The 56,475-nt window shown below is 62.0% G+C and carries 55 protein-coding genes and 1 pseudogene (1 of these 56 only partly in view); 21 read left to right on the top strand and 35 right to left on the bottom strand.

Annotated features, from left to right (window positions below; all coding sequences use genetic code 11):
* Together D2T30_RS04655 and D2T30_RS23010 are read left to right on the top strand one after the other, a co-directional pair.
* On the top strand, positions 1-127 hold a 127-nt coding region (locus tag D2T30_RS04655), incomplete at its 5' end, for a DUF736 family protein (RefSeq protein WP_128207907.1).
* A gap of 601 nt (positions 128-728) precedes the next feature.
* Positions 729-905, top strand: coding sequence for a hypothetical protein (locus D2T30_RS23010; RefSeq protein ID WP_164884203.1), 177 nt, complete (start codon positions 729-731; stop codon positions 903-905).
* Between the two features lie 154 nt (positions 906-1,059).
* On the opposite strand, the gene D2T30_RS04660 is transcribed toward D2T30_RS23010, so the two are convergent.
* Positions 1,060-1,323: a hypothetical protein gene (locus tag D2T30_RS04660; protein ID WP_128207908.1), complete on the bottom strand. Its 264-nt coding sequence runs from the start codon at positions 1,321-1,323 to the stop codon at positions 1,060-1,062.
* Between the two features lie 867 nt (positions 1,324-2,190).
* On the opposite strand from D2T30_RS04660, the gene D2T30_RS04665 reads away from it, so the two are divergent.
* On the top strand, positions 2,191-2,517 hold the full coding sequence (locus tag D2T30_RS04665; RefSeq protein WP_128207909.1) for a hypothetical protein: 327 nt from the start codon (positions 2,191-2,193) through the stop codon (positions 2,515-2,517).
* A gap of 506 nt (positions 2,518-3,023) precedes the next feature.
* Complete coding sequence (locus tag D2T30_RS04670) at positions 3,024-3,506, top strand: DUF3768 domain-containing protein (protein ID WP_128207910.1); 483 nt, start codon at positions 3,024-3,026, stop codon at positions 3,504-3,506.
* Positions 3,507-3,734: 228 nt separating this feature from the next.
* Here D2T30_RS04670 and D2T30_RS04675 read toward each other — a convergent pair whose 3' ends face one another.
* From D2T30_RS04675 to D2T30_RS04705, 6 genes are all read right to left on the bottom strand, one after another.
* On the bottom strand, positions 3,735-4,328 hold the full coding sequence (locus tag D2T30_RS04675) for a hypothetical protein (RefSeq protein ID WP_128207911.1): 594 nt from the start codon (positions 4,326-4,328) through the stop codon (positions 3,735-3,737).
* Positions 4,325-5,053: a ParA family protein gene (locus D2T30_RS04680; protein ID WP_128207912.1), complete on the bottom strand. Its 729-nt coding sequence runs from the start codon at positions 5,051-5,053 to the stop codon at positions 4,325-4,327. The genes D2T30_RS04675 and D2T30_RS04680 overlap by 4 nt, the downstream gene beginning before the upstream one ends.
* Before the next feature lie 189 nt (positions 5,054-5,242).
* Complete coding sequence (locus tag D2T30_RS04690; protein WP_241651197.1) at positions 5,243-6,076, bottom strand: lysozyme family protein; 834 nt, start codon at positions 6,074-6,076, stop codon at positions 5,243-5,245.
* 178 nt (positions 6,077-6,254) lie between these two features.
* Complete coding sequence (locus D2T30_RS04695; protein ID WP_128207914.1) at positions 6,255-6,878, bottom strand: hypothetical protein; 624 nt, start codon at positions 6,876-6,878, stop codon at positions 6,255-6,257.
* A complete protein-coding gene (gene mobF / locus D2T30_RS04700; protein ID WP_128207915.1) occupies positions 6,875-10,432 on the bottom strand; it encodes a MobF family relaxase in 3,558 nt (1,185 codons plus the stop codon). The genes D2T30_RS04695 and mobF overlap by 4 nt, the downstream gene beginning before the upstream one ends.
* Positions 10,429-12,684, bottom strand: coding sequence for a type IV secretion system DNA-binding domain-containing protein (locus D2T30_RS04705; protein WP_128207916.1), 2,256 nt, complete (start codon positions 12,682-12,684; stop codon positions 10,429-10,431). The genes mobF and D2T30_RS04705 overlap by 4 nt, the downstream gene beginning before the upstream one ends.
* Positions 12,685-12,860: 176 nt before the next feature.
* Here D2T30_RS04705 and D2T30_RS04710 point away from each other — a divergent pair, with 176 nt between their 5' ends.
* The 4 genes from D2T30_RS04710 (at position 12,861) to D2T30_RS04725 (ending at position 18,115) form a co-directional block, all read left to right on the top strand.
* On the top strand, positions 12,861-13,649 hold the full coding sequence (locus D2T30_RS04710) for a DsbA family protein (protein ID WP_128207917.1): 789 nt from the start codon (positions 12,861-12,863) through the stop codon (positions 13,647-13,649).
* Between the two features lie 527 nt (positions 13,650-14,176).
* Positions 14,177-14,827 (top strand): ABC transporter ATP-binding protein, encoded by a 651-nt coding sequence (locus D2T30_RS04715; protein ID WP_128207918.1) that lies wholly within the window; start codon positions 14,177-14,179, stop codon positions 14,825-14,827.
* Between the two features lie 8 nt (positions 14,828-14,835).
* Positions 14,836-17,106: an FtsX-like permease family protein gene (locus D2T30_RS04720; RefSeq protein WP_241651198.1), complete on the top strand. Its 2,271-nt coding sequence runs from the start codon at positions 14,836-14,838 to the stop codon at positions 17,104-17,106.
* Entirely contained in the window at positions 17,096-18,115 is a 1,020-nt protein-coding gene (locus tag D2T30_RS04725; protein WP_128207920.1) for a lipocalin-like domain-containing protein, read from the top strand. The genes D2T30_RS04720 and D2T30_RS04725 overlap by 11 nt, the downstream gene beginning before the upstream one ends.
* Positions 18,116-18,223: 108 nt before the next feature.
* On the opposite strand, the gene D2T30_RS04730 is transcribed toward D2T30_RS04725, so the two are convergent.
* Positions 18,224-19,111 (bottom strand): LysR family transcriptional regulator, encoded by an 888-nt coding sequence (locus D2T30_RS04730; RefSeq protein ID WP_206612860.1) that lies wholly within the window; start codon positions 19,109-19,111, stop codon positions 18,224-18,226.
* Positions 19,112-19,228: 117 nt separating this feature from the next.
* On the opposite strand from D2T30_RS04730, the gene D2T30_RS04735 reads away from it, so the two are divergent.
* Positions 19,229-19,573 (top strand): YciI family protein, encoded by a 345-nt coding sequence (locus D2T30_RS04735; RefSeq protein WP_128207922.1) that lies wholly within the window; start codon positions 19,229-19,231, stop codon positions 19,571-19,573.
* A gap of 162 nt (positions 19,574-19,735) precedes the next feature.
* Here D2T30_RS04735 and D2T30_RS04740 read toward each other — a convergent pair.
* From D2T30_RS04740 to D2T30_RS04755, 4 genes and pseudogenes are all read right to left on the bottom strand, one after another.
* Positions 19,736-20,731 (bottom strand): annotated as a pseudogene (locus tag D2T30_RS04740) (IS30 family transposase).
* A 178-nt stretch (positions 20,732-20,909) separates the two neighbouring features.
* Complete coding sequence (locus tag D2T30_RS04745; protein ID WP_128207923.1) at positions 20,910-21,308, bottom strand: DUF2513 domain-containing protein; 399 nt, start codon at positions 21,306-21,308, stop codon at positions 20,910-20,912.
* Between the two features lie 110 nt (positions 21,309-21,418).
* Positions 21,419-21,928 carry a GNAT family N-acetyltransferase gene (locus D2T30_RS04750; protein ID WP_128207924.1) on the bottom strand — a complete coding sequence of 170 codons (510 nt, stop codon included), beginning with the start codon at positions 21,926-21,928 and terminating at the stop codon, positions 21,419-21,421.
* A 3-nt stretch (positions 21,929-21,931) separates the two neighbouring features.
* Entirely contained in the window at positions 21,932-22,234 is a 303-nt protein-coding gene (locus D2T30_RS04755) for a type II toxin-antitoxin system TacA family antitoxin (RefSeq protein ID WP_128207925.1), read from the bottom strand.
* A gap of 494 nt (positions 22,235-22,728) precedes the next feature.
* Here D2T30_RS04755 and D2T30_RS04760 point away from each other — a divergent pair, with 494 nt between their 5' ends.
* Positions 22,729-22,908, top strand: coding sequence for a hypothetical protein (locus D2T30_RS04760; protein ID WP_128207926.1), 180 nt, complete (start codon positions 22,729-22,731; stop codon positions 22,906-22,908).
* 71 nt (positions 22,909-22,979) lie between these two features.
* On the opposite strand, the gene D2T30_RS04765 is transcribed toward D2T30_RS04760, so the two are convergent.
* A complete protein-coding gene (locus tag D2T30_RS04765; RefSeq protein WP_128207927.1) occupies positions 22,980-23,630 on the bottom strand; it encodes an RES family NAD+ phosphorylase in 651 nt (216 codons plus the stop codon).
* Entirely contained in the window at positions 23,630-24,241 is a 612-nt protein-coding gene (locus D2T30_RS04770) for a hypothetical protein (RefSeq protein WP_128207928.1), read from the bottom strand. The genes D2T30_RS04765 and D2T30_RS04770 overlap by 1 nt, the downstream gene beginning before the upstream one ends.
* Before the next feature lie 442 nt (positions 24,242-24,683).
* Here D2T30_RS04770 and D2T30_RS04775 point away from each other — a divergent pair, with 442 nt between their 5' ends.
* On the top strand, positions 24,684-25,031 hold the full coding sequence (locus tag D2T30_RS04775) for a hypothetical protein (protein ID WP_128207929.1): 348 nt from the start codon (positions 24,684-24,686) through the stop codon (positions 25,029-25,031).
* Here D2T30_RS04775 and D2T30_RS04780 read toward each other — a convergent pair.
* Genes D2T30_RS04780 through D2T30_RS04790 form a run of 3 tightly spaced genes read right to left on the bottom strand, consistent with a single transcriptional unit; the run spans position 25,019 to position 30,715 of the window.
* Positions 25,019-28,462 (bottom strand): conjugal transfer protein TraG N-terminal domain-containing protein, encoded by a 3,444-nt coding sequence (locus D2T30_RS04780; protein ID WP_128207930.1) that lies wholly within the window; start codon positions 28,460-28,462, stop codon positions 25,019-25,021. The two genes, D2T30_RS04775 and D2T30_RS04780, sit on opposite strands and share 13 nt — an antisense overlap.
* 1 nt (position 28,463) lies before the next feature.
* Positions 28,464-29,855 carry a conjugal transfer protein TraH gene (locus tag D2T30_RS04785; protein ID WP_164884204.1) on the bottom strand — a complete coding sequence of 464 codons (1,392 nt, stop codon included), beginning with the start codon at positions 29,853-29,855 and terminating at the stop codon, positions 28,464-28,466.
* 11 nt (positions 29,856-29,866) lie between these two features.
* Positions 29,867-30,715, bottom strand: coding sequence for a conjugal transfer protein TraF (locus D2T30_RS04790; RefSeq protein WP_128207932.1), 849 nt, complete (start codon positions 30,713-30,715; stop codon positions 29,867-29,869).
* On the opposite strand from D2T30_RS04790, the gene D2T30_RS04795 reads away from it, so the two are divergent.
* Positions 30,690-31,097: a BrnT family toxin gene (locus D2T30_RS04795; RefSeq protein ID WP_128207933.1), complete on the top strand. Its 408-nt coding sequence runs from the start codon at positions 30,690-30,692 to the stop codon at positions 31,095-31,097. The two genes, D2T30_RS04790 and D2T30_RS04795, sit on opposite strands and share 26 nt — an antisense overlap.
* Positions 31,098-31,242: 145 nt before the next feature.
* On the opposite strand, the gene D2T30_RS04800 is transcribed toward D2T30_RS04795, so the two are convergent.
* The 16 genes from D2T30_RS04800 to D2T30_RS04875 all read right to left on the bottom strand — a co-directional run bounded on the left by D2T30_RS04800 (position 31,243) and on the right by D2T30_RS04875 (position 44,219).
* Complete coding sequence (locus D2T30_RS04800; RefSeq protein ID WP_128207934.1) at positions 31,243-31,653, bottom strand: thioredoxin; 411 nt, start codon at positions 31,651-31,653, stop codon at positions 31,243-31,245.
* A gap of 2 nt (positions 31,654-31,655) precedes the next feature.
* Positions 31,656-34,028: a conjugal transfer protein TraN gene (gene traN, locus D2T30_RS04805; RefSeq protein ID WP_241651199.1), complete on the bottom strand. Its 2,373-nt coding sequence runs from the start codon at positions 34,026-34,028 to the stop codon at positions 31,656-31,658.
* A complete protein-coding gene (gene trbC / locus D2T30_RS04810; protein ID WP_128207935.1) occupies positions 34,025-34,792 on the bottom strand; it encodes a type-F conjugative transfer system pilin assembly protein TrbC in 768 nt (255 codons plus the stop codon). The genes traN and trbC overlap by 4 nt, the downstream gene beginning before the upstream one ends.
* Positions 34,753-35,745: a conjugal transfer pilus assembly protein TraU gene (gene traU, locus D2T30_RS04815; RefSeq protein ID WP_128207936.1), complete on the bottom strand. Its 993-nt coding sequence runs from the start codon at positions 35,743-35,745 to the stop codon at positions 34,753-34,755. Before traU ends, trbC begins: the two co-directional genes overlap by 40 nt.
* Complete coding sequence (locus D2T30_RS04820; RefSeq protein WP_128207937.1) at positions 35,742-36,392, bottom strand: hypothetical protein; 651 nt, start codon at positions 36,390-36,392, stop codon at positions 35,742-35,744. The genes traU and D2T30_RS04820 overlap by 4 nt, the downstream gene beginning before the upstream one ends.
* Positions 36,368-36,898, bottom strand: coding sequence for a S26 family signal peptidase (locus D2T30_RS04825; RefSeq protein ID WP_128207938.1), 531 nt, complete (start codon positions 36,896-36,898; stop codon positions 36,368-36,370). Before D2T30_RS04825 ends, D2T30_RS04820 begins: the two co-directional genes overlap by 25 nt.
* The gene (locus tag D2T30_RS04830) at positions 36,895-37,242 is read right to left on the bottom strand and encodes a TrbI F-type domain-containing protein (protein ID WP_128207939.1); all 348 of its coding nucleotides are present in this window, start codon (positions 37,240-37,242) and stop codon (positions 36,895-36,897) included. Before D2T30_RS04830 ends, D2T30_RS04825 begins: the two co-directional genes overlap by 4 nt.
* Position 37,243: 1 nt before the next feature.
* Complete coding sequence (locus D2T30_RS04835; protein WP_128207940.1) at positions 37,244-37,555, bottom strand: hypothetical protein; 312 nt, start codon at positions 37,553-37,555, stop codon at positions 37,244-37,246.
* On the bottom strand, positions 37,552-40,035 hold the full coding sequence (locus D2T30_RS04840) for a TraC family protein (RefSeq protein ID WP_128207941.1): 2,484 nt from the start codon (positions 40,033-40,035) through the stop codon (positions 37,552-37,554). Before D2T30_RS04840 ends, D2T30_RS04835 begins: the two co-directional genes overlap by 4 nt.
* Entirely contained in the window at positions 40,035-40,469 is a 435-nt protein-coding gene (gene traV / locus D2T30_RS04845) for a type IV conjugative transfer system lipoprotein TraV (RefSeq protein WP_128207942.1), read from the bottom strand. Before traV ends, D2T30_RS04840 begins: the two co-directional genes overlap by 1 nt.
* Positions 40,466-41,692: a TraB/VirB10 family protein gene (locus D2T30_RS04850; protein WP_241651200.1), complete on the bottom strand. Its 1,227-nt coding sequence runs from the start codon at positions 41,690-41,692 to the stop codon at positions 40,466-40,468. The genes traV and D2T30_RS04850 overlap by 4 nt, the downstream gene beginning before the upstream one ends.
* Entirely contained in the window at positions 41,692-42,432 is a 741-nt protein-coding gene (locus D2T30_RS04855; protein WP_128207944.1) for a TraK domain-containing protein, read from the bottom strand. The genes D2T30_RS04850 and D2T30_RS04855 overlap by 1 nt, the downstream gene beginning before the upstream one ends.
* Positions 42,429-42,983, bottom strand: a complete 555-nt coding sequence (locus tag D2T30_RS04860; protein ID WP_128207945.1) for a TraE/TraK family type IV conjugative transfer system protein — start codon at positions 42,981-42,983, stop codon at positions 42,429-42,431. Before D2T30_RS04860 ends, D2T30_RS04855 begins: the two co-directional genes overlap by 4 nt.
* Entirely contained in the window at positions 42,983-43,273 is a 291-nt protein-coding gene (traL, locus tag D2T30_RS04865) for a type IV conjugative transfer system protein TraL (RefSeq protein ID WP_128207946.1), read from the bottom strand. The genes D2T30_RS04860 and traL overlap by 1 nt, the downstream gene beginning before the upstream one ends.
* 67 nt (positions 43,274-43,340) lie before the next feature.
* A complete protein-coding gene (locus D2T30_RS04870) occupies positions 43,341-43,691 on the bottom strand; it encodes a hypothetical protein (protein ID WP_128207947.1) in 351 nt (116 codons plus the stop codon).
* Between the two features lie 186 nt (positions 43,692-43,877).
* Complete coding sequence (locus tag D2T30_RS04875) at positions 43,878-44,219, bottom strand: hypothetical protein (RefSeq protein ID WP_128207948.1); 342 nt, start codon at positions 44,217-44,219, stop codon at positions 43,878-43,880.
* Positions 44,220-44,710: 491 nt separating this feature from the next.
* Here D2T30_RS04875 and D2T30_RS04880 point away from each other — a divergent pair, with 491 nt between their 5' ends.
* From D2T30_RS04880 to D2T30_RS04920, 9 genes are all read left to right on the top strand, one after another.
* The gene (locus D2T30_RS04880; RefSeq protein ID WP_128207949.1) at positions 44,711-45,232 is read left to right on the top strand and encodes a hypothetical protein; all 522 of its coding nucleotides are present in this window, start codon (positions 44,711-44,713) and stop codon (positions 45,230-45,232) included.
* Between the two features lie 713 nt (positions 45,233-45,945).
* Positions 45,946-47,151 (top strand): replication initiation protein RepC, encoded by a 1,206-nt coding sequence (gene repC, locus D2T30_RS04885; protein WP_128207950.1) that lies wholly within the window; start codon positions 45,946-45,948, stop codon positions 47,149-47,151.
* Between the two features lie 55 nt (positions 47,152-47,206).
* Positions 47,207-48,415: a DUF1173 family protein gene (locus tag D2T30_RS04890; protein WP_128207951.1), complete on the top strand. Its 1,209-nt coding sequence runs from the start codon at positions 47,207-47,209 to the stop codon at positions 48,413-48,415.
* Positions 48,416-48,628: 213 nt separating this feature from the next.
* Positions 48,629-48,985, top strand: a complete 357-nt coding sequence (locus D2T30_RS04895; RefSeq protein ID WP_164884206.1) for a putative quinol monooxygenase — start codon at positions 48,629-48,631, stop codon at positions 48,983-48,985.
* A 234-nt stretch (positions 48,986-49,219) separates the two neighbouring features.
* Entirely contained in the window at positions 49,220-49,981 is a 762-nt protein-coding gene (locus D2T30_RS04900; protein WP_128207953.1) for an electron transfer flavoprotein subunit beta/FixA family protein, read from the top strand.
* Position 49,982: 1 nt separating this feature from the next.
* Positions 49,983-50,909 (top strand): electron transfer flavoprotein subunit alpha/FixB family protein, encoded by a 927-nt coding sequence (locus tag D2T30_RS04905; protein ID WP_128207954.1) that lies wholly within the window; start codon positions 49,983-49,985, stop codon positions 50,907-50,909.
* A gap of 94 nt (positions 50,910-51,003) precedes the next feature.
* Positions 51,004-52,623: an electron transfer flavoprotein-ubiquinone oxidoreductase gene (locus tag D2T30_RS04910; RefSeq protein ID WP_206612861.1), complete on the top strand. Its 1,620-nt coding sequence runs from the start codon at positions 51,004-51,006 to the stop codon at positions 52,621-52,623.
* 328 nt (positions 52,624-52,951) lie between these two features.
* Complete coding sequence (locus D2T30_RS04915; protein WP_128207956.1) at positions 52,952-53,167, top strand: hypothetical protein; 216 nt, start codon at positions 52,952-52,954, stop codon at positions 53,165-53,167.
* A gap of 39 nt (positions 53,168-53,206) precedes the next feature.
* Complete coding sequence (locus D2T30_RS04920; RefSeq protein WP_128207957.1) at positions 53,207-53,926, top strand: TetR/AcrR family transcriptional regulator; 720 nt, start codon at positions 53,207-53,209, stop codon at positions 53,924-53,926.
* A gap of 349 nt (positions 53,927-54,275) precedes the next feature.
* Here D2T30_RS04920 and D2T30_RS04925 read toward each other — a convergent pair whose 3' ends face one another.
* Entirely contained in the window at positions 54,276-55,070 is a 795-nt protein-coding gene (locus tag D2T30_RS04925; protein ID WP_206612862.1) for an SDR family NAD(P)-dependent oxidoreductase, read from the bottom strand.
* A gap of 115 nt (positions 55,071-55,185) precedes the next feature.
* A protein-coding gene (locus tag D2T30_RS04930; RefSeq protein ID WP_164884208.1) for a sigma-54-dependent Fis family transcriptional regulator crosses the window boundary here: on the bottom strand, positions 55,186-56,475 show its 3' portion. The gene runs 597 nt beyond the window's last position; the window shows 1,290 of its 1,887 coding nt (coding positions 598-1,887); its start codon lies off the right edge, out of view; it ends in the stop codon at positions 55,186-55,188.

Raw genomic sequence — 56,475 nt, forward strand, 5'->3', positions numbered from 1 at the left:
CTATCTGGGCCTGAAGCTGGACGATCCGAGCTTCAACGCCCCGATCTACGCCAGCCTCTTCGATGACGAGGACGGCGATACCCACTCGCTGATCTGGTCCCGCCCGCAGCGCCGCGACGCAAACTGAGCCACCAGGTCGCAGCCCCGCCCGCGAAAACCCGGGCGGGGCTGTCGTGCGTTTGGTGTCGCCCAAGGAACGGCAGATTGCCTGTCTGGAAGATCATGGACTTCAGGGCGGTACTGCACATGATCTGCAGAGGAGGGCCTGCGCCAGACGGTCGGGCCTTCTGGTTCCGCTGAAATATTGCAGGGAGATCATAGTCCCGGCGCGCGAGAATCCTGCCACGCAACCCGATCCCGATCCTGCGTCCGCGAGCCTTCCCGGCGAGAGGATGTCCTGCCTGCAGCGGAACCGGAGTCTGCGCAAGCTCTTGCGAATTGTCCGATTGCCACAGGAAGCCCGAACCGGAATCTCATGCGCATTGCATCGGAGGGCTCTCTGGCCCCTCGCAAGGGCAGCAAAGCCATCCCTCGCGATCCGTCGCTGTCCCTGGTCCGGTCGGGCGCCTCGACAATCAACCCACAAGAGGTCGGCTATGCCATCGGCATGCCGCCGGGCGGATTCGGACGAGCCGAACGCGCCCGGTGATTGCGGCTTCCGCCGGACCTGCGGGGCGCCTGTCACGCGGGGGATTGGCCCCTGCGGCACAAAGACAGGAGCCAGACCGATGTCCTACAACGATGCCACCGCCTATGCTGCCAGCCTTGCCGCCACCCTGATGGTATCGATCATCGTCTTCCGTGCAGGTGACGGGAGCTGCGCCGCTTGCCCGGCAGATGATCTGGACGGTGACGAGGTCTGCATCCTCGCCGAAATCGATCCCTGGGAGCTTCTTCGGCGCTGACCGCCCGCCATACCCGAACGACCAATGCTCCGGTTCGCCGGCGCATTGGTCGCGATTCGGACCCGGGTCAAAAGCTGCCCGAACCGGAACCTGACCGGGTGAAACCCGTCCGGGCATCAGGGCATGCGAGCATAGGAAGGCCGGATGGCAGGGCTCAGCTTCGATCCGCGGTGCTGTCTTCCAGCCGGGTCTGCATGCGGATCAACCACAGATCCGATGCTGCGCGGGCGCCGAGCGGGAGGGTAAGAACCGCTATGGCAAAGAGAAGAAAGGAGGGCAGGCCGATCAGCCAGGCCAGCGCCGTGAAAAGCGGGAACAGCGCGATATAGACAAGATCGTCGAAGATCCTGGCATTGCGCAGAGACCGCATCATCTCACGATGCTCGCCCTCATTCGAACCATCAGTGCTGCCCGTCATAAGCTCAGGCCCTCGTTGCATTTGGCACCGGCCGCCAGTGGCACCGATCCCGAACTGTATCGAGACGATGCGGCGGGTCCGGCCGGTCTTCGCACGCTGAAGCGACGCGTTTCACGAACAGGACGACATGGTTTGCGGTCGCGCTCCCGACATTGGCCAGGATTCGATTCCCGTGGCAAGAGGTGCCGGGTCCCTCACCACCAGGATTTCCCGTCATCCGCAGGCTTTGCGAGACGACATGGTGTTGCACCAGATCTTCTGAGAAGCCCGAGGCCTTTCCGATAGGGGTGCGGGAAGGATGACGCAGGGCAGATAAGGGGCAGCGGGTGTTACATGACAGGGATGGATCGCCGTCGCGGTAGCGGGCCGGGGATCTCAGGAAAGGATACTCGTCAGTTGCAGGTGAAGTGTTCGGGCGTGACCTCGCAAAGAAGCGAGGCACGGCTCTAGTCGCGCCCGCAAGCGGCCCCGACCGGAGCCAGCCGCAGGCGGCCGTCTCCGCCCATGCGGGTGACGATCCTCACGCGGGCCCCGGTCCCAACCGCACGATCCCGCGACACCGATGACCCGGGCCGAACCGGGCAAGAGGCACGGGAGACCGGTCGGGGTGTTCAGGACGGGCCAGGTCGGGCATTGTCGCGGCCCCTGGTCGGGGCCGCGGGCTCTTATCTCTATGACGTCCGAGTCTGCACCAGCCGCTCCGGCGTCAAGGACATCGCGGTCCCCCCGATTTTCGGCCGCCGCCTGGTAGGCTGCGCCAGAAAACCGGCACCCCCGCTCGCCGCCGCTGGCGGTCGCAGAGCGATCCCTGACCCCTCGCGGCAACGGTGCCTCCTGCCTTTCGTCATCAAGCGAAAGGAGCATGACATGGACGACCGGAATATCATCTGCATCGACGCGGGCAGCGAGGCCTACTGGCAGGACCGCCGCGAGGCCTTCGCGCTTATCTGCAAGGCGGAGAGGGCTGCAAAGCGGGCGAAGACAGCGCCGATGTATCTGCACGGCGGCTATGACGAGGACGGCGACGTGATCGCTATCGAAAATCTGGCGCCCTTCGAGGCGATGGGTGACGCCTTCTCCGGGGTGCTGGGCCATCCGACCGCAATGCGCATCCTCCTGGCGCAGCGCCGCAGCCAGATCTGTGGCTTCGACCTCGGGATGCCGATCAGTGGAGCCGAGACGGACGCCGGTTGAGGCGTCCCCGGGAGGCGGCGACCAGCTGCCTCCCGATTCTTCCGGCCGTTGGGAACGCCGCCAATACCGGATCGGCCCCTTCAGGGATCCCGGGAGGGTCGCATCCTGTTCGCAGAGAAGAAGCCAGCTTCAAACGGCGGGGCGTGCAGGGGGGATTCGGGCAAGCCGAACGCCCCCTGCAGGGCCGATGGTGTTCCCGGGTTCGAGCGCGGAGCAGAGAAGGAAAGAAAGGAAGAAAGGGAACCGCCGGTTCCCCCGGCAACCAGAAAATACTGCGCCCCAAGGGCCACCCCCATCTTCCGCACCTCCTGCGTCGGTTTGTGCAGACGGGGGCCCCGACCCTTGTGCCTTGATTTTCCGATTGCCGGGCCCCCCTCCTGCTCTCGCCGAGGGGCAATCCGAGAAGGAGAGACGCGCAAGAGCGCGGCTCACCTTCCCGGACAGCCCTGATTTTTCAAAGGGGGCCAAGCCGGAAAGGGATCGCAAATCTGAAAAGGGGTTTTCTCATGGCTCAATATCAATGCATCTCCTGCGAAACGGTCGCCATCGTCGCCTTTGCCTGCCCGGATGCCTGTTCCTGCTGCGGTGGCCCGGTTTTCGATCTGGACCGATACGAGGCAACCCGGACCGAGGCGAAAATCATCGGCGCGCAGAATGACGCTTTCCGCAAAGCCCTTGGCCCGGTTCTGGTCGATGGTCAGCAAATCCGGGGGCGGGTTTTCGTGACGCGCGGCATCCGCGACATGGGGCCGGAATTTGTCGAGGCCGCACTTGCCATGACCCGCACTGACGACAATTTCGTGGATGACCATTGCCGTTATGGCGCCCGCAGTTTCGGAATGCCTGACATTGCCCATGACGGCGACACCTTCCGCATCTATTGGAAAATCGACCTTTACGACAACGACGAGCTTATGGGGCCGGAGGTGGAAACCGACCCGAGCCAGACAATCCGCGTCCTGACCCTCTGCCTGCCCGACGAATACTGACAGGACAGGGCGGCCCCCAAGGCAGGGGTCGCCCGCCTTCCCTGACCAGAACCGGAAAGCCCGCCCCGACCGAAACCCCGCAGGGCAGGGCGGCAGGGGGCTGGGCTGGCGCTGAAAAGGTGACCTGTCGCGCCGCAGCCGCAAGGGCCACGGCGCGACAGGTCCGGCGCTGCCCGCGCGGGGGCCGCAGTCGCGGCGTTGCGCCCGGTGGTGGGGACGCGCACAACCTCAACCCGGGTGCCTCTGGCCCGTGCGGGAAAGAAGATCGCGCAGAAGCGTGGCATAGAACGGCTCGACCGCCCGCGCGATCATCGTGACCGCAGGCATCAGCCCATGCGGATCATGCCGGCGCTGAAGGTCTGCGACCGTGGCCAGGTCAAGTCGCAGGTCCAGACGGATCGTCTCGCACGGCCCTTGTTCCGCGTGACCCGATGCAGGCTCTGGCAGGTTGCGGACGATCTGCGCCTGCACCTGCCCGGCGAGGCCCCGGCGGATCGCTTTGCGATCGCTGGCAACATAGCCGCCCAACACATCCCCAAACCCGGCGACCAGTTCCGCCGGGATCCGCAGCGACAGCGAATATTTGCGCTTTGCTGGTGGCGCCAACGCAGGCGAGCGATTGGAAGTCACAGACACTGGCTGAGCAGGCGCGGGCGGAACCGGGATCCGGTCCGGCTCTGCGCCTTCGATCCTGCTGGCGCTGTCGCGATCTTCGGTCACCGGCACCGCAATCTGCCCAGGCAAAGCCTCCGGGCGACCGCCGGTCTTATGCGCCAGGCCCGGAAGGCGCGGACTGGCGCTGAACACACCTCGGTTCTTCATGTCGCGGTCCTCGCGCCAACAAGGATGGCATCCACTTCGGCCAGCAGTGCCCGGCAATCGTCAAGCGCCTCGCGGAGGCGCTTGACCTGCATCTTCTCCAGCCCGCTGGCCTGTCGCTCCATCAGGGCAAGCGTCCGACCGAGCAGGCCCCGCATCACGATATCCGCGAAGATTGCGGTATCGCGCAGCCGGGTTTCCATGACCGGGAATCCGTCGAGTGCCGCATCGCGATAGGCCGAGGCGGCGCTGGTCAGCTTTGGACGCATCATGGTGAACAGCACCCGCGCCGCGCCGATCTCCCCTTCATGCTCAAGTCCCCGGATCACTTCCAGCGCGGGACCGAGTTCGGCAAGTTCGGTTGCCGCCGGTTTGAAGGGCAGGAGCGTCAACTCGGCATAGCGCAGGGCCATGCGGTTGAAGGGATGATCGACACCGGCAAGATTCAGCAGCGCGTAGTCGAAGCGCCCGGAATCCTCGGCCGCCATCAGATCGGATTCCAGATGCGCCACGCCCGTGGCTTCGAAATCGAGATAGCGGACCTCCATCCTGTCGGACCAGCATCCGATCTCCTCGGCCTGCACCCGATACATGTTGAAGTTCCGCTGCGGATCGCAATCGACCAGAAGCGCAGATTGTCCGCGCGCCTCGATGGCACTGGCAAGAGCCATCAGCGCGGTGGATTTGCCGGTGCCCCCTTTGTGGCTATAGGCAGCAATGACGATCATGAGACGGCCTCCGGGTGGCTCGGGGTTGACGGGTTGACGCTCTGCCGCAATCGCGGTTCGGCGGTTCGGCGGTTCGGCGGTTCGGCGGTTCGGCGGTTCGGCGGTTCGGCGGTTCGGCGGTTCGGCGGTTCGGCGGTTCGGCGGTTCGGCGGTTCGGCGGTTCGGCGGTTCGGCGGTTCGGCGGGCGCATCAGCTTCCCCCGGCCTGTCGGTCGGGAAGCTGCACCTGCGCCCGTTGCTGCGGGAAAATCTCTGCCATCTGCCCGGCGAAGAAGGCGCGGGTCACAGTGGCCTTGTTGCCCGCCACGCCGTGATAGGCCGAAAGACCGGATTCCAGCGGCAAGCCAGCCCAGATGCGGGCCAGATTGTCCATGAAGCGGCCCGGCGTGATCCTGCCCGCCGCAAACTCGGCATAGCCCGCGTCGAGGATCAGGATATTCGCCAGAGCGTCCTGAATCTTTGCGTCGAACAGGGTTTCCGCTGGCAGGCCTGTCCTGCGGATCAGGTTTTCCAGCGTATCCGGCACGATCTGATAGCGACCTATCGCGTGGTGCTGGCCCGGTGTCGCCGCAATCCAGCTTCGGATTTCCGCGAGCGTCATCCGGCTGGGCGCCTTCGGGGGTGGCACGGCGGCGCTCTCGTGCCAGGCATCATAGCCCGCGCGACGGCTCTCCGCGTGCTGGATCAGGGCTTGCAGCTTCACCAGCGCGTCATTGCCACCGGGTAGACGGAAGGCACCGCCGCCCTGGGGTGCAAGGGCGAAGCCTGCACCCGGCTGGTCGAAGGACGATGCCACGCGAAGACCGGAAAAGCTGGACCCCGGCATGGCCTCCCTGCGCGCGGCGGGCTTCGGATCGAAAGACGATCCCCATGTCCAGCCCTCGGCCACAGCGGAAGTGGCAAGGCACAGCGCTAGAAGGCATCCGCCTGCGCCTGCGGGCAGGAGGGCGCAGGTTCTCTGCAGGCCGTCCTCGATGTGCCATCCCGAGGAGAAGGACCACACCTGACGCAGCAAGTGCTGCATCGGCCATAAGCCATTCATTCTGAATGGTTTATAGCCGTTTGGGGCCGTCGGACTGCCCTGAAAGGAATTTTCCAGCAATTTCAGCGGTGCGAATCTGCCGTGGCACGGCGTGCCACGAAAATGGCACGCCGTGCCACGGGATTCGGCCCATTTTCCGGCCGTTTTGGTCGCCTCAGACCTAGTCATCATCACGCTCCATCTCGCGCTCGTGACGTTCGTCGGTGAGGTTCGCGTCAAATCCTTCGCGGAGCCGGTGGAACTGCTCCGTGAGCGCTTCGCCAAGGCTTTCCTCCGGGCCGTCCTTTCTGTCGCTCTCGGTCGACGGGTTCTGAATCAGCTGATTGAGGATCCGCTCCTCCTCCACCAGCGAGAATTCCGGGATCTCCAACCCCTCTCTTTGCCGCCAGAGGGCCATCGTCGCGCGCAGCTCGTTGATAGCCGGCAAAGCCTTGTCATAGAGCCGTTCCGCCTGCTCGCTGCTCGTGGCCCCGGAGATGATCAGGACACGGCGAATGACGTGCAGTTCGCGGATCGTCTGCCCGACCGTCATCATCAAACCCCGCATCCCGTCGTTGTGGGATGACAGGAGGGACTGGAATCTCTGGTCGAGTCGGTCAAACTCCTCGCCAAGGCGGTTGTTGACCTGTCTTGCGAGTTCCACCTCGCCCTGAAGCGCTGCAATCCCTGCGTCGAGGTGCTCGGCCCGGGGCAAGTCGCCCTCGGGTGTATGATTGGCGGTAAGCGCCGCCGCCTCGGCGCCGAGTACGAAGCGATAGCGGTTGTCGATATTCTCTTTCCTCATCTGATCGGTCCTTCCTTCACCTTCTGCATCTGTTCGATCTCCTGGATGGTGCGGGCTACGTCCCGCTCATTGCGCTCAGGCGGCCGCTCCGCCCGCTTCAGCGCGGCATACTGATCGCGGAGGATTTCTTCGGTATTGCCGGGATCCCTGGCGGGCTGGCGGTCCGGCGCTATGGCGGGCAGGCGGGCTGACGCGGCGGGCTGACGCTCTGCCGGTTCGGCGACGGGGCGATCTGGCGTGGTGGCGGCGCGGCGGTCTGGCGGGCTGCCGGTCTGGCGCTCCGGCTGTGTGGCGGCCTGGCGTTCCTCTGGGTCGCCGCTCGCCCGGTCTGGCGTTTTGGCGGTATTGTGCTCTTGCGGTGCGGCTGTCCTGGCGTCCTGCTCGCGCGGTTGGCGGTGCTTCTCCGCCATCTCCCGCTCGCGCCCCTCGTCCCTCAGGCGCCGCTCCCAGGCATCAAGTGCGGCGGGCCGCTCGCCTGTCTGTTTCTGGATCTGCTTTGCGAGCTCGCTGACCTTCGTGGTGATCAGCATCACTTCGTCACGAGCCCGGGACAGCCCGACATAGAAGGATTTCTGGGTACTGAGCTGCTCCTTGCCCATCATGCCGACGATGATCCGGTCGACGGTCGCGCCCTGGAAATCATGCGCCGTCGCCGCATAGGCATGATCGATGCCGCGCGCCGCGAGACTGTCGAAGGCAAGCCGGGTGCGCTTGCCGTCATCGAGCAGAATCTCGATCTGACCTGCCCCGATCTGCTCGACGCTGCCGCGTGCGCCATTGGCCACACCGCTGGCGCGGTCGGTGAGTGCGAACTTCACGCGATCGCCAGGCGCAAAGTCGCGCTCAACCGGGCTATAGGCGATAAGGCTGGCAGCCGCTTTCCCCCCAGCGACAAGCGGCACGCGGATGGCAAGACCGCCATCCTCCGGGCGGAGCGTGATCGTGTTGCTGCGCAGGCTGGTATCGGTCACCTTGTAAAGGGTATTGCCGGTGAGACCGACGCCTTTCACATCCCGGATTGGAACGACGACATCGTTGATGCGATAGCTCGCCGCTTCGGCTGCCTCCGCCTTCGTGAAATTGTGCGGGGCCAGGCTTCTGATCTGCGTGTCGTTGGCAGCAATGCGGCCTTCGCCCCGCAGCCCTTCGCGGATCGCGGCATTGACCTCCTCGCGCACGGCATTGGTCAGCACGATCAGCCCTGTCCTCTCGCGCTCAGACGGTTTGAGCTCAAGCCAGGAATTGGCGACCTTGTCGGTGAACTTCTGGTTCCTTGCGGGCGTTGCGACCTCGCTGAGATTGGCGAAGGCCGCGTTGATTTCGCCGCGGATCGCATAGAGCACCGCATCGCGCAGGCCCTCGTCGCGCTGGCGCTGGATATCGGCCATCAGCGCTGTCGGCATCCCGGCGCGCTGCAGCTGCGCAAAGGGCGTGCCGGCCGCAACCGCATCCAGCTGCTTGATGTCGCCAAGCAGGATAACCCGCGCATAGCCCGCCTGATTGGCTCGCCCCATCAGATCGCGCATATCCGTGGTGCCGATCATCGAGGATTCATCGATGACCAGGATGGTCTTCGATTTGTCCGCCGGATCACGTTCAAGATCGGCGTCGAGCTTGAAGCGCGCGACTGTCCGGCTGCCGGGAAGCACTTTCTCCAGCTCGGCGACGGCACGGTTGGTCGGCGCCGCTCCCTCGACCATATAGCCGAACCGCTCGGCATAGCTCCGAAGCTGTTCGACCATGTAGGTCTTTCCCGTACCGGCATATCCCTGAACCGCGACAAAGCGCCCGGAAGGGGAGAGGCCAGTGAGGATGGCGTCGCGCTGACCTTCGGTCAGGGTGCTCTGGTTCAGCCGCTCCCGAAGGGTTGCGACCCCCGACATCTTGACGCCGCCATTCTCGCGCAGCCGATCCGGCAGAATGACCCCGTCGGCGCGGCGCCCGGCCCGAAACTCTTCCTGGACGCGGACCTCGGCCGCCAGCGTGGCATCGTCGGTGTAGAGGGAGCGGATCTCGGTCTCGATCCGTGTCTGGCGCTCGGGTTGCGCCTCGACCTTCTCCGCGATCCAGTCGTTCCGGGTGATCTCCTTCCAACCCTCGCCGTCCCGAACCCTGACAGGATCGGAAGCGACAATCTTCAGCGCCACGGTGTCTCCTGTTTCGAGGGCGGCCCGCTCGATAGCTCCGGCGAGCGCGACGCCCCAAAGGGTCTTTTCGCCCTGGCTGGTCTCCAGCGTGACGAAGTAGCTCCCTTTCTGTCCGTCCTGATGCTTGTAGGGGGCAGGGCCATGGGACTTCAGAGTGCCATGAATGCCTTCCACCTTCGGTGTGGCAATCGCAACTTCCCGCTGTTCATGGAGGTGGACCGGTACCAGCCGGCCTTCGGCCTCTTTCCGCAAGATCGCATCTTCAAGGCGATCGTGTCCGACCTCGCTGTTGTGATTCAAGGCGACCTTCAAAAGGTCATCCGCAGAATAGACAGCGTTTCTCTCGCTGACATGGCGGATGGCAAAATCGATTGCCGCCGCTGCTTTGTCCTCCTCGCCGATCACCACCGGGCCATCGCGCGTCATGCCGGGCAATCTCAGCGCTTTTGAGAGCGAAGCGTCGTCGCGGATCCTGTCCAGATCCTCCCGGGCGATACCGAGATCCCGGGCTTCCTTCAGCCAGCCCTCCTTCAGTTCCGCCCGGTCGATGCCCTTGTGCTTGCTCTTGCGTGTGGCCAGTGCCGCCAGCGCGGAATCCCTGGCGGTCGGCTCGGCCCCATAATCCTTCAGCGCCGCCTCGATTTCCTGGCGCCGCTTGGAGAACCCATCCATCAGCTCCTGCGGAACGCCCCGGATTTCCACGATGCCGGCGGGACCGACGCGATCCACGGTATAGCCGAGCTCGGTCAGCTCGCGGGCAAGGCCATTGCGGTAGATGCTGCCGAGCAGCATCTTGTTCTCATAAAGCGGTTCGTTGGTCAGTGCCGTCCAGCGCCCGTCCGGCCCGAGAACCATGTTCTGGATCACGGCATGGGTGTGGAGCTGGGGGTCCAGCGCGCGGGACGTGTCATGCCGGAAGAGCCCGGCGATCATCTTGCCGTGGACCGGGACGATTTCGCCATTCACCTCGCGTCGTGTGTAGACAAAGCGCTCCTCTGCCACGGCCATGGCGAGTTTGACGGCACGATCATGGGCGGCCACAATTCTCTCATCACCGCCGACCAGAGCCATGATCGAAACCGATTTGCTGGCCGAGAAGGTCAGATCGATCCCGGGTCGGTGCTGACGTTCACCCCCGACCCAGCGGCCGAGGGTCTGACCCTCTTTCCAGTTCCCCTCGGCATCGCGCTCCAGCCCCGGCGCGTAGCCCTGTAGCATGTCGGAGAAAAGCTCGTTGTCGACGCGCTCGCGGAAAGTGTCCCAGCCGATATCAGCCAGATGCTCGGCGGCTTTGCCAAACCAGGACGCGGCCGCTAGAGCCTCCGGGCTGCCGGCGATGTAATAGCCCTCGGCCTGATAATAGCCGCTCGCCGCCGCCCCGGGCGAGACGTTGCTGAGCGACATCATAGCAAGGAGCCACGGTCATCCATGGCATCGAACAGGGGGTCACTCTCGGGCGGCGGGGCAGGGTCGATGATATCCGCTGCCGAGGTGGTTTCGACGCAGGATTCCAGTACGGCAGCATAGGAGGGCACGTCAGGGCCGGGCTTGCCTGAAGACGCCTTGCGGCGGCTGGAAAGCATGGCGGTGGTATTCGGCGTCACCCGGAAAGCGGGGTTTCCGTTGCCCTTCAGGCGTTCGCGATAATAGTGATCCCAGAGAATTTCATCCGGGATGCCCATCAGCGGCGCTTCCATCTGACCGCTCTGCGGATTGAAATCCTCAGTCCGGCCTGCCTTGCGCCAACGGAAAAAGGCGTCGATCTGCTGATCCGGCGGCCAGCTTGCCCAATTACCGCGCTGTTCTTCCTGCACCTGATCAATGAGCTCCGGTGCGATCTGTGCGGGGATCGATCCGTCCTCGTCGGCTGGGGCAGGGGTCGTGTGCGGGTTCATCCCGTCCAGATCGAAGCCGATCCCCTGATAGGGAATAAACTTCTCGGCGCGTGGCTTGGTCGATACCGGCTCGAACATGACCTTTGCCGTCGGCGCGTCATAGGCGAAGCGGATATAGGCCTCGAACTGCGGCAGGGCCTGAATTTCGGAAGGGGTGACGATCGGGCGCTCGACCCTCTGGCTGATGAAGGCCACGCCGTCGCGGCTTTCATGAGCCCCGAAGCTGAGGTTCTCGCGCTGCTCGATCAGATCTTCGAAGCCGAGGGAATCCGAGAAGAGCTTCGCGGTTCTCGCATCCGGCGTGTTGAAGACGATGCGGTTGTTGAGCGTGCCGACAATGCTCTGCGCGCCCTTCTCGCCATAGATGTCCTCAAGCTGCGCATAGACCTGATAGCCGAGGACGAAGGCACCACCGAACTGCCGGACCTCCGCGAGTTTGGGGACCAGGAAGGGCAGGCGGTTGAGGGTGGGAACCTCATCGAGGAAGAACCACAGGCTCGGATCCCGGCGCTCTTCGCAGGTCATCAGCGCATTGGCCGCGACTTCGACGGCCGTGCTGATCACGTTACGAGTCGCCGCAGAATGCTCCGCATCCCCGGTGAGGAACAGGAACCCGGCCTTTTCGGACTTGACCCATTCGCGCACAGAGAAGGGCTCGCCATCGTCGCGGAGAAATTCGAGGAAGCGCAGCTCCGCGATCATGTTCGCCCGGATCGAGGCCGAGGTTTTTTCGACATGCGGCCCGAAGAAATGCGCGCCGGGCGTGCCGGCAAGCAGCTTCGCCAGCTCGTCCGCCGAAATCGTCATGATCGCGCGGCGCAGATCGGCATTGGTCGGCGTTTTCGCCTTGAGGAGCGAGCGGGCGGCGTATTCGAAGACGAGGCGTGCGGTCTGGCTCCAGAACGGGTCGTTCTGACCCGGCCGTTGCGGGATCATCACCTCAGCGATCTGGGCCAATGCCTCGGGCGTCCTGGCCTCAAAGAACGGGGACCAGATCGCAGAACGGGCATCGAATGGATTGACGATGATATCGGTCTCGGGGTCGTAGAAGTCCCGCACCAGGCCGCCCATCCGATCGTAGACGACTGCGCGGCCGGAGCCCGCGCGGATGGCTTTCAGCAGTTCCTTGATGGCATTGGTCTTGCCGACGCCCACAGTCCCGAAAACCCCGGTCTGCGCTTCGACCGCGTTCGGCGGAAAGGGAATGCCGGCGATGGTGTAGGCATCCATCTTGCCGCCAGATCGATAGCGCTTGCGGTAGTTTCTCCACTTCTGCCGCGACCAGTCTGCGAGGTCGGTTTGCGAAATCAGGCGGCTGCCGCGTACATGCTGGTTCTCGCCAAGCCGCCGCCCGGCCCAGCCAAATACCCCAATGCTGATCACGAGGACGGCACCCGCTGGAAGGGATGCGAACCACGCCAGCTGGACGGCGTTCTCGCGATATTGCCGCGCGACTTCGTTCATCCGCGCATCGGCCGTGATCTCGCTGGCACTGCGGTCCTGTGGGCGGTTCAGGTAATCGACATAGGTGAGGCGCCTTTCGGGGCGTCCGATATCGACGTTGTACTGGGCAAGCCAGCTTATGAAGGTTTCGCGGATGAGCCGGAGCTCGTAGCTGGTGGCGATCATCACGCAGTAGGCCAGGGTGAAGGCGCCGAGCGATATGAACAGAGACGTTCGCAGCACCTGTGCCGCCATACGCCACCAGTGCTGGGTGGTCTGTCCGCCCCTTACAAAGCGGGTCGGCTGGTTGTTGCGTCTCATCTCGGCCTCCAACACGTGCATGCCAATGAATCCCGTTGTCAACGATAGTAGTTCTATGCAACGATAGAATCCTAGTGATGATGATAAGTATCAAACGTTGAAATGAGAACCTTCGTCGGCCGTGGGGTGCAACGCCAGCTCACGGTCGGCGAGGCCAGCCAAGGAAGGACGGGAAGTTGACATCGATCTTGAACGACCGGCCCAAAGGCGCGGCGCACAGGCAATCCGACTGGCTGAAGGGCCCGCTGGTGGCCGTTGCCGTTGTCGCAACCGGTGCGGGTAGCGCTCTGGCAGAGCCGGGCTATACTGATGAGTTCGCGCAGAGCGCACGGGCCTGGCTTCTGGACAATCCTGAAGTTGTGCTCGAAGTCTTCACGCTGCTCGAGCAGCAGGAGGCGGTAAAGAAGGCCGACGCTCAGACCGGCATGATTTCGGCACATGCCGACGCTCTGTTCGGGAGCGACGATGGCAGAAAGGGGAACCCCTTAGGTCAGATTGTCGTGGTCGAGTTCTTTGACTATCAATGCGGCTACTGTCGGGCCGCCTTGGCGGAGTTGACTTCCGCGCTCGAAGGGGAGAGCGAAGTTGCGGTGGTACTCAAGGAGTTCCCGATCCTGGGGCCTGCGTCGGAGCAGGCCGCGCGGCTGGCCCTTGCCGTTCGTGCGGAACATGGCGATGAGGCCTATATCAGTTTCCACAATACCTTGCTGGCACAGAAAGGTCAGTTGAACGACACCTTGCTGCGGATGCTCGCCGGGGCGGCAGGTTTTGATTTCGATGCCCTGTCGGAACGAGGGCGGCAGCCGGATATTTCCGGGCGAATAGCGGAGAACAAGCGGCTTGCACAGGCTCTGTCGATCAACGGCACGCCGGCCTTTGTGTTCCGGGATGGGATCGTGCCCGGGCTGATGACGGCTGATCGCCTGCGGGATGCGTTCCAGCGCCCAGGGGTACGGGGTATCTGAGGCTGCCAGGATCTCGTAGATGGTAGTGGCGGCTGTTTCCTCGAGATCAATTCACGGAAGTATCAATCGAAATACGCCAGGCGCTGAACCTATTGGGATACTGCGGTGGCCAGTGGCCTTCCCGCCACTCGAACACGGAGTAATGCACAGGACCTCTGCAGAAAGTGAGGAGGGCATTGTGGATCAGTCGAGGTCGAGCGATGACCGAGCTGGATAGCCGTGGCCTCAATGATTAGGCAGGTGTCGAGGAAATTCTTGCGGGATTGCTGCGAGTGTGACCAGTACGATGTCGGAGATGCTCTTCGCTGGCTTGGTTATTGATTCCGCCATTGAAGCATTCACATACTTTCGGTCAGAAAGTCGTATTCACTGAAAAAGGTCGATGCGCCAGAGACCGCACCGATTTGCACGAAAAATTACTTCGTGTGGCGCGGTTTGCCCCGATAACCACCTCTCGCTACAATATTGCCAAGTGGGTGACGCACAGCATTTGAGTCTACCATTGTTGATCGCACTAGGGGGCCGACATGCTGTCGCTGACCGACGTCTCCAAAGGCTATGCGAGTTCCGAGGGCGGGGTCACCGTTCTGGACGGGGTCAGCCTGTCGCTGGCGGCGGGTGAGACACTGGCGCTGACCGGCGAATCCGGCAGCGGCAAGAGCACGCTTCTGCACCTTTGCGCCGGGCTGGACGCGCCCGATACCGGGCGGATCGAAATTGCGGGCCGCCCGATGGGCCGCAGCGATGCCGAACGCGCGGCGCTGCGCCGGAGCACGGTGGGGCTGGTATTCCAGCAGTTCAACCTGATCCCATCGCTCGACGTGGCGGGGAACCTTGCCTTTCAGGCACGGCTGGCGGGGCGGCACGATCCGCGCTGGCAGGCGGATCTGGTCGCGACGCTGGATCTGGGGCCGCTTCTGTCGCGCTATCCGGAAGAGCTGTCTGGCGGCCAGCAGCAGCGCGTTGCCATCGGCCGCACCCTTGCCGCCCGGCCCGCGCTGGTGCTGGCGGATGAGCCGACGGGCAACCTGGACGAGGCTTCGGGTGACAGGGTGATGGCGTTGATGCTGCGGCTGGTGGCCGAGACCGGCGCGGCGCTGCTGATGGTGACGCATTCGCCGCGCCTGGCCGCGCGGCTCGACCGGCAGGTGCATCTGCGCGGTGGGCGTCTGACATGACGGGGCCGATGTTCGCCCTGTCCGCGCTGCTGTCGCATTGGGCACGGCACAAGGTGCAGGCGGCGCTGCTTTTGCTGGGGCTGGCGCTGGCCACCGCGCTGCTCACCGGGGTGCAGGCGATCAATGCCGAGGCGCGCGCCAGCTACGACCGCGCCGCCTCGGCCCTGTCACAGGACAATTTGCCGCGACTGGTCGCGGAGCGGATCACGGTGGCCGATTACGTGGCGCTGCGCCGGGCCGGGTGGCCGGTGTCCCCGGTGATCGAGGGTGAGGCGCTGATCGGTGGGCAGACCCTGCGTCTGATCGGGATCGAGCCGCTGACCCTGCCGTCCGGTGTGGCCCCGGACATTGGCCTCGCGGGCGATCCGACCGGTTTCCTGACCGGCGAGGTGATCCTGTCTGCCGAGGCGCTGAACGATCCCCGGGTGCGTCCTGCCGAGTTGCCGTCCGGTGTTGCCCTGACCGATATCGGGGTCGCGGCTGGCATTCTGGGGCCGGAGATTTCCTATCTGCTGCTGACCGGGGACCGGCCTGCGCCGCCCGGCTATGCGCTGATCCACCCCGCGACGACCGATCTGTCGCAACTGACCGAAAGCTTTCATCTGAACCTCGCGGCCTTCGGCTATCTGGCCTTCGGGGTGGGCCTGTTCATCGTGCATTCCGCGATCGGTCTGGCGTTTGAACAGCGGCGGGGCATGTTCCGCACCCTGCGGGCGCTTGGCCTGTCGGCGCGCGCGCTGACGGGGCTGTTGCTGGCCGAGTTGCTGGTCTTCGCGCTGGTGGCGGGTGCTGCGGGCGTCCTGCTTGGCTGGCTGATCGCGGGGGCCCTGCTGCCGGATGTGGCGGCGACGCTGCGCGGGCTTTACGGGGCCGAGGTCGGTTCGGGTCTGACACTGCGTCCGGTGTGGTGGCTGTCGGGGCTGGGGATCGCCGTGCTGGGGATGCTGGCGTCGGCCGGGCAAAGCCTGTGGCGGCTGGGGCGGTTGCCGGTGCTGGCCCCGGCGCAATCGCGCGCCTGGGGGCGGGAATCGGCCCGCGCGATGCGGGCACAGGCGCTGGCGGGGGCGGGGCTGATCGGCCTTGGCGCCGCACTTCTGGCGGTGCGGGGGCTTTGGGCGGGCTTCGGCGTGCTGGCCGGGCTGCTGCTCGGTGGCGCGCTGATGCTGCCGATGCTGATGGCGGCTCTGACGCGGGCCGGACAGCGGCTGTCGCGGGGGACCGTGGCACAATGGTTCTGGGCCGATACCCGCCAGCAGCTTCCGGGTCTGTCGCTGGCGCTGATGGCGCTGTTGCTGGCGCTGGCGGCGAATATCGGCGTAGGCACGATGGTGGGCAGCTTTCGCACCTCGTTCACTACCTGGATCGACCAGCGCCTTGCCGCCGATCTTTATGTCGAGGCGGCGGACGAGGCCGATGCCACCCGGCTGCTGGCATGGCTGGGGAACCGCGCCGAGGCGCTGCCGATGATCCGCACCACGGATGGTGGCACCCAGATCGTGGGAATGGTGGACCACCCGCTGTTCCGCCGCGCCTGGCCGCTGTTGCGCGCGCTGCCCGACCCCTGGGCGCGCCTCGACGCGGGGGACGTTTTCATCAACGAACAGCTGGCCCTGCGCCGCGGACTTGCCCCGGGCGACCGGGTGGAACAGGGCGTGATCGCCGGGATCTACCCCGATTACGGCAACCCGATGCCGCAGGTCATCCTGTCCTGGGACCGGCACCGCGCGCTCTATCCGCTGCCGGTGCTGCGCTATGCGCTGATCACCGATATCCGTGCCGCCGAGATCCGCGCGGCGTTTCCCCGCGTGGTTGTCGAGGATCGCGCCGCGATCCGCAAAGCCTCGGTCGCGGTGTTCGAGCGCACCTTTGCCGTAACGGCTGCGCTGAACGTGCTGACCCTGGGTGTCGCGGCGCTGGCGATGTTTGCCAGCCTTCTGACGCTGTCCTCGCTGCGCCTGCCACAGGTGGCGCCGGTCTGGGCGATGGGGCTGACACGCGGGCGGCTCGCGCAGCTGGAATTCCTGCGTACGCTGGCGCTGGCGGCGCTGATCTGCGGGCTGGCCTTGCCGCTCGGTCTGGCGCTGGCTTGGGTGCTGCTGGCGGTTGTCAATGTCGAGGCCTTCGGCTGGCGGCTGCCGATGCTGCTGTTCCCGGGCGACTGGCTGCGTCTGGGATTGCTGTCGTTGCTGGCGGCGGGGCTGGCCGCCGCGCTGCCCGTACGCTGGCTGGCACGCATCGCGCCCGCCGAATTGCTGAAGGTCTTTGCCCATGAACGTTAAGGCGATCATGCTGATCCTGATGGCCTGTGCCGTATCGGCCCCCGCATCGGGGCAGGGCTTTGCCGGGTTGGGCTCTGACGCAGGCGGGTTCGAGATGCCCGGGCCCGGCCCCTTCGACTTCCCCGCCGATCACGGCCCGCACCCTACCTTTCGGATCGAATGGTGGTATGTGACCGCGAACCTGACCGCCGCCGACGGCACCGAATACGGCGCGCAATGGACGCTGTTCCGCAATGCGCTTGCCCCGCATGAGGCCGGGGGTTGGGCCAGCCCGCAGATCTGGCTTGCCCATGCGGCGCTGACCACTGCCACGCAGCACCTCGCGGCGGAAAAGCTGGCGCGCGGCGGCATCGGGCAGGCGGGTGTTACCGCCGAACCGTTTGGCGCCTGGATCGACGATTGGGAATTGTCCGACCATATGGCGGCGCGGGGCGAGGGTTTCGCCTTCGATCTTGCGCTGCACGCCACCGGGCCGATCGTCGCGCAAGGTGATGGGGGCTATTCTGTCAAATCCGCCGCCGGTCAGGCCAGCCGCTACTATTCGCAACCGTTCTACGCCGCCTCGGGCGAGGTCGAGTTGGACGGCAAGCGCATCCCGGTGACCGGCACGGCCTGGATGGACCGCGAATGGTCCTCGCAACCCCTGGCGGCGGATCAGACGGGATGGGACTGGTTCAGCCTGTCGTTCGACGACGGTGCGCGGCTGATGGGGTTTCGCCTGCGCGGGGCCACGGATTTCGTCAGTGCCACCTGGATCGGGGCCGATGGCCGCCCCGAACCGCAGCCACCCGGCGCCCTGCGCCTGACGCCCTTGCGCAGTACCACCGTTGCCGGCCGCGAGATGCCGGTGGAATGGCGACTGGAACTGCCGGCCAAGGGATTGGACATCACGACGCGGGCTTTGAACGATCAGGCCTGGAACGCGCTTTCCGTGCCCTATTGGGAGGGGCCAATCCGCGCCGAGGGCAGTCATCCGGGGCACGGCTATCTGGAGATGACGGGCCGTTGAGGATACCGATGAGAATGATGTTTATTCCATTGCGCTCTATACTGCTCCCGCACGCCAAAGAGGCGAAGGTGAATCTGCCTAGCTGTCATTGAGCATCCGCTTCGCTCTCTAAACATCGACTTCAGCAGGGAATGCGGCGATTACAGCATCAATGAACTGTCTCAATTTGGGCGTCATCCGGCGGTCTCTTGCATACAGCAAATGCATCGGTCGCGACGGACCCTCGCAGTCGTCGAGAATCTGGACTAGACGACCGGCCGCTATATCATCGGCCAGGGCAGTGATAGGCCCAAGCGTCACCCCGAACCCAAGCAAAGCGGCTTGATGCAGTGCTTTCCAGTCATTGGCCATCAAGTTGCCATGGACGGGCACATGGAACAGCTGCTCATTCTTGTGAAAGGTCCATTCGCGTCCAAGCTGCCCCGGCCAGTAACTGAAGATCGGGCATTCATGCCGGCTCAGATCGTGGGGCGAGGTGGGAACGCCGTGCCGCTCAAGGTAGCTCGGAGACGCGCAGGCGATTAATCGATATGGGCTCAAGGTGCGAGCGACCAGTGAAGTGCTCTCCGGCAATGCGCCAATGCGTATTGTTGCTTCAAAGCCATCTTCGATCGGATCAACCAACCGATCAGACAACACCACTTCTGCTTGCAACTCGGGGTTTTGCTCCAGATATGTCGCAATGACCGGCATGAGTGCATGCGTACCAAATGTTACAGGCGCATTGATGCGCAGGACGCCACGCACGATTCTGCGCGCCTCCGTTGCCTGCGCTTCGGCGTCATGGATATCCGCGAGTATGGTCCGGCAGGATTCACAATAATGCTGGCCAAATTCCGTAAGGCTCTGCCGTCGTGTCGTCCGGTTGATCAAGCGAATACCTAGGCGGCTTTCCAGCGCGCCTACGTGCTTCGCAACCATCTGGGCCGATATGCCAAGATGGTTGGCCGCCGCCGCAAAGGAACCTTTGTCGGCGACCTTGACGAAGGCTGCCATGCTGTCCAGCCGGTCAGGCATTCGACACCGTTAGTTGTTTTACACTATCTGAAGTGAATATTTATTCCCAATAATTGTCAATTGATAGTAGTGCGATTGCAGATTAAAGGAATCGCAATGGGATTCTACATCGTCACCATGGCTCATCCGGACGGACCGGCATGGAGTCGCTACCTTGCTGAACATGTGGAGTATTTGCTTGACCTCATCCAACAGGGAAGGCTCAAGGCTTCAGGCCCGCTCAAGGGAACGTCTCTTCGCTCCGGCTTCCTCATCTTGATCGCCGATAGCAAGAGTGAGGTTGAGGCAATGGTCGAGAACGATCCTTTCAGCCGCGAAAAGCTCATTGTTTCACTGTCCATCCAGGAGTGGGACCCGCTCTTTGGGGTATTTGCATCTCTATCGAGCAAAGATCTGCCGCCGGACTTGGAGATATTTTCTAGCAAGTTGGGCTATTCATGAGGGCGGAGCGAAAAAGTCTGTAGATTCAAGGCGAAACGCGACGGTCTTTATGCGACGGAGCATGGCCGGGCCGGGCGGAGACATCCGCCATCGCAGCCCGGACCGGCCATGCGGGGTCAGAAGCGGATGGTTGCATGATCGTCCCGATGCCGGTCTTTCTCTTCATGCGCGAGACTTCAACCGCTCACGAAAAACCTCCGCGGGTGTTCTGAAGCCAAGACATTTGCGTGGGGTTGCGTTCATTCGGTCGCAAAGGTCGTGCAGCGCCCCCGGCAACAAGGAGAGCAGGGGCGTTTCGCGGGGCAGCCATCGGCGGATGCGCCGGTTAGTATTCTCGACCGTGGGTTTTTGCCATGGTGCCTGCGGGTCGCAAAACCAGGCCTGTGCGCCCAATCCTCGCTCCATTTCGCGCCAGGATACGAATTCCAGACCGCGATCGAAGGTCAGGCTGCGGCGGGCGGTTTCGGGCAGGGGCGACAGCAGGCTGATCAGGCTGTTCATGATCGGCCGCGAGCGGCGGTCGTTGTTGCGAAACAGAACGGTGTAACGGCTCGTCCGCTCGACCAGCGTGGCGAGATTGGCCGGTCCCAGCTCCTTTCGGAACATGACCAGATCGGCTTCCCAATGGCCGAATTCCTCACGTTTCCTGACCCGTTCGGGGCGATTTCGGATCGAGCGGCTCTCCGGGAACGTCAGCCCTCGGGACTTCCGGCCGAAGCGCGGCCTGCGCTGGCGCCGTCGCTCGGGCAGGTATCGGGCGAGCTCCTCCGACCGGCCTTCGCTCGAATAGACATATCGATAGATTGTCTCGTGACAAACCCTCCGGGCACCGCCTTCGAAGCGAAGCCTCCCGGAGATCTGCTAGGGGGACCAGCCGTCCTTCAGTCGCTCCACGATCGCGATCCGCAATGCGGGATCACGGGAGAGCTTGCGATGCACATGCCGGCGGGCATCCGCGAGCTGTTGCGCCGTCACCGGCCAGTAGCCCGAAGCCTGCGGCACCTCGTCGTCGTTCCAGGTGTTTCGTCTGATCTCTCTGTAGACGGTCGAACGATGACGGCCGAGCCTGGACGCGATCACGTTGATGCCTAGTCTCTGGCTCATCAGCCGGTAAAGAAGGCGGCGTTCATCAAGGGTCAGGTGACAGGCGAAGCGGATACTCCCTTGCACAACAGCCTGAAACTACAGGCTTGTCGCGTTCCAGAATAGAATCCACCGTCCTATATCCGCGAGTCTGATAATTCATTTTATGTAAAATGATGTGCATTATTCGCACTTCGGATCCATAGTGGTTAGAATCCACACTTCAGTACTGGTCACCGAACAAATGAGCTGCCTATAGGTCCAGTGCGATGCCAGTGCGGTCCTCAATCTGCTTTTTCAGAAAGCCCTTCGCCAGCGCACGGAGCAAATCGACCGTAAAGCCTTTGGCCGCCTGCGCGCCTTCCTTCGTCTTGCGCCACACTTCCTCATCCCTGACGCTGTCAGCAAAATCATGACCTGCCCAGGTGAGCCGCTCAGGAATCCAGCCGTCGCCAGTCTTCGTGAATTCAGCAAGGCCGGCGTCTTCCAGCAAAGTCAGATGGTACTCCAACCGCTCGGCGTCGGCCTTGCTAAGGCCGCGCGCTTCGACCTGCAGAATTTCAGCGATTTCATCCGAGGTAGTTTCATACCAGTCCTTTCCAGCTTCGATTTCGAGGATCAGCAAGCGGAGAAAATCCATGTCTCTCTTCATGATTTATCCTTTTATCGATGGGGACGTTCAGTTTGCATACTGGACCGCGTAGAAACAAATTTGCTACCCAAGTCAGACAGGACCGCCCGGGCTGATAGGAGCGCCGCTTTTCATTTGAACAAAGCTTCAATATCCGTCATTGGTCGGAACAGCTTCATCGGTTGATCCGGGAGTTGTAAGAAGCTCTCGCGCTCATAGAAGCGCTTCGCGCTTTCGTCTTTTGCCTCCACGATCACCGCAAAGGATGCGATCTCGCTGCGCACAGCCCGGTAGAGCGCATCCGCGAGAAGAAACCTGCCGTATCCCCTTCCGCGGTAGCGCTGATCGACGGCGAGGCGGCCCAGCAAGGTCGCGGGAATCGACGGATATCGAGGCAACTTGCGGACAATTGCCTTCGGCAGTTCCGGAAGTCGAACTGCCGTCGATGAGAGCGTGTAATATCCGGCTATGCTGCCGTCCTTCAGCACGAGGGCGAAGGGTGCCGCCATCTTCTTTCTGGCATCCTGTCCGGCCTGCGCCCGGAAGTATCGGTCAAGCGGCTCCACACCGCTTTCGAACCCTGATCGGTCATGTTGCGGGCCGAGAAACTCGACTCGCAGAATGTCGTCCGCTTCCCCCACTCGTCAGACGCCTGTTCTCTCGCGATAGCGGCGGACGGTATCTTGCAGTCGTTCGTTGACTGGCCGCGGTTCAACCAGCGCCTGGACGAACGCCTGACTGTCCCGCACCGAAAGCTCCAGATGCTGATGTTCCTCGATTGCTCGCCGCGCAGCATCCTGCACGCTCGTGAGGACGAAATCCGTCACAGAGCGGCCTTGCAAGGCAGCCGCATGTTCGATCAAACGCTTTTGGTCAGCGGTCACGCGTGTCTCGAGGCGCTCACCCCGGACGCGACCAGTCGTCGACCTCTTTGCTGCTTCCGCCATGTTAGCTCTCCGATTCAAGGTGAGAATGTACGGCCATTGGCCGGAAAAATCAAGGCTGAATGCAAATGAACGAAGCCAATGAAACTTGGATCAACGCGCACGGATGGGTCGACCTGCTTCGGGTCAGGACCCGCTGATCTTAAGATTTAGGCGCATAATTCGGGATCCGCGAGGAGACTGGCCGATGAGCAACCTGTTCTGGCTAACGGCTGCGCAGATGGCGTGGCCAGCAACATTTGGATATACTTATCTCATTGGCATCAGATCGGGAGACCAGGGATCGACTTTCCACGCTGATCCTGACGCCTTCTGTGCGTTTCGGCACTGCAATGCGGGCGATTAGCAGCTTGCACCGGTCTTCTTGGAACTGGCAGAATGTGCAGGTATAGTGTGAGGATAAACCGGGATTTCGGGCACAAGGCTCAGTTCGGGCGCTCTGCCGCATCCGGTCGGACTGACAAAGCGGATGTGACCGCACGGATCGGAGAGAACCAATGTCGCTCGAAGCCTACCTTCTTCTGGTCGCTGGCGCTATGTTCGGGATTGCGACTATTGGCGTTCTCGCGAGCGGCGGCTTCGGCCGCGACTGCGCCAAACCCTACGCCATGGCTACCGTTACATGGGCCTGCCTCGCAGGTCCCCTGTTGCTGATCCGCTATGCAGACTTTTTCTGAGCTGGAGCCCTTTGGTCGCCAACAGGGGGCCGTTAGCCTTTCACGATCCGGTTCAAGCGGGGTCATCCACATCATATCAGCCCATAGTTGATCGTGGAGGCAGCCGAGAGCAACGGTAAGCTCAGCGCTGGATCTGAGAGCGGTCGATGAAAGGCCGGAGCACCCGGCAGGGCAGTTAGGGCGCGCTCGAACAGAGCATAGGCGTCCGCATTTCCTCCCATTGAGGATGGATAGATCAAGCCGTCGAGTTCGGGCCAGGTCGCATAGATCGCCTGACTCCAGCGGCGGGCACGCGCTTTGGCGCCGCTGTTGATTGCCGAGGACGCGCCGGCGCGGGTTGGCCACAATCCTCGCAGATCCAGAAGCGTCAGGTCACGCGAGGTGCTGAAGGCCGCAAACCATGGCGCGCGATCAGTCGAATCGATGATCCGGGTTTCCTGGAAAACCTCAGCGAGGCTGACGGCGAGTGCGCCTGGCCCACCCGATCCCGCTGCATAGTAGATCCCGCGCGAACCGAGGACAGGTTTGCCCGCCGGGTCGGGTAAATGGTGATCGAACCGTGCCTGTCCTGGCCCCCAAAACCTGAACTCATCCCAGGCGACAGGATGATCACCACCCCGAAAGAAGATCCGGCCGAGCGGTGTTGCGCCTTTCAGCACGCATGTATCGGGATCGATCTTCCTGAGTGAAGCAGCTGACGGGGGCTCGGGAAACTTGGCCATCAGAGACTCTTGGCAAGCTCCCGGACAGGCTCCGGGTCATGGCCGGAAAGCAGCCAGTCGACCGGCGTCATCGCTTCACCCTGGGCATCCTCCAGATCAGATTGCAGCGTCGTGAAGAAAGCTGCGGTCTGAACTGGTCTCAGATCTCGCCGGATAGCCCGCATAATGCCCCGCAAACCGGGCAACTCCCCGGTCTCGGTCAGTTGAAAGGGCGGGATGCGCAGGGTTCGCCCATCGGAACCATGAACCGCTAGAAGCGAGCCCTCGGCGACGCGCTGGCGCAGACGGCCATCGGTCACACCGAGTTTCGCGGCGACCTCCGCAAGCGGCAGAGCCGTTGCAACGAGCGCAGCGTAACTGACGGCGGTCTGCATAATGGGGCTGGCATCCGGGTCGGCGGCATCTGCGGCTACGCCCACCGAACGCAAGGCTTCTGTTTCGGCAACCGACAACGGCTCGGGACGGGCAGATAGCCGAAACCGGTTGCCGTGCCGTTTCAGGAACATACCGGCAATGCGGGAGAACTCCCTTTCCCCGTCACGAAGAGGAAGACCAGCCAGTGCCTCCTTCAGTTCCGAAAAATTGCCGTTGTCTCTCAGTGCTGCGACCATGACTGTGACCCCCGCAAAAGCTTACGAATACATATGTCGATAGGGATCGTTAGTCAATGGCTGTGATGCTGACAGGCGCCAACCGACAAAAAACCTGAGAAGCGGACAGTCAGATCGACCCGAACTCAGCGACCGTACGGGGCCACTCCCTCATCGTTGAGATCAGGCTACGCCTTTGCCCACCCGCGGTACAGAATCAATCCCGTCGCTTCTGACGACGGTATGCGCCTGCGGGATTCCAAGAGCGGCGCAAAGCTGGTAGCAATCGGGAAGGCGGCCGCAAAGGTCTTCGAGACCATCCCCAAGCTGGAAAAGCTGCCTCTCTGGTCGAACCGGGACTATCTTCAGTCCATGAATGATGGTATGTTCCCAATACGTTCCTGAAACAGATCACGCTGGCCTCTGTGCTCGCAGGACTGATCAGATTTACGAGGCCGTCCCGGTGCAACAACAATCCAAAGGCATCCCCTCCCTGCCGGGCATTACACGGCCCACCAATCTTCGATCTGTCGAGCCAGCGTCGACCGATTTCGAAATGCGGCAACGGAAGCTCCTTTCGCGCGGATTGGCCGCAGGAGCGATAATTTTTTTGATTGCGGGAGTGGCCGCGAACGTCGCATTTCTGGTGATCGGCTTTTTTCTGACGTTTGGAGCACTGGTTGCCTGCATGAAGCCAGGTCGAACGATGATCTTTCTGCACGAAACGCCTGAAGCCGATATCCCTGGGACAATCGCGTACGAATTAAAATGGGGAAAGCCTTCCAATCCTTTCCCCCCTCATTCGTCCTGAACCTTGCCGGTAAAAACATGTCCGCCAACCTGGACGGGCAGTGAATCTCGCCGCGCAGTCTCTCTATCCAGCCAGCTTGGGATCAGGTTCTTCTGATAGCCCTGCTCGACCAAGGCTTGCATCCCCGCTGGAGAGTAGTAGTGGGTTGATCCTTCCGTGAAATCGGGCACCAATCCCGCCATCACCACATCCACGACATAGGCAGCGCGCTCATACTGCGGATCGCCGGGATTATAGTTGCGAACGAGATCGTTCCCGCTGCCATCCTCGTTCCAGGCCGAGAACTGACGCTCCTGCAGCGCAACCTCGCCAACGCTCGCGGGGAAGCGTTGATCGTCCGACCGATTCCGAATGACGAGTGCAACACCCGCCATGCCTGCATTACTCTCTCCTGCAGCTTCCCCAAGAACGGTCCGGATCAGGATGTCGCGCTCTTCCGGGGTGATCGCCTTTGCGGGCATCTCCGTTTGAGGGGGGGAGACGTCCGCCGCAGGATCTTCTCCACCAGTTGCAGACCGCATGCTGACTCTGGGTGTCGGCAACCCACGCGCACCGCCGCCCATCATCTCCGGGGATATAGGCACGGCCTCCCCTTCCACAAACGGCCGGCCAGTCACCTCCTGGAATTTCTCCGGATGGGCGGCGTAATAATCGTATGCCCCACCTGGGGAGCTCCAGGCTTCGGGATGCGCTCGCATCAATGCCTCACCCTCGTCCTCCTCGACATTCATCCAGCCGAACACACGCCGCATCATCGCTCCGCCGATTGTCTGATCCATGTCCGCGTGGCCCGCGAGTTCCGCATCTGAATTCGTGACAACCTCCTTTTCCCAGTGTTCTTCAAAGCCGGTATACATATCCCGTCCCTCGCCCGCGACGTGCTCCCGGTGCGCGGCATCCGTCTCGGCGGCCTTTTCCCTTTCCCCTTCTATGGAAACCACTGCCCCATCCCCCAATGTTGTCTCGCGCGCCGGAGCAGTTCGGAATGCTTCGCGATCCGTCTCCATGACGAAGCCGGCAGTGGGATCCGCCGGTGCAGCTCCGACCAAATCATCCACGACCTTCTCGACGACGCTGTCGATGATCGCGGCGCTCGACCGAACCTCCTCCGGGGTCTGCGGGTTGAAAACGGCCCCTACATCAAGAGGCGACATGCCGCGCTCGACCAGTTCCCGTCCGACCATCTGGTTGAGATTTGCATCCATGGAAACGCCAGCGGACTCTATGCGACTGGCCGCTTCGGAATAGTTCTGCGCCTCATCCAGGCGGCTGATATAGGTTTCCGCCAGCCGCTGGCCCTCCTCGAGAGAATAACGGCGATCTTCGCTTGCAGAAGTCTGTTGGCCGCTGCTGTCGGATGTGCCAAGGCTGTAGCGGTTGGCGAAAATGTGCTGTGCATCCTTGCTGAGACCCGCATCATGGGCCCATTTCGCGAGTTCGGTGAACTGCTCAGAGCTCGTACCACCAAGTTTTCCCTGTCCGCTTAGCCCGAGGCTTCCGTTGATGGGGCCGGCATTTCCTCCCACGCCTACAGCACCTGTCAAAGCTGCCTGCATGGCGAGTTCCGTGGAAATCCCGTGCTGGCGCGCGAAATCCTCTATCCGGTTGTAAGCCTCGCGAACCTGGCGGCTGCTTTGGGTGGTGATGTCGCTGGTCCCGCTAGACGACGCCATTGTCCCATTTGACACGCTGCGCCCAAAGGCCGTCAGATCGCTCGCGCTGTTTGCAATGAAATCCGACAATTCGGTCGCAGCGCTGCTCGCCGCTGTACGGGAATCCTCGGCCCGCCGCGAGATCTCGGAGCGCACCGCCTGGCTGGCCTGCGCCGTCATCCCGCCGCTAGACACAGCAGTGCCGCCAGCCCAGGAATGGCTGCCGTCATAGTTTCGGGTGAGCAAAGCACCATTTGGCGCCGTGAAGGTCTCGCGGCCAGTATCCATCACGGAGGACAAGTTCAGCTTGTTGGCGGCGTAATTGTTCATCGACATATTGCCGAGGCTGATCTGACCGGTCGCGGCTTCCCGACCGGTTTCGATGGCAGCGCCCTGGCTGACGTTCAGCATCGAGGTTGCCATGCCGACCATGCGATTGGCCCCGAACAGGATCGCCGTGGCTATGAACGGCACCGACATCATCAGGTAGCCCGCAACCGAGCCCACGTCCTGCTCCACCGCCCGGATCCCGAAATGATTTGCCCAGGAGAGGACCACATCGTTGACGGAGCCGTCGGTTGTGACCGCGCCTGCCTGCCGGTAGAATCCGGTCGAGGCCTTGATGACGATGGAATGGAGAATGGCGCTCAGGGGCTCCCAGGCGGCGATCCAGACAAAGCCGCCCGTATAGCCCTTAAGGACCGTGGTCGCGAGCGGTGTCATCATCATCAAAACCGCAAGCGGGAAGGCCGCATAGTAGAGCGTCTCAAAGACGATCTTCAACAGCGGCACCCATCGCGCAGCATTCACGCCGATCGCGGCGTAGCTGGAGCGGGTCTGGATATCCGCGCGCGCGACCTGATAGATATCCATCGCGGCCGAGTTGCCGGACGTGGCGATGAAACGCATGAGCCCGTCGTCGAGCGAATTCACATACATCGCCTGCTTGATAGTCGAGACAGCCGAGGCCGAAGACATCGCCATCAGGTTCTGGAAATCGCCGAGCGTCCCCTGCAGCCGGGCGACATTGGCTGCGCCTGTCGCGTTGACGCCCTGATAGAGCCCCGCCGCCTTCTGCTGCAGGACCGCGTTGACCTCGGAGGTCACCGAGGCGCGGACATCGCTCCAACCGGCTGAACAGGTGCGAGTCTGACCGGTGACCACATCGTAATAGGCCATCGAGGCGGGCATGTTTGCACCGATGAAGCTCTCGAGATCGCCGTTCGTTGCCAGCATTTCGAGGTCCATGTGGCCGAGGTTACTTGCGTCGATGGCGCATTGCTGCATGAAGTTCACAAGGTTTTCGTGGATCTTCGGGCTAACCGCTCGCCAGCTTGCGGCCTGGGCCAGCAGGGTCGAGCCGAAGAGGATCCCGTTCTGTTGATAGGTCAGATCGGTCGGCGTCGACATCAGCGTTTCCATCTGACCGGTCAGATAGTAGCTCACACCGGAGGTATAGTGCCCGAGCATGGCGACGGCGGTTGGCACGTTGTCTACGATGCCGTAGATCGGGATGGTGCCGGAGGTCTTGTCGATGATGACGACGCTCGACTTGGGGCCAAGCGCGAACATCGAGATGATGACCATGGTCAAAGCGTAGCGCATGGCAGCGCCAAGGCTGCTGCCGAAGGCCAACTGAAGGCACATCCAGGCGATGCCGACGATGATCCCGATCCGCAGGAGGTTCCGGAAATTGCCGCTGCCGCTATAGGCCGCGAGGAAGTTGAACACGTCGTAGAGATAATAAGCGCCGCCGGTGGTGTAGATCTCCCACTGCATGTCAGCCCCCCTGCCCCATCATCGAGGCGAATTTGGTGGAGGAGCCGGCGGTCAGCAGCGCCTTGTGCAGCTGAAGCTTCTCGATGGCCGAAAGCGCGTCGTTGTACTTCTCCGCCGCCTGCCGGCGCAGGGTGCCAAAGCCGTTCTGCGTCTGACGAATGGTTTCCTGGAACTCGCGGATGATGTCGCCGAACGTGTCCACGTTCGAGGCCGCCCGGCTCATCTCGGTCAGGGTCTCGTTCATATAGAGCATGGCCAGCTCGACTGCGACGAGTTCGGACAGGAGCGCGATCTCGTCGTCGACGAACTGGTATTTGTAGGCGCGGGCGGTTTTCAGGGTCTCGTAAACCGGCGCCGAGGTCAGGCCGATCACGCCGATCATTTCCTCCGTCAACGCCGTATCGTCACGGATCGCGTCTGAAAGGCCGCGGATCACGTCTTCGACCAGCGCAAAATACGCCTGATCATGTGAGAGCGTCACGTCAGTCCAGACCGGATTGAGGCAGAGATCGAAGTTGTCGCACTTCAAAACAGGGACAGTGCCACCGTCGACAAGGGCGAGAAGCATCTCAGGGCTGAATGCACGGGGGGCAATTGTACGGTGCCGGGGCCCTTCGTCGTCATTTTCCGCCCCGGTGGTGATGATCGTCCCGGTCATCGACATGAAAAGCTCGCCAATGGCAGGGTTTGAGGACAGGAATCCGTTCTTTTTCACCGCCCGCCAGGCGTAGTTGATGTTGATCGGCACCTGGTCGGCGAGCTCCCCGGTGGCCTCGCCAAGGGTTTCGTTCTGCTGGCCGCCCGTGCCACAGCCATGGCGGCGCGCAACAGCATCAGCGAACTTCCCGTTCATACCACCGACCGTCTGGCAGATATGCTGGCTTGCTCCGTCCATTTTCGGCCAGAGCGACCCAACCAGCAGCTGCCCCGCCTCGCAGCTGTTGATGTTCATGGCATTCACCTCTTGCAGGAGGTCGCGCAGTTTTGAGACCTGTTCCGCCACAGCCGGTGAAAGGCTCTCGAGCGCCAGTTCAAAGGCGAAGGAGGCAGCGTTCTGCATGATCGCCTCCATCAGGTAGATCATCTCTTCCTTGCTGATGAAGCTGAAGGAGCCACCGAAAATGTCGATCCCGCCGCAACCGGCGCGAACACTCGGCAGCTGAACCTGCATCAGGGTCGCGTTGCGCGGCTTGGTCCGGACATAGAGGGAGCCAAGCGTCACAAAGCCACCCATCTGGCCGTTGTAGGCCTGCGGCCGTGTGACGTTGATCCCGCCACCGGTACGTTCCCAGAAATCCTTCAGATCATCGCCGAGACTTTGGGCCGAGACGGGGGAGAGGAGAAGGTGGAGCGCGGCGGCTCCTGCGGCAAGCGTGGTAAGGACCTTCTTCATCTGGATGACTCCTAATAACGCTCGCCGGCGGGGATCTGGGTGACGACATGGACACGCTCGAGGATCACATCCTCGGTCAGCAGGCCGGAACCGATGGGCTCAACCAAGCCGCTGCGCGGCTCGACCAGCGCGATCGTCGGCCGCGGACTGTCGGCCAGGCCGAGTGCGCGCAGCTGTCCGGTATCGACCTGGGCATTGGGAAAGAGCGGATGGAACGCGCCATCGGCGCTGATGACGATCACTTCGATCCCGAAATTCGCCTGCATCCGGGCGACCACCTCGAGCTGCGGGGTGCAGAGACCACAGCGGGCCGCATCCTCGACGATCACCATGAAACCGAGGTTGGCTGCGGCATCTCGCAGCGAATTCTCCCGAGCAACCCGGATCTGGTCCTGATAGACGGCTCCGCCCATCTGGCTCATCGGGAAGCGGGTATTGATGTCGAGGGAAGGTGTGCGGAACAGGACGCGCTGCCATTGGTCGGTAAAGGCCGTGGCCATCCGGCCCATATCCTGCTGGGCCGCCATATAGGCCTGTACATTCTCGGGAGTCGGATCCAGAACAGCGCGATACTTGAGCTCGTCCATCTCCCTGCGGAATTGCTCGATCTGCTCCGTGTAGCTCAGCTCGCGTGGGGTCTCAGGCACGGGCGACGAAGACGGCGCAGGGGCGGCAGCACGCTGCGCCTGCTCGTCGACTTCCTGTGGTGGCGGGTCGCAGTAGAAATTCCACCCGGCACGGATGCCATCCCGGCAATAACCTTGGGGCAGATCATCCCGCGCCCAGGCTGGCGCGGCAACAAGCGACGCAAGGCTGCCGAGGAAAACAGCTGTGATGGTCGGAGACGCCCTGCTACGCATGGCTGCTCCGTGGCGGATTTACGCGCAGTTCCTTCCGATGCCGGGCGTCGGGTTTGAACCGTCGCCCAGCCGAGCCTACGTCCATGTCATGGATGCCGCTTCCCCCTCCCGGCACGCCGGAAGAAATCCGGGCGGTGTCTCTCATGATCCGGAAATCGGTCCGGATGAGCTTGCACAATTCCCCTGGAACTGTGCTTTGACCTGCGAGAATCCGGCGCCTGGTCCAATGGACTGCACCTTCGTCACCATTGGACCGTTGCGCGGCGGCTTGTGGATCTTCGCCTGGCGATCGGAAGGAAACGAGAGCGTTCGGGTATTTTCCGCCCGCCGGGCAACACTTCGTGAGGAGCGGAAATATGAAGCGCGGCTGGATCGAACCTGACGGCGAAATCAGACCTCTCGATGGGTCGTTTTTTGCCACCGCATCGAGCGGACGTCCGGAACCCCGAGACGCGACGAACAAGACCAGGGACGCCGGCGAAAAACCGTCTGCGCCCGGAAATGACGACAGGTGATCGCGACCAGGATCAGGCATAACCTGCGTCCTGAATGGCGATGAGCGTGGATTTCACCCGGGAAAGATAGGCCCGAGGGTTGCGGAAGCCCTCGATCCTGGCAATGACCTGCTGGCTCGGGATATGGACAAAAAGCAGGATCGGAACCTGCGGAATATCCTTCGCAAGGGGATGACCGCGCGCATCGACGCAATCCGGGATGGGTTCGATGGGGCGCCCATCCTGAGAAGCCACCAGAAGCGGCAGCTCAACCGGGCCGGTGGCAGCTTGCAGGGCCGCAGCCGCGCCTTTGCAGAACTGGCACCAGCTCACACCAACAAGGATCAGCCCAAGCGGTCGGTCACGGAGTGCCTCGTCGGCCGTCGCACGGCCTGTCAAAACCGGTGCAAGGGCCAGCCCCGCAAGGAATTGGCGTCGTTCCATCGTCAGTCTCCATCGGAAATGGCCCCGGCGGTCAGCTCGAGGCGGTCGCGCAGATAGTCGGTGACCATCTGGGTCGTCGGCACGTTTGCGTCGTTCAGCATGTCCTCAAAGGCCTCGCTGAGATCGATCTCGCCCCAGTCAATGGTCTCGATCTCGTCGAGCGGCAGGCCGGCGCAATTCGGGCTTTTCGCACTGCCCCATCCGCTGCCGGCAAGGCGACGGATTTCCTTCTGGAAGACCATGCCGAGCTGGCTGTTGAAGGTGCAGTAGCTGCGGCGCTTCTGCAGGCAGACGCCGAGGACGCGGCGCGAGCAATAAGTGCCGATATAGACCGCAGCCTTCGCCTGAATGCGGTCCATCAGCGCCAGTTCGCTCTCCGAGCAGTCACCGAGAATACCGTTGGCCCAGCCACTGTCATTGCAGCAGTTGATGGTGCTGAGCGCTCCGACCTTGCAATTGCGTGCCGTCCCGGAGAACAGCGTCACGTCCTGCATGTCGATCGTCTTTTCGCTATCCTTTGCCGCCTCATCAAGAACCGTGAGCCAGGCGGCCGCATTGCCGAAATCGGTGTTCGGCTCATCCACGATCCCCTCGCAGAGATCGCCGACACAGACATTGAACGCCGTGCAGGCCTCGGGAAGATCGATCCCGCCGCCACAGCGATACTGGTACTCCCAGTGCTGGCATTCTGCCGGTGTGGCACCAAGGCTTTCGTCCGCTTCGACATAGCTGAGGCAGGTCTGACCGATCACTTCGCAGGACGGATCTGCCTGGAACGGACCGCAGTCTGTATAGTTTTCGACGCCCTCAGCCAGGCAGGTATAGCCTTGCGAGTATTCCCAGCAGTCTCTCGATACCGGGAAGCCCATGATGGTGCGCACCTCGGCACCTGCGGTGCAAATCGACTCTCCTGCCACGCATCCCTGTTCGGCGGGCTCCGGTGCACAGCTGCTGACAAGGCGGTCTTCAATCCGCTCGATCCGCGTCTCAAGCAGGCTCGCCGGGCTGTGATCTGTCAGGTCATTGAGGCAGGACCAGTCGTTGCGCTCCAGCTCGCATCCGCTCTCGCCTTCCGTCAGGCAGCTGCTCTGGGTCTGTTCGCAGGCGGGGGTTGCGGCAAGCGTCGCACATTGATTGCTGGTCTGGCAGCTGTAGTCGCGCTCCATCTGGACGCAGGTGGCCTCGGCCTTGCACACCCGGCGGACCGGATACCAAAACTCCCGCATCGCCGCGCCATTGTAGACCGGGGCCCAGGAGAAATCCGTCATCGGCTCCCCGGAATAGTCATAGTAGTAGGTGCAATCGCCGATCACCGCGGCATCGGTGTGATAGCCGTAGTTGACGCCCTCCCAGATCAGCGGCCCACCGATCCCGTCCTCGTCAAACCAGCCATAGCCCAACCCCTCCTCGACACCGAAGAACGGACCTTCGGTGATCTCGGCTTCCTTCAGGCGGTAGATACCGTACCACCACTGGTCGTTGCGGTTGCTCTCGTCCACGGCATAAGTCCATTCGCCGATGGTAAGGCTCGGCGGGGTCGTGGTGATGATCCCGGCGCCCCAGTTGAGCCAGGCACCATCCCAGAACGCGAACCAGGTATTGCCGATGCGCCACCAGCCGTTCTGAAGCGGCAAAGATCCGAGCCCTTCAAGCAGGGAGTCTGCTTCCGGCTCACGAACATAACCCCCCTCCCAGGCCAGGCAGCGTTCTTCAATGAAACTGCATTGGCTTTCGGGGTTTCCCTCCGGAATGTCTGCGGCCGCGCATGCACCGTCCGGACCCGGGGTGCAGGTAACGGTGACCTCGCTGCTGGCAATGTCACAGCGCCAGTTGTCACGCCTGTCGACCTCGACGATCCGGCTGATCGTGCAGGTCTTGTCCTGCATGTTGCTGTGGACGTCGCAGAAGCGCTCGAAAGGCTCCAGCACGCTGAAATCTGAGAAATTGCAGGCCGGGTTGGTTGCGGTGGAGCTGGTGAAGTATTGCCCGGCGATATCCTCGGCGTTGGTCGTCGCCTCGTCACCAACCTGGACGCCGATGTAGTCGGTCTCGAGCTCGTACTGGGGCCGCAGAGTCACGCTGTCCATCATGGTCTGATATGCGGTGGCCGCGTCTGTCCCGCCGGTCAGAGCCTCGTTCGTTTTCGCCTCGATGTTGCTGCCGCCAATCGCAGCCTCCGGCACCGCAGTACCGGCGAAGGGTGTGACAACCTCGGAGACAGAACCATCCGTGAAAACCCCGGATCCCGATTGCAACCGGGCATTGCTTCCTGCGGCCTTGGCCCGCGCGGTCGGATCAAACTCCACCTCTTGTGACAGACCGGGCAGCGCCATGGAGGTGAGGGTGAGCCCCAAGAGGAAGAGACGGCGGATCACGGCTTCGTCTCCGCCAGCGCGCGCGCTACGTCAGCCGCGTCACCATTGCCGGCAGCAATGATCCGGAGCGCCGTTTCAACGGGGATGTTCCCGCTGAGGCGATCATGAGCGGGCGCCAGATCCAGCTCGCAAGCCGGGGTTTCGCAGGTCCCGAGACTTTCCTTAAGCACGACAAGTGCCGGAACCGCCAGGATATCGAAGCGCCGGAACAGAGTTGGATCGATCGCAAAGGCCTCGCCGATCTCATCCGCACCGAAGACTTCCTCGAGCTTTGCCCGCGTGTCGAAGACCGAGTTGTTGACGAACCCCCGGAACACGATGGTCAGCCCGTGCTCCGTCGCTTCCTGCATCATCTGCCGAAGCGACTGCGGTGGCATTGAGAAGCTGGCAAAGAGGATGGCGCGTGTTTCCGCGTATTTTTCGCCCTGCCCTTCCGATGTGCCGTCCTCTTCCGCGAGACCAAGCAGCCGTTTGACGCGGGGATCGCTCAGAGCCTTCGCGCGCATACCCTCCAGATCAGCGATTGGAACCCCCTCCGTGGGATCCTGGATGGTCAGCTGGTCGGCGAGTTCGTCGCCTCGCCGCTCGGCTTCGCGAACGATATCGACGAGCGGAGTGGTCAGGCTGCCGGTTGCCCCCGGCGCGAACTGCACCGGGGGCTCATCCTCGGCCGACACTGGGGATGTCAGACCGAGGACGACTGCCGCCACGCCTGTCCCTCGCATCAGAGCGCGCAGCAATTGCGTTTTCGCCACATGAGCCATCCGAAGCTCTCCCCTTTGTACGGGTACTCCCGCATGGAATCGACAAACTGGGTGGAAGATCCGAGCGGCCCGCAGGCATAGCGTCCACTGGTCGCGGCCCTCGGGCGAGTGACCTGGAGCCGGTACTGGCTCTTCTTGATGATCGGCGCGACATTCGGTGTGCAGAGCGCCGAACTGCTGGACGAGGTATTCCGGGCAAGACCAAGCCGGTGCTGGCGCGCTATCATCTTTGCCGTGACGGTCTCGGAAGCCTGGATACCGCCGTAATGCGCGTTGCTGTCGCCTTGAATCGGATACATGCCGCCCTGACAGCCATTACACCAGAAGAGGCTGTCCATCGGCAGACGTCCGCTCGAAGCTTGAACGCAATCTGCGGCACAGGCTGCCTGCGCCACCGGATTGGCGAAGAGAATTGCTTCCGGGTTGACGATGGTGTTCAGTTCAGCGTCCTGCCAGAGCGGGTCGAACTCGCTGATATAGGCGACATCGAAAGTGGTGTTCTCGAGGCAGAGACCGTCGACCACTGTTCCGAGCCAGGAAATCAGGGGATAGTAGTAGTAGTGGACCTGCCATTTGCTGCCGGTCTGATCGCCGTCGGAGGATGTGACAGAGGACTTCCCGATCGAAAAGAGGCCGAGATCGGCCTTGAAGCCCATGTTCACAAAGCAGCCTGCCTCGTTGGCAACATCGGTCAGGCGTGCTGGTTCCCATAGGCCGATCGCGAGGCCGATCCGTGGCGGAACGCCCGGGCAGATGCAGACCGGCAGGGACGGATTCGAGGTGTCCGGGCGATTGTTCAGCACCCGGATCGCCCCGATGGAGATCGGAAAAATGCAATCCCAGCAGACTTCGGTGATCGGATTGAGGAAGCGGGCGTTGCATTTTGCCCAGACTTCCTCACCTGCGACCAGCAATCCGAGGACAAGCGCCAGCACGGTTCCAAAGCGCTTCATTGGCCATCCTCCCCTGTCGGGATCTCTTCGATCAGCAGCACGGGATCGGCGCGGGTGATGACGGAGGGCAGGTGCTCGAGGCCGAAGCGGTTCACGATCACTCCGTCCTGATCGAACCAGAACCGCCTGCCATGGCGGCGCATGAGATCCAGCGGCGCTCCCTTTGCGATCACGATCAGCGTGTCGAGTTCATTCCCCTCGGCCAGTGCGAAGCCGACCTGATCCTCGACATCGCCGTCGATCACCACGATCCGTTTGGAGAAGCCCGAATGCTCGAGTGGGTTTACGCGGGTACCGGCCCGCGCAAAGACGGTTCCCTGATGGTCGGCGAGATCCCTGTCGAGAACGATCGAGGGGTCGAACTGGAAGGCGCGGTATTCCTCGGCTGGAGCCAGAATCGCGGCAGATTGCGGGCGTTCCAGATAATCCCGTGTGCGCGCCTGCATGTCGCGCTCCATCTGTGCGAGCCCGCCGTTCTCTTCCATCATGCGGAAGCGCGACAGGATCTCCTCCAGGAAATCCGGTTCCGTGACAGGGAAGACCGGCCCGTAGCTGCCAAAGTTCTTCGCCATGGCCGGGGTCTGGCCCGGGAAGCTGAGCGCTGCCCCCAGACATGCGACGATCATTCCACGCGTGCGTCGGCCCATGCCTTAATCTCCTTCCAATGCGGGATCAGATTGGTGCCGAAACCAACAGCGACGATGTCGTTGGCCGAAAAGAGACCGACCGTCGCGTAGCGGCTGTCGAGGGAATTGGGGGCGCTGCCAAAGGCCGCATACATGCCCTCGGGGATCACACCTTCGGCCAGCGGTTCGGCAAAGGGGCGGCCATCACGCAGTGCCGGGCTGAAGCATTCGCCCGCAACACAGACCGCGCCATCACGATGCGCGATCCGGTCGCCTGGCAGACCCACCACCTGCTTGGTGAAATAGTAGCCTTCGAAGCTCTGTGCATAGGCTGCCGGCGGCACGGCCGCGATCACCGCCCCGCGCCAGACCACCTTCGGCCAGGCCCACATCAGGTAGGCATGATCCGGCAGCGACTCCGAGGCGTTGATATTGAGCCGGAAGTTATGCAATGCCCAGAATCCAAAGACCACGAATACCGAGCCGCCGACAATGAAACTGCGGCGCAGGAGGGTGCGGAGAGTCATGGCTGCACCCCGTGATCCGACGCTTTTGCCAGCGCCTCGGCCGAGACCCGATCGGTGATGTCGGGCGCGCCTGCGAGGACGGCTGCCGCATTGACCACGATCACCGAATGGTCCCGTGCGAAGGTCTCGATGGCGGCCTCGAGGTCGGCCTGGTATTTCAGCGCCTCGGTCTCGTAATCGGCATCCGGCATGTCGCGACCGCCGGACTTGATGAAGGCGAGGACGGCTTCGGTCGCATCGATGGTGACGATTCCGGTGGGCAGGCCAACGGGCTGGGTCCAGAGCACAATCCCAAGCGTCGATGCGATACTGACCATCGCGGTCATCACATGACCGATGAGCATGTCAGGCTTCACGGGAAATGCCCTCCCCGCCTGTCGAGGGCTGCGCCGAGATGCAGGACACTGGTGCAAACCGCGTGAGATAATTCCGCCGCTCCCGGCACCAGACCCGGTATGGATAGTGGCAGCGCTTTTCGAACGGATAGGCCGCATCCAGTGCCGCGATGCGCGCGTCGAGGCCGATCCCCTGTGGCAACCGGGCATGAACCTCGCGGATGACGGCGCGGGCCTTGTCCGCCCAGGTGCCGGTCTCACCCGGTTCGCGCAGCCGCGCATGCCGAAGATCTTCGCGCGAGGGAGACAGATCGCCGGTCATTCGACCGCCCCCTCTTCAACCAGGATGCGGATCGCCTCGACGGTGCTGTAGCCCTGATCCTTCAGCCGACGAAGCTTCTCGACCGTCGAGCCTTTCGAGGAATAGACGGCGAGTGAAAAGGGATCGAGCAACAGCCGGCCGAAGAACCAGCCGCCGGGGCCCTTGATCCCCATTTCGGAAAACTGGCCCTTGACGCTTTGCAGGGATTTCAATTGGCCCGCGATATGGGGCGAGACCGACAATCGCTTGTCGGCAACCAGCCTGTCTATGGTTTCGGCCTTCTGGGCCAGCAACACGGTCCAGTCGGAGTTCTGCAGGCAGACCGTCGCTGCGACGTTGTTGTAGTAGTCGTCGATCGACTGGGTGCCGGTGATCAGCGCGCCGGTGTATTTGCGCGCGCGCCGAACCACACCTTCGATGAAGCGGGCCGTCGCGTGGCTTTGCAGCAGGTCCCAGGCCTCATCGATCAGGATTGCCACCGGCGTCGACCGGTCGGTCTTGAACATCAGTTCTGTGCCGAGGAACATGATCATCTGCAGGACAACATCCTGCAGCACCTTTTGCCCCTTGATGTTTGACAGTTCGAAAACCGTGAAATTCGCATCAAGCGTCAGGTTCGCAGGGCCCGAAAAATAGACGCCATAAGGGCCTTCGCGGGTGAAGGCCTGCAGCTTGACCACCACGTCGAGAAGGCGCTGATCCTCCGAAGCGATCTCGCTCAACCGTTGCCAGACATCGGTCACCTCGGCCGCAGGCCCCTTCGCGTCCCAAAGTTCCCCGACGATGCGGGCGATGAAGCCCTCCTCCAGATCTTCGACCCGGCTTTGTTTGCCTTCGCCAAGTGCAGCCATCGAGGCGATGATCCGGGTCACCAGTTCAATGGCATCGGCCCGGTATTCGTCCTTCGCCATGTCGGCGGCCGAGAGCATCGAGAACGGATTGAGCCGGATCAGGGAGGAGCCATCGAAACCCACGAATTTGCCACCGAGGATTTCCGCCGTAGTCCGGAAGGAGTAGCCGTCGTCGATGACTACTACCTTGCCGCCGGCAGCGTAGATCGAGGTCACGAGTTCCTGCATAAACACGGATTTTCCTGCGCCGGATTTGCCGACGACCGCGACATTGTAGTTGCCGTCGCTCAGGAAATTGTCCCAGTCCATGATCTGGCCCTGGCGCCCGAGAAGCAGCACACCGCGGCCCGAACCCGATCCCGTCCACTCACCATGAACGGGAACCAGAGCGGCGGCCGCCTCGCTCTTGAGGATCTTGATGCGCTGGAGCTTTTTCAGATCCTCCATGCGCTTGCCGTGGGTGGTGAACGGCAAGGCTGCGAGGAAGATCGGCAGCTGGACGAAGGTGTCGTTCTCGAGCACCAGGCCGGCGTAGCGGTAGATCTTGGCCATTTCGGCCAGTGCATGGCGGGCATCCTCGCCGCCGCCCATGGCATAGGTGCAGACGATGAAACTGCTGTCGACGAGCTTCTCGCCCATCTCGACCGCCTCGTTCAGACCGTCGAACTCTGCCATCTTCTCGGTGAGATTGGCCGAGAACCGTGCGAACTGTGTGCTGGCGGTGTGCTGGAGGCCGGCGCGCTTCTTCATCAGAAAGCCGGACGCATCTGATTTCGAGCGAACCCGCATCGTGAAGGAGGTCAGCACCGGACCGGTGGGCCGATCCGCGATCCGCTCCGGCACGCCGTTGAGCAGCATTCCGAGCACGAATTGCCATTCGCGTGGGTAGCGCCGCACGCTGGCGCTCGCCACCCCCATGGTCGGATCTCCCATCAGCCCGATCGCGGAGCGGCCGACAAAGAGGCCTGCGCCCGGGAGCTGGTGGTTCAGCGCCTCCTCTTCGCTGTAATCCAGCTGCGAGATACCGGCGAGACCCCGGCAGTGCAGCAACTCGCCCAGAAATTGCAGGAACCCCGACGGGCCGAGGTGGCGAACATATTGCTCTCCGCCGAAGACGGAATATAGCGCGCGGCGGAAGTTTCGCAGATCCTTCTGCCGGCCTAGGTCGGCATCGCCATCAAGCCAGCAGGCGATGAACACCCGCCGATGGTGCGGCAGCGCCTTGATGACATGATCCGTGCCGTAGCGCGCGGCGCGCAGATGGGCCATGCGCCGCTGCGCCATTTGACGGACGAGCTCGTCGCCGGTCAGCCGATGCCGCGCCCAACGGATCAGGGGCGCATCGATATCCGGGCTCGTCCAGTTCAGGAACTGGATGGAGGCATTGTTCGGCGCATTCGAATTGATCACCGCCTGCAGATTGCTGGCAACGTCATCCGATCCGACAACCGGATTCACCTCGATCACGAAGCCGGTGCTGTTCTCGTTGAAATAGAGCTCGGATTCGGCGTCATAGAGGCGATAGGGCAGCAGTTCCGCGACCACATCGGTGGCCAGCGCCTGCGGCTCGTCCTCGCTCCAGTCGGGATCGTCGAATAGGCCCTGGAAAAAGGTCCGGAAGGCATTCATCACGGCCTCCCGGAGGCCCAACGCGCCTCCCTGACCACGAAATGCACAAAGGTCGCCTCATGCAGCAGCCCATCGGGATCGAGGTATGGGGCGACCCAGAGTGTACCGACCTCTTCCGGGCTGCGATACTGCGCAGCCGTATAGGCTATTCCGCCATCTCCCATGGCAGTCAGCGGCGCCGTTGCCGCCCCCTTCCCGGTCGCGGCCACAAGCGGCGTCTGCGACATCTCCTTGCCAAGCGTGTCGGCAAAGCGTTCCTTCACCGGCTCAGTCCGACCTGCGCCTCCACGGTCCGCCTTGGAAATCGTCGTACAAGGCGACCCGCCGGTTTGTGCGGGACACAAGAAATCCTTCTGGGTATTGCCACCGCATCCCGCGAGCGGGAGCGCTATAAGAAGAGCGCAGATCGCGCCGATACTGGCCTGAACCGTCATTTGAGCGACACCCCTTCCATGAACACCACCTCGACCTCGGTTCCCGCGTAAAGCGAAACAACCGGCTGATATTGCTCGGCTCTTTTGATGTAATAGTCGGCCAGGCGTTCGGCCGCGTTCTCCGCGCCGCCGCCGATCATGCCGCCGCCCGCGCCTGCGAGCACCGAACCTACGGATGCCGTCTCATCGTTCGAAGTGGCGATAGAAGCGGCCGAGGAAACTGCATCTGCGAAACCGCCGAGCGCGCCGGCTATAGCGGCATTGGTCGCCAGATTGCCCTCGCGGCTGACGACCTGGCCACGAACCCCCGCTTTCCCGGAGCCCGCGACGAGCCCGGCAACCGGCGTTTCGATCACCTGATCTCCCCGACCAACACAGGTCAGTGTGGTCAGGCGGACATAGACGCGCTCTGACGAAAGGTCGCCCATGGCCGAGCCGAGCACCGTACAACCGGTGATGTTGATCCGACGCCCAGGCCCAGTGCCGCTGGCGGCAGTGACCGCAGGCCCGGTGATCCGCACCAGGACCGGGACCGGGTTCTCCCGGGACACCACCCCTGTCGAAGCATCGACGCCGCTGATCACCACCGCAGGTGCGTAGGAACCGGCCGGAATGTAGGATCGCAGAGCGCGAACATTCGAAGAGCTTTCCTCTTCTGCGGCCGGTTCCGGCAACGGCGTCAGGGAGAAGTCCCGTCCGAAGCCAGGGGCGGGCGCGGCGGGGCTTGCCCCCTGCCCCTCAGAGCCGGGTCGCCCGGTCGCAGGCGTCCGGCCGCCCCCCGTGATGAACTCCTGACCGTAGTTCTCGCCGTTCGGTCCGGTAACCGTCCCGGGGGGAGCTGGTTGCGGGCCAGCGGTTCCACCTTTGAGGGCATTGATCTCCGCCTGCTGGGCGATGATCGCCTCATCATACTCGCCCCGGATCGCTGCCAGTTCGGTTTTCTGAGCTTCCGTCAATGCGGTCACCGAACTGGTCAGCTCCTGCACTGTCCGGCTCAGCCGTTCGATCTCCTCCCGGCTTTGCCGGGCCCAGGTCAGTTCGGGGGAAGCCTGGGATGTGCGGTCGGCAATGATCGTCTCGTCGACCCGGTTGCCATTTCCCGCCCCCTGAAACGCGGCGCGGCGCGCGTTCATGAACTGCCCAAGAACGATGATGACCAGGAGGAGAACGCCTCCGGCCATGCCGAAAAGGATCCACTGCTGTTTCTTTCGTGCCTCCGGCATCAGCGTTTCTCCACCACGACAACCCAGGTCCTCTGGTTCGGACCGAGGTTGTTTTGCTGAACCCAGACGGCGAGCACTTTGCCGGTGAAGAAGTCCTGCGGCCGGACATAGCGACCGGACTTGCCCCCATTTGCCACCATGACCCGCGCCCGCATGCCATTTGCAGTCTCGGATGCCACAACAGATCCATGGCCGCGCGACGGTGCCGCGCGACCGGCGATATGTTTGTCGATTGCAGAACGGGCGAGAACGACGAGGCTGGAGGCATACCCCCCGCCGCCCTCACCCGCCGCCAGCTCGAAGGATGGGGCGGCTCTCTGGCCGCTTCCCCCTGAGCTGCTGCCCGAAACCGCTGTCGGGATGTCCGGAGCGCCATTGACCGTAACGATCACGGTCTCGGCCCCAAGGTTGTCCTTCGGCGTCAGTTCGTAGCTGATCGTGACCCCGCGCTCGGTGATGATGTAGCCTGTCTCGGGTTCGAGCTTGTCGAGCGCGCCCGCAAACCTGAGAAAGATATCCCCTGTCGCCTCGTCATTCATCTCCTGGAACCGGCTATCATCCTTGATGATCCGCCGGATCCGATCACCCGCGACACTGATCCGGGTCACATCCGCTGTCGAAGCGGAAATCCTTATGCTGCCATTCGGGCGAACCGAGAGTTTCTGCTCGGCGAGGGCCGGAAAGGAGATCAGGGTCGCGACCACGGCCGTAAGCACCAGACGGGATTTCAGGCGCATCATTCGGCAACCTCCAGAAGTTCCATGCGGGAGAGACGGATCGACGAACCCTCCTCGACAAAGCCAAGCAGAATCCGCCGTCGGCCACGGCTGACCTCAGTCGTGTCGAGATAGGTTGCCAGATTGCCATCGACGGTGATCTGAAGACGGGCGAGGTTGTGCTCGATCTTCTCGGGACGAAAGACAGTGCTGATGCGCCGCAGCCGGATATCCTCGGCAATATCGTCGTAGTATTCCAGCAGGCGGGCGCGATCCTGCGCGGAAGAAATGCGGTCGATCACATCCCGGCCGTAGCGGATCGTTCCCGGGCTAATCGTATACATCGCGTAGACGGCATCGAGGCTCAGCGCCTCGATGTAGCGGATATCAGCCGCACCCCGGGCCACCATTCCGTCGGAGACCCGCGACGGGATCAGGACCACCTGAGTGTTTTCCTGGGCAACCCGCAGGCTCAGGAGCAGGTTCGCAGCGACCGCGACCGCCAGCAGAACCGCGACCATGTTGCGAGCGCGCTGCGCGCTTTTCATCCTGCGGCTGAGCGTGTCGAAATTCATCAGCCCCTCCACATCGTGACGGAGCTGTCGGGCCAGGATTTCACAGGGCTGATTTCGCGCGGCATATACCAGTAGAGCATCGCCAGCAGGCGCTCGAGACCGCCGTCGCCCTTGAGCCGCTTCCAGACGATAAAGCTCACTACCCCGAGCACGATCCCCGGTATGGCTGCCTGCAAGGCCACACCGATGCCGGCTGGCGCCAGCAGAGCGAGTCCCTCATCGACTGGAAACAGCAGCAGACGCGCCTGATCCTGCAACCGCTGTTCAATACGAACGACCTTCTCCTGCATCCGAGCCTCCAGAGCAGACAGATGAATGGTGAAAGGCCGCGCGGCCTGGGCCACGCGGCCGCTCTGCTCAGGCTTTGAAACCCTGAAGGGCTTCGGCTTGGCTGGGGGATTCCGCCATCTCGATCGTCGCGGTCACGCCGCCGATCGAACTGACGATCGAGACGCCGTAGCCCAGAAACAGCGATACCGCGACCGCGGTGATCACATAGGTCCAGCGGCCGGTTGCCATCAGGGTGATGGCAGCGACGATGATCGAAATGATCAGAATCAGATAGCCACCGGCACCGCTCAAAAGAGTCGTCAAGGTGGTGGTGATGCCGGCAAAGCCGGCTTCCACACCGGTTCCGGCACCGGCTGCCATGGCGGCAGCCGGAAGTAGAGTGGCCAGCCCGGCCACCGTGAAACGAATGAGTTTCATGGAGTTACCTCAGATTGTCTGGGAGATCGCCGGGCAGGCCACGTCTCCACATTACGCCCCAACGGAACGATTGCAACCTGATTCTAACAATAAGTATCTATTGTTGATATTAGAACTATATCTCACACGAAATCGCCCGGCGAACTACGCCGGGCGCGGAATACCTGCGGGCAGCCCAAAGCCTGATCAAGCCTGTTCCGCGTTCCGGTTCAGCTCGGCATGCATTGCCCAGACACCTTGCTCGTTCTCCACCTGAGCGAGCAGAGGTACCGTTACCTCTTCCGCGGGCAGTCGCTCCAGCAGGTTGAAAACACCCTTGGTGGTTTTGATGAACTTGAGACCGGCGTCCCTAGCGTTGAGCAGCAACAATCTTCGGTCGTTGGGTTTGCGAAGCATGACGTACCAACCCTCGACGTCCTTGGTGCCCACCCGCCCCCTGGCGATCAGTTCGATCACGGCACCTGCCTCGATCTCGGCCGCCATCCCGCGTTCAAAAACGGCAAAAGGGTCTGTCGAACGTTCCCTCATCACTCAGCCTTTCTTCCGGCAGCCCGGCCGGCAGAAAGCCGAGCGGATGCACGTTTTCGATTGAAGTGCACTATACGGCACTCGTTATAAAGATGTGTTTAATTCGCGCAATAGATATGTTTCGATACCTTTGGGCCGCTTTGTGTCGATTGCCTATCTTCGCGCAGTTCCAGGCTCTGAAGCGCTTGCTGCGAAGGAACCGCCCAGTCCAGCAGCAACCACAAACAGGCTAAGCCCCGTGTCAAAGCAACTTCTCATGAAGGTTGTTCTTGCACACGCAAAAGTAATGTTGATTATTGTTCCTACTGACACGTTACGAATCTTTCGTAACTCTAGGTATTTGGTGTGTCGTTAGGGTCGAACATCCGGAAGCAGCTACCGAGCTTCGCGATCGGTGGCCGTCCGCGGGATCCGGCCCGGTCCGGAAGGCGCCGTTGCCGGGATGAAAGCAGTCTGGCAGCAGGCGAACTTCCTCAGAAGTGAGGGGCGCAATGTCGGATATTCCTACAGCATCGATGAGGTTCAGGGAGCATTTGGTTCAAACCCGAACGCTGATTATAGTTCGCACGATCACCGAACAAGGCCATGTCTATGTCTTGAGATCGGAAGCCGCCGGTTGGGAGGGCCGCGTCCTCATCAGCGCGCGTGGCGCCCAGATCAAACAATTCCTGGGTGCGGAGAAGGTCCTGCGCTTTCTCGACAAATGGGGAATGGGCCAGGTCACAATCCCTTTTCGCAAAGCGGAGTCTGTCAATCATCTTTCCGTCGATGAATGTGCCGCGATATTGGAAAAACTCCGCCAGCCGCGCGCGACAGATAGTGGGAGCGACGTTGCCACCGCACCCCTTAAAGCCGCCATTAATCGCCATCCCACCGATTGGGGACCCGTCAGCCGCTATCTCGCAGAGGGCATGAGCCCTGATCGAATTTCACGACTACGTGGCGTTCCCCTCCCCACAATCCTGTACATCATCGATCTGATCAAGAAGCCGCCCTCCACAGATGAACCTTGAGAGGGCTTCGAGGTGTTCTTCGAGCAACGTCCCCGCGGGAATGGCAAGCATAAGCCTATCATCGACGGAGATCCCGCCAAAGATCACCGAACGCTGATGTCCGTTGTTGGCTCTCAGGCGTACGCCAACTTGCTCAAACTTTTGCGGTGTCTGCCCGTCCGGACGAAGGGCATAGATCTCGTGGATTTTGTATGCTCGGTCGAGGGAATTACCTGCCATGTAGTCTTTCCTTTCTGCGGGGCCGAACACCGGAGGAGCTCGGCAAGCTACCCGGTCCGTTTCGTCATCCGGAGGATGGACGGCCGAGCACGCTCCCTTAAGATACATGGACAATCTAAAGCAAACCCTGCGAGCCTCGCACCTCGCTTGACCGGCGTCTTCCGCCCGCGTTTCTCCCGTAATGATCTGACGCCACGTCAACCCTTGGGCAGATCACCTCCAGCACGGGCTCCTCCGCGGTTCCGTGTCCCCAACTGACGTGCCGAACCACGGCACAGTCGGCGTTCGTGCCCTTCAGGTGAGACAGCTACGAATAAATAGAAACCCCCGCACGGCGACAGCCGGTACGGAGGCTACAGGGACGGCAATCCCTTCTCTTCAAGTCTGCTGAGAAGCGTAGCCCCATCCGGAAAGGCAATCAACTGGTATCGCAAGCGAAAAGCTCTGCGACCGATGTCCTGTGCCTTCCTGTCGCCCGCACAGACGAGTGACCAATGATGCATGCCAAACTGCTTTCATCCGACAGCTTCACAGGACCCCACGCGGTCCTACCCGACCAACTGCAACGTTCCGACATAGAGGGACTTCTCATCGATCTTCGTTCGGCGCTGCAGCTCTCCCCTGCCCGCCTTGACGCTCTGCTGGCAATGATGCGCCGAACACGGCCCTCTGACTGGACGAACCCCGATGCTGACGCTGTCTGCTATGCGCAACAGCAGCAGGTCGCAGCAGATCTTGGAAAATCGACTCGCGCTCTTCGCAATGATGAAGCCGATCTTGTGAGGCGTGGACTGATCGAACGTCGGACATTCGGAACGGGCAGGCGTTGTATGATCACGGGCAACCACGGTCATCGCTTCGGCCTCTCATTCACACCGTTGATCCGCCAGATAGGACATCTGCTCGACCTTAGGGACATTGTGCACCGAGAGCGCCGACAGCAACAAGCGCTCAGGCTGGTCTGCTCTGCTCTGAGGCAAGAATTCAGGAGATGCCTTGCCAGGCTGCAGCTGGTTGGATCTCTTGACGATGCCGTCCTTGCGCTGACCTTGCGTTTTTCTGATTGGCCTCGCCGATTTGAAAATATGGGTTTCGCTGAATTGGAAGCGCATAGGGTCGAAGTCGAGTCCGCGCTTCGTGAAGCCAATGAGATTTCTGAAGCCGGCCAATCAACTTCCGGTCGACCGGAAGTTGACGTCCGCCAATCATTTCAAGATTCAACCAAAGATAAACCTGAATCCTGTAGCTGCAGAGAACAAGTTGAAGCGGCCTTTGCGACAGCGCTGCATGGGACGACACCGACCCGGAAATTGGAGGTTCCGGTAAAACTGCCCGAATTTACGCCCTCCCAGCTCTACTCTCTTTCAAGTGAGGAAATGCGCCTTTGGATTGATTGTTTCCGACACGATCGGCCGCGACCGGTCGCGACAGATATCTTGCAAGCGGCGGTCAGGCGCGTTCCGGAAATGGGCATTAACGAGGCCGCCTGGCGGGAGGCGGCAGATAGCATGGGGCCGATGAAGGCGGCACTCGCCATATTGGTGATCGATTCCAATCAAAATCACCCTGTTACCCCTGTTCGAAACCCCGGCGGTTTGTTGCGGGTTTTCACACGCCTGGATAGCAAAGGGCGGCTTAATCTTCAGGGAAGTCTCTTTGGCTTGTACGAGAGGTCAAGATTACCTCACGCTACACAATAGGCTCAGGAAAGGCGGATTGATCTTCCTGATTCAAATCTGAAAGGATACCATCACCATGCGGCAGTTCGATGTAAACGGAGTCGTGTTCGATGAGGATTCCCCTGTTTTGCAGGCCGCGCTTGCTGACGCCTGGCAGGCCCGGATCCGGCCACTCTGCCTCTGCCGAAAGCCGGGAGTGCCGACATATGTCGCCCGTATCGGGGACCAGTATCTGATCAAACGTATGCCGCTTTCGGGAGTGGATCACGAAGGCTCCTGCGAAGCCCATGCTGACCCATGGGAGGTCGGTACGCTCGATCCGGTGGTCGGAACCGGGATCCGCCGAAATGCAGAGACAGGAGAGGTTACGCTCCGGCTGGACTTCAGCTTGTCGAAGACAGCAGGCAAGTTGCGCGCTGAAGACATCGAGCCGTCCATTACCCAGTCTGTTGCCGCGACAGCCCCTCCGAGACTTGCGATGATCAGCCTGCTGCATTTTCTATGGCAGGAAGCAGAACTGAACCGATGGACTGCGCTCTGGACCGGGAAGAGGCATTGGTGGACCATCCGGTCGCATCTGCTCGCCGCCGCCCGCACTATGAGCGTTAATCGGGACTGTCTTGGTGGATTGCTCTTCATTCCTGAGCCGTTCCGCGTCGAGGACAAGTCCGCCATAGAACAAAGGCGGACAGCATCACTGGCTCGGCTCTTGACGCCTGCTTCTCAAGCGAAATGCCTCATGCTCATCCTCGGAGAGGTAAAGTCAGTCGAGGCAACGCGAGCAGGGTACAAAATCGTAGTTCGCCACTTGCCCGATCTGCCAATGCTGCTCGACGCTCATTCTTGGAAAAAAATGAAGGACCGGTTCAGCCGCGAACTCGCTCTTTGGGAGGCAGATCCGACAACCCACCTGCTTCTGTTCGCGACCTTCGGGTTTGATCCGGCGGGGCTCACCAGGATCGAAGAAGCTGTTCTCATGGTGGTCTCCGAGACCTGGATTCCGTTTCGCTCAGTGTTCGAACACAGACTTTTGAGGACCTTGGCCGGTTTGCGCGAGGAGAGCGTGTGGAGGATGAGCTTCGGGAGGGACGCGACCGGCATCGAACTGATGGCTGTTCTGCCAAGACGAAAACCGCATCCGCTCGGGCTCTACATCCTGCCGCCGGTTGTCGACGAAGCTGTGCGCGTTGAGCTTGACGCGGCTATTGCCTCCGCGCCAGACCTCGCATCCTGGGTCTGGGACGTCTCCAACGGCGACATGCCGACGATACCACCGCCGGGATAAATACAAGCCATACAAGCCCGAAATCCGGTCGGTCGCATTGGGAGAATTCTCAGGCATCCAGTCACCACATCCTCACTGCGCCTGGTAAGATCTGTATCAGGTTGAGACGCTCTAAACTCCGACACTGTCGCGGAAGTTACGATGGGCGCCCGAGCCGCAGTATGCTCTGATACGCCGGAATTGCTCTGGTACCATAGCCCTGAGGAACAACACATGAAGCAAGATGTCTATTGGGTGTGCGTTTTCAGAATTGAACCCGACACCTACCACGACTTCCAGAAAGTCGTTGCTCCACTCGTTAAGGCGACATTGCGGGAAGAAGGCTCGCTCGCCTACGAATACATGATAAGCGATGATTTGAGCTCAGTTCATATCCTTGAGCACTACAAGGACTCCCAGGCTGTCATCGATCATGTGACGAAGGTCTTCTCGCAGTTCGCCGAGGACTTTACGAATTTGGCGACAGTCGAAAGCTTTACGGTCTATGGTTCCCCAAACGTCGCTGCCCGGGAAATACTGGATGAGTTCGGCGCAGTATATCTTTTGCCATTTGACGGATTCACCAAATAGAGAGCGTGTCTGATGAAGGATTGCTCCATATCGCTCATGGATCAAATTTTGTCTGAAGCGCCTTCGGGTTGGTTGCGGCATGGGGATTCGTAAAGCCATTGCAATTAAATCGTGCGGTCCTCCATCACGCCGACATTCGACTGCCCGGTAACCGTGATCTCCGACCGGAGGTCACGTCGCTTTGCGCGACAGGATATCGGCTTGGATCTGGCAGCTTTCAGAGGAATTGAGATCATGAAATTACTGGTGCCTGTGAAACGGGTGATTGACTACAATGTGAAGGTTCGGGTTCGCGGTGATGGGTCAGGGGTTGATCTTGACAATGTAAAAATGTCGATGAATCCATTCGACGAAATCGCCGTCGAGGAGGCAATCCGTCTGAAGGAGAAGGGCGTGGCCTCGGAGATTGTGGTGGTCTCAGTTGGCGTGAAGCAGGCGGCGGAGACGCTGCGGACGGCCTTGGCGATGGGAGCGGACCGTGCGATCCTGATTACCGCCGCCGAGGATGCAGCGATGGATATCGAGCCTCTGGCGGTGGCGAAGCTTCTGGCTGCGGTAGTTGCGGCGGAGGCGCCCGGATTGGTGATCGCCGGCAAGCAGGCAATCGACAACGACATGAACGCGACGGGCCAGATGCTGGCAGCGCTTCTGGGCTGGGGCCAGGCGACCTTCGCCTCGGCGGTCGCGATCGAGGGTGGCCAGGCGGTGGTGACGCGGGAGATCGACGGCGGGCTGCAGACGGTGAAGGTCACGCTGCCGGCAGTCATCACGGCCGACCTGCGGCTGAACGAGCCGCGCTACGCGTCGCTGCCGAACATCATGAAGGCGAAGAAGAAGCCCCTGGAGGAGAAGACGGCGGCCGATTACGGCGTCGACGTGGCACCGCGGCTGACGGTGGTGGCGACTGAGGAGCCTGCGGGCCGCAAGGCCGGGGTGAAGGTCGGTTCGGTGGACGAGCTGATCGCGAAGCTGAAGAACGAGGCGGGGGTTCTCTGAGATGGCGGTTCTTCTTCTGGCCGAGGTGACGGGGCCCGATCTGGCGTTGGATGCGACGGCGAAGGCGCTGTCGGTGGCCACCGCGCTCGGCCCGGTGACGGTTCTGGTCGCGGGCGCGGGCATCGCGGGCGCGGCGCAGGCGGCAGCGGGGCTTTCGGGCGTAGCGAAGGTTCTGGCGGCCGATTCCGCGAGCCTCGGTCACGGTCTGGCCGAGCCGCTGTCCGCGTTGGTAGTCGGTCTCGCGGGGGGCTTCGAGCATATCGTGGCGCCCTCGACGGCCTCGGCCAAGAACGTGCTACCGCGGGTGGCGGCGCTGCTCGACGTGATGGTGATCTCGGATGTAACCGGGGTGGTGGCGCCGGACACGTTCCGGCGGCCGGTCTATGCCGGCAACGCGATCCAGACTGTGCGCTCCGCCGATCTGGTGAAGGTGCTGACGGTGCGCACGGCGAGCTTCCCGCCCGCGGCTGCGGGCGGCTCTGCACCGGTAGAGGCGGTAGCGGCGGCGGTAGATCCCGCCGTCTCAGCCTGGGTCGAGGACAGGGTGGCGACCTCGGACCGGCCGGAGCTGACCTCTGCGAAGATCGTGGTCTCGGGCGGGCGCGGCGTGGGCTCGGAGAAGAATTTCCGGATCATCGAGGCGCTGGCCGACAAACTCGGTGCCGCGGTGGGCGCCTCCCGCGCGGCGGTGGATTCTGGCTATGCGCCGAACGACTGGCAGGTGGGCCAGACCGGCAAGGTGGTGGCGCCGGACCTCTACGTCGCCGCCGGGATCTCGGGCGCGATCCAGCATCTGGCGGGGATGAAGGATTCGAAGGTCATCGTCGCAATCAACAAGGACGAGGAGGCCCCGATCTTCCAGGTCGCCGATTACGGCCTGGTGGGCGATCTCTTTGCCGTCCTGCCCGATCTAACCGAAAAGCTCTGAAAAAGTCCGGGCCAGCAATCTGTACCGCTCCGAAACAGCGGGAGCACGCGTGACAGGAACAAAGACCATGACCTCGGAGACTGATCGCGAGTCAATGGACTACGACGTCGTGATCGTGGGCGGGGGGCCGGCCGGGCTCTCGGCGGCGATCCGACTCAAGCAACTCGATGCGGATCTTTCGGTCGTGGTGCTCGAGAAGGGCTCCGAGATCGGCGCGCATATCCTGTCGGGCGCGGTGCTCGATCCTTCGGGGCTCGATGCCCTGATCCCCGACTGGAAGGAGCGCGGCGCGCCCATCAAGGTACCGGTGCGCGAGGATAATTTCTATCTTCTCGGCGCCGCGGGCAAGCTGCGCCTGCCCAACTGGCCGATGCCGCCGCTGATGAACAACCACGGCAATTACATCGTCTCGATGGGCAATGTCTGCCGCTGGATGGCGGCCCAGGCCGAGGAGCTCGGGGTCGAGATCTTCCCCGGCATGTCCTGCTCGCAGATCGTCTGGGAAGGCGACCGGGTGGCCGGCGTCATCGCGGGCGAGTTCGGCCGCGAGGCCGACGGTTCCATCGGCGCGAGCTACGAGCCGGGGATGGAGCTGCGCGGCAAATACGTCCTGTTGGCCGAGGGCGTGCGCGGCAGCCTCACCAAGGAGGTGATGGCGAAATTCGACCTGTCCAAAGGCCATGAGCCGCAGAAATTCGGCCTTGGCATGAAGGAGATCTGGCAGATCGACCCGGCCAAGCACCGCGAAGGCACGGTCACCCATACGATGGGCTGGCCGCTCGGGTCGAACGCCGGCGGCGGCAGCTTCATCTACCATTTCGAGGACAACCAGGTCCTGATCGGCTTCGTCGTGCACCTGAACTACAAGAACCCTTACCTCTACCCCTACATGGAATTCCAGCGCTTCAAGCACCATCCGCTGGTGGCGGAGCTTCTGAAGGGCGGCAAGCGGGTGGCTTACGGCGCGCGGGCGATTTCCGAGGGCGGCTGGCAGTCGATCCCGAAGCTCACCGCGCCGGGCGTGGCGATCCTGGGCTGTTCGGCGGGCCTCGTGAACGTGCCGCGCATCAAGGGCAACCATAACGCCATGCTGTCCGGCAAGGCCGCGGCCGAGGCCGCCCAGGCCGCGATCGCCGCCGGGCGCGAGGGTGACGAGCTGGTGGCGTATGAGGCCGATCTGCGCTCGGGGCCGATCGCCGCGGATCTGAAGAAGGTGCGCAACGTGAAGCCGCTCTGGTCGCGGCTCGGGCTGCCCGGCGTGGCGCTCGGCGGGCTCGACATGTGGGTGGCGAACCTCACCGGCTGGAACCCGTTCGGCACCTGGAAGCACGGCAAGAACGATGCGCAGGCCACCGGCGAGGCCAAGGATTACGCGCCGATCACCTATCCGCGCCCCGATGGCGTGCTCTCCTTCGACAGGCTGACGAATGTGAGCTTCTCCTTCACCAACCACGAGGAGAGCCAGCCCTGCCATCTGAAGCTGAAGGATCCGGCGGTTCCCATCGCCTATACGCTGCCCAAACACGCCGAACCCGCGCAGCGCTACTGCCCGGCCGGGGTCTATGAGGTGCTGGAGGGGCCCGACGGGCCGCGATTCCAGATCAACTTCCAGAACTGCGTCCACTGCAAGACCTGCGACATCAAGGATCCGGCGCAGAACATCAACTGGACGACCCCGCAGGGCGGCGACGGGCCGAACTATCCCAACATGTGAAGAAGCGATTTCCTGGTCGGTTGAGGAGGAAGGCGCTCGAACACCTTGTCAAAGCAGAAGGAAGGATCTTGTCTCGATTGCGCCGCGTCGAATTTCTGATGCTGCCGAGTGCAAAAAGTTGTGAGTTCTGGCCAACGTCTTGTCTCTCGCTTCTGACCTCACCCTGCCTCCAACCTGCCCAGAAGCTACATGGCGACCCACACAGGCGGCGGATGTCACTCTTGCTAATCGTGGCGGCCTGCCTTCATGCCTCGCCGTTCTCAAGTGGCGTCAAACGATACGCTCCCTTGCGTGACCAGAAGCCTGCCCCGATGGCAAATGTGCCTCGATGTGGCTGAAGATCAACAAACGCGTCCGTGCTACCAAATATAGCACCGATCTGTTCGCTTATGTGCCGATGAAGTTCAGGCTCATCGGCTGCGGCAATCTCAGCGGAATGAATCGGTGCCCCCGAGAAACCATTCCAAACTTCGAGGAGGAAGGTTCGCAAGAGGCGCTACTCCAAAAAACAACACTTGTTGATTATTCCGCGCTCGCAGTTTAGTCAAGGCTAAGGCGTCTGGAAAACCAGTGGGAAAATGTGATGGACCGAGCCGAAACTGGCAGAGGCAGGGGTCGACCCAGGCGTGGGGCCGAACTGGACAAGGCCCATGTGATGCGCGTAGCGCTCTCTTGCTTTGCCCAGGACGGATACGATGGCACAAGCTTGCGTGCAATTGCTGCAGGTGCTGGAGTTGATGTCGCCATCGTCGCGCGTTTGTACGGCTCGAAGTTCGAACTTTGGAAGGCAGTGATCGACCATCTCGCAGACCAGATGGCCCACGCCCAGACGGAGGCTGCATCATTCTCTCCGGACGGTCGCCCTGTTCATCTGCGCCTTGCGATCGCCTTGCGTCATTTTGTGCGCTTCCACACCGGTATCCCGGAGCTTCCGAGGTTCTTCTCCGATGAGGTATCCAGACCCGGCGAGCGGCGCGACTACATTGTCTTGCGACTGTGGCAACCTCACCGCGAGATGTTTCTGCCTCTCCTGGTCGAAGCCACAGAAGCCGGGATGATGCCCGGCGTAGATCCAGAAACGCTGCTCGTGATGATGGTGGGCGCCATCGGTATTTCGCTCGCGTTGCCGGTGATGAGCGGGAGGTCCGCCACTCCACTCAGCCTGGAGCAGACGTTGCTCGCACTGTGTCTCGGGCGGGATATCCCTTCATCCCGAAATGTCGGCAAGAGAGACGACGCCAAAGAAACAGCTCGCAGGATTGCCGACCCGGCTCTGGGTTCGGGCTTACTGGCCCGATCCTAAATCATTCTCGATACTGCGTCTCATCCCATATGAAACATGGTCGGGACTTCGGCCACGCCTCAATTGAGACGGGTCCGTGCGCCCCACAGAAATTGGCCGCGAAGAATTCACCTTGAGGGAAGGCGGCAAGGGAACCGCGCTCATGCAGGCGAGCTCTGTTGAGTGCGCAACGTGTCTCGATCACGCAGACACATGACGATGCGTTTTCAGGGGCAATTCGCTCGCCCGAAACTCAGTCGCACGTCAACAGGTTAGCAGATTGCTCATGGAATTCGGCACCCGCCCGGAGCGGCAGTCGGGGCCGCCGCGCCCAGCCCCGCGCCTTCCCGAGAACCCCTCTCCGCAGTCATCAGCCCAGCGAGAAACCACCATCAACGGCCAAAGCTTGCCCAGTCAGGTGCGGCGCGCAAGCCATATAGACAACCATCTGACCCATATCCTCCGGTGTCTGCGCCTCACCCTGCGGCAGGAAGGATTGCTGATGGCGCGCCCAAGACTGCTCTTCGGTTTCCCCAGGCAGAGCCCAGAGCCCGGACAGCCCCGTCTCGCCACGCCACATGCCGGTAGCGACGATCCCCGGGCACAGCGCATTGACGGTGATGCCCTCCTTCGCGACCTCCTTTGCGATCGCGTTGGTGAAGCCGATCACGCCGAATTTGGACGCGCTGTAATGCGAAAGGTTCGGGAACCCGACCTTGCCCGCGATCGATGATGTATTGATAATCCGTCCGAAGCGCGCCTTGCGCATCAGTCTGATCTCCGCCTGGCAACAAAGGAAGACCCCGCGCAGGTTGACGTCAATCAGGTCGTCCCATTGCTCAACAGTCAGGTCCTCGATACCGCCCAGGCTGACGACACCTGCATTGTTTACCGCGATATCGAGCTGGCCCCAGGTTTTCTCAATACTGTCGATCATCGCCTGAACGCTTTCGGGCTTACGGACGTCGACAACAATTGCCTCGCTCTTGCGTCCTAAGGACTCTACGGCAGCGGCACCCTCCTCGGCGAGAGCGACATTGTAGTCGGCGATCAGAACGTCAGCGCCCGCCTCGGCCAATGCCTTCGCGATACCTGCGCCGATCCCGCGGCCTCCACCCGTGACAAGGGCGACACGTCCACTCAGGGAAAACTGAGAATCTGCCAAGAAATTTCCTCCATTGTTGGCTTTTGTAACACGGCAACGCCGACCGACGGGCCGTCTGGCCATTCCGCCGGCCAGCGGTGTAAGCGGGACATCGACCCGCAGTGGCGCGCGCGAGCTATGACGCCTCGACGCGAACCTTGCCGATGTTGATCTTTCGATAGAGCGTTGCGCGAGACACGCCGAGATAGCGCGCCGTCAACGACACATTGCCGTTATTGTGACGCAGCGCGGCCTGGATACGGGAAGCCTCTGACTTGGATCTTGCAGTCAGATCAGTGTCCGCAATCTCAGCCACGATGTCGTCAGGCAGATGATCGAGCTGGATAAAGCGATCATCGCATAGAACCGCTGCATGTCGAAGTGCATGCTGTAGCTCCCGCGCGTTCCCGGGCCAGTGATAGTTGAGCAGAACAACGCGCGCCTCGTCACCAAGCCGAATGTTCGCTTTGCCCAGTATCTGTGCTTCGACTTCCAACATCTCGAGGATCATGCCTTCAAGGTCGGCGATCGCACGAAGCGGCGGCAGAACGATCGAGCCACCCTTGAGCCGATGAAGCAGGCTTGCACGCGGCCGTCCGTCCTTCTGCATCTGTTCCAACGAAAGATTGGTATTGGCGACAACGGAGATCCCGTTTGCCCCTGCGCTGCGATCTCTTTCCAGCATCCCGAGAAGTGCGATTTGCCCCGCGTCGTCGAGCTCATCGATCCGATCCAGGATCAGGCAGGCACTGCCGCGGGTTTGACTGATGGATCGGATTGCACGACCGGCCTCATCACCAGCCATCGCCGCGCAGTCCACAAAGATCATCTCGCCCTCCCGCGCCAGACAGCGGGTAGCGACTGCCCTGGCATAGGCCGATTTACCTGTGCCGGTCTCTCCCACCACGATCAGTGGCAGCCCAGATTGAAGAAGGCGTTGCCCACGCTCCAGAGCGATTTCAGAAACCGGTCCCATACGCGACAAACGGGGCTCTGAAACCTCATCGACCATTTGCACCTTTGAAATGGCTTCGCTTTGTGCAGGGTTGCGACCGCCGGGGCGGGCCATCCAGCGAGGCGCATCTGACACGGGCTCACGCACCAATGCCTGCAGACAACGCCCGTAGGCATGCATCCGAATAGTCTCGTCGGGACGGATCATGTCCAGATCAGAGCCGAGATCGAACGCCTCTTCCACCCTTCGCCCGAGAACCTCTGCGAGGGAAACACCGACCAAAGCCTGCAGGTTAGAAGTGCCCGCACGTATGCAGCCCTTCTCATCCAGTGCGACATGGCCCGCTTCGGCAAGTTCCGCATCGACAACGTCCACCGCGATCCGCAGCAGGCGGCTCGTCCGATGTTGCCGAAGGAACTGACGGTTCTCGATGCGCAGTGCCGCACGCTCAACAATATCGCGTACAACGTG

Source organism: Paenirhodobacter populi (assembly GCF_004022215.1).
Taxonomy (GTDB): domain Bacteria; phylum Pseudomonadota; class Alphaproteobacteria; order Rhodobacterales; family Rhodobacteraceae; genus Rhodobacter; species Rhodobacter populi.

Bases quoted from the DNA above. Each gene is read 5' to 3' on its own strand.
- D2T30_RS04690 (WP_241651197.1), bottom strand. From the start codon at position 6,076: ATGCAGCACTTGCTGCGTCAGGTGTGGTCCTTCTCCTCGGGATGGCAC.
- D2T30_RS04730 (WP_206612860.1), bottom strand. From the start codon at position 19,111: ATGGCAGCCTTCGTCAAGGTCGCCGACAAAGGTTCCTTTGCGGCGGCG.
- D2T30_RS04790 (WP_128207932.1), bottom strand. From the start codon at position 30,715: ATGCGTAGCAGGGCGTCTCCGACCATCACAGCTGTTTTCCTCGGCAGC.
- D2T30_RS04825 (WP_128207938.1), bottom strand. From the start codon at position 36,898: ATGACTCTCCGCACCCTCCTGCGCCGCAGTTTCATTGTCGGCGGCTCG.
- traL (WP_128207946.1), bottom strand. From the start codon at position 43,273: ATGCAGGAGAAGGTCGTTCGTATTGAACAGCGGTTGCAGGATCAGGCG.
- D2T30_RS04695 (WP_128207914.1), bottom strand. From the start codon at position 6,878: ATGAGGAAAGAGAATATCGACAACCGCTATCGCTTCGTACTCGGCGCC.
- D2T30_RS04920 (WP_128207957.1), top strand. From the start codon at position 53,207: ATGGACCGAGCCGAAACTGGCAGAGGCAGGGGTCGACCCAGGCGTGGG.
- D2T30_RS04765 (WP_128207927.1), bottom strand. From the start codon at position 23,630: ATGGCCAAGTTTCCCGAGCCCCCGTCAGCTGCTTCACTCAGGAAGATC.
- D2T30_RS04870 (WP_128207947.1), bottom strand. From the start codon at position 43,691: ATGAAACTCATTCGTTTCACGGTGGCCGGGCTGGCCACTCTACTTCCG.
- D2T30_RS04820 (WP_128207937.1), bottom strand. From the start codon at position 36,392: ATGGGCCGACGCACGCGTGGAATGATCGTCGCATGTCTGGGGGCAGCG.
- D2T30_RS04755 (WP_128207925.1), bottom strand. From the start codon at position 22,234: ATGGCGGAAGCAGCAAAGAGGTCGACGACTGGTCGCGTCCGGGGTGAG.
- trbC (WP_128207935.1), bottom strand. From the start codon at position 34,792: ATGGCTCATGTGGCGAAAACGCAATTGCTGCGCGCTCTGATGCGAGGG.
- D2T30_RS04830 (WP_128207939.1), bottom strand. From the start codon at position 37,242: ATGCTCATCGGTCATGTGATGACCGCGATGGTCAGTATCGCATCGACG.
- D2T30_RS04670 (WP_128207910.1), top strand. From the start codon at position 3,024: ATGGCTCAATATCAATGCATCTCCTGCGAAACGGTCGCCATCGTCGCC.
- D2T30_RS04770 (WP_128207928.1), bottom strand. From the start codon at position 24,241: ATGGTCGCAGCACTGAGAGACAACGGCAATTTTTCGGAACTGAAGGAG.
- D2T30_RS04835 (WP_128207940.1), bottom strand. From the start codon at position 37,555: ATGACCGGCGATCTGTCTCCCTCGCGCGAAGATCTTCGGCATGCGCGG.
- traV (WP_128207942.1), bottom strand. From the start codon at position 40,469: ATGACGGTTCAGGCCAGTATCGGCGCGATCTGCGCTCTTCTTATAGCG.
- D2T30_RS04660 (WP_128207908.1), bottom strand. From the start codon at position 1,323: ATGACGGGCAGCACTGATGGTTCGAATGAGGGCGAGCATCGTGAGATG.
- D2T30_RS04665 (WP_128207909.1), top strand. From the start codon at position 2,191: ATGGACGACCGGAATATCATCTGCATCGACGCGGGCAGCGAGGCCTAC.
- D2T30_RS04725 (WP_128207920.1), top strand. From the start codon at position 17,096: ATGAACGTTAAGGCGATCATGCTGATCCTGATGGCCTGTGCCGTATCG.
- D2T30_RS04680 (WP_128207912.1), bottom strand. From the start codon at position 5,053: ATGATCGTCATTGCTGCCTATAGCCACAAAGGGGGCACCGGCAAATCC.
- D2T30_RS04900 (WP_128207953.1), top strand. From the start codon at position 49,220: ATGAAATTACTGGTGCCTGTGAAACGGGTGATTGACTACAATGTGAAG.
- D2T30_RS04910 (WP_206612861.1), top strand. From the start codon at position 51,004: ATGGACTACGACGTCGTGATCGTGGGCGGGGGGCCGGCCGGGCTCTCG.
- mobF (WP_128207915.1), bottom strand. From the start codon at position 10,432: ATGATGTCGCTCAGCAACGTCTCGCCCGGGGCGGCGGCGAGCGGCTAT.
- D2T30_RS04760 (WP_128207926.1), top strand. From the start codon at position 22,729: ATGTCGCTCGAAGCCTACCTTCTTCTGGTCGCTGGCGCTATGTTCGGG.
- repC (WP_128207950.1), top strand. From the start codon at position 45,946: ATGATGCATGCCAAACTGCTTTCATCCGACAGCTTCACAGGACCCCAC.
- D2T30_RS04720 (WP_241651198.1), top strand. From the start codon at position 14,836: ATGTTCGCCCTGTCCGCGCTGCTGTCGCATTGGGCACGGCACAAGGTG.
- D2T30_RS04745 (WP_128207923.1), bottom strand. From the start codon at position 21,308: ATGAAGAGAGACATGGATTTTCTCCGCTTGCTGATCCTCGAAATCGAA.
- D2T30_RS04795 (WP_128207933.1), top strand. From the start codon at position 30,690: ATGGTCGGAGACGCCCTGCTACGCATGGCTGCTCCGTGGCGGATTTAC.
- D2T30_RS04785 (WP_164884204.1), bottom strand. From the start codon at position 29,855: ATGAAGAAGGTCCTTACCACGCTTGCCGCAGGAGCCGCCGCGCTCCAC.
- D2T30_RS04840 (WP_128207941.1), bottom strand. From the start codon at position 40,035: ATGAATGCCTTCCGGACCTTTTTCCAGGGCCTATTCGACGATCCCGAC.
- D2T30_RS04855 (WP_128207944.1), bottom strand. From the start codon at position 42,432: ATGATGCGCCTGAAATCCCGTCTGGTGCTTACGGCCGTGGTCGCGACC.
- D2T30_RS04780 (WP_128207930.1), bottom strand. From the start codon at position 28,462: ATGCAGTGGGAGATCTACACCACCGGCGGCGCTTATTATCTCTACGAC.
- D2T30_RS04895 (WP_164884206.1), top strand. From the start codon at position 48,629: ATGAAGCAAGATGTCTATTGGGTGTGCGTTTTCAGAATTGAACCCGAC.
- D2T30_RS04890 (WP_128207951.1), top strand. From the start codon at position 47,207: ATGCGGCAGTTCGATGTAAACGGAGTCGTGTTCGATGAGGATTCCCCT.
- D2T30_RS04800 (WP_128207934.1), bottom strand. From the start codon at position 31,653: ATGGAACGACGCCAATTCCTTGCGGGGCTGGCCCTTGCACCGGTTTTG.
- D2T30_RS04880 (WP_128207949.1), top strand. From the start codon at position 44,711: ATGTCGGATATTCCTACAGCATCGATGAGGTTCAGGGAGCATTTGGTT.
- D2T30_RS04860 (WP_128207945.1), bottom strand. From the start codon at position 42,983: ATGAATTTCGACACGCTCAGCCGCAGGATGAAAAGCGCGCAGCGCGCT.
- D2T30_RS04675 (WP_128207911.1), bottom strand. From the start codon at position 4,328: ATGAAGAACCGAGGTGTGTTCAGCGCCAGTCCGCGCCTTCCGGGCCTG.
- D2T30_RS04850 (WP_241651200.1), bottom strand. From the start codon at position 41,692: ATGCCGGAGGCACGAAAGAAACAGCAGTGGATCCTTTTCGGCATGGCC.
- D2T30_RS04875 (WP_128207948.1), bottom strand. From the start codon at position 44,219: ATGAGGGAACGTTCGACAGACCCTTTTGCCGTTTTTGAACGCGGGATG.
- D2T30_RS23010 (WP_164884203.1), top strand. From the start codon at position 729: ATGTCCTACAACGATGCCACCGCCTATGCTGCCAGCCTTGCCGCCACC.
- D2T30_RS04905 (WP_128207954.1), top strand. From the start codon at position 49,983: ATGGCGGTTCTTCTTCTGGCCGAGGTGACGGGGCCCGATCTGGCGTTG.
- D2T30_RS04735 (WP_128207922.1), top strand. From the start codon at position 19,229: ATGGGATTCTACATCGTCACCATGGCTCATCCGGACGGACCGGCATGG.
- D2T30_RS04715 (WP_128207918.1), top strand. From the start codon at position 14,177: ATGCTGTCGCTGACCGACGTCTCCAAAGGCTATGCGAGTTCCGAGGGC.
- traU (WP_128207936.1), bottom strand. From the start codon at position 35,745: ATGAAGCGCTTTGGAACCGTGCTGGCGCTTGTCCTCGGATTGCTGGTC.
- D2T30_RS04705 (WP_128207916.1), bottom strand. From the start codon at position 12,684: ATGAGACGCAACAACCAGCCGACCCGCTTTGTAAGGGGCGGACAGACC.
- D2T30_RS04915 (WP_128207956.1), top strand. From the start codon at position 52,952: ATGTGGCTGAAGATCAACAAACGCGTCCGTGCTACCAAATATAGCACC.